Below are 55,771 nucleotides of genomic sequence, written 5' to 3'. Positions count from 1 at the left end.
CCGCTGGCGGCCATCACGACGATCATCGTCTCGCCGATCGCGCGGCTCACCGCGAGCAGCACGCCTGCGACCACGCCGGGCAGCGCCGCGGGGATCAGCACCTTCGAGATCGTCTCGCTGGTCGTCGCGCCCATTGCCAGGCTGCCGTCGCGCATCGCGGTGGGCACCGCGGCGATCGAATCGTCGGCCATCGACGACACGAACGGGATGATCATCACCCCCATCACCAGGCCCGCGGCGAGGGCGCTCTCCGACGAGGCATAGGTGTAGCCGAACGACACGGCGAGGTCGCGCACCGCCGGCGCGACGGTCAAAGCGGCGAAATAGCCATAGACCACCGTCGGCACGCCTGCGAGCATCTCGAGCGTCGGCTTCATCCACCGGCGTACGCGCGGCGCGGCATATTGCGTGAGGTAGATCGCGCTCATCAGCCCGAACGGGATCGCGACGATCATCGCGATCACTGCGCCGATGAAGAAGGTGCCCCAGAAGAGCGGGACCGCGCCCAGCGACTTGCCCGGATCGGCGGCGTCGATCACCTGCGGGCTCCAATGCGTGCCGAACAGGAAATCGGTGATCGGCACCTGCTGGAAGAAGCGCAGCGATTCCCACAGCAGCGACAGGAAGATGCCCAGCGTGGTCAGGATCGCGATCAGCGAGGCGATCAGCAGCAGCACCATCACCCCGCGCTCGGCCTGGGTACGCGCCTGGAAGCTCGGGCGCACGCGCGTGAAGGCGAACGCCGCACCGGCAAAGGCGAGCAGGATCGCCACGCCCGCGCCCATCCAGCCATAGCGCGACTGCGCCGCGCGGGTAGGGGCGACGAGTTGCTCGGCGACCGGGTCGAACGCGGTGGCGCCTTCCTCGTGCGCGACGCGCTTGGCTTCGGCGAGCAGCGCGTTGCGTTCGAAGGCGAAGGTCGGAAGCTGCGCCGCGGCGGGGTGCTCGAGCACGGCCTCCTTGACCAGTCCCGGGCTTATCGCATTCCACCCCGCGACGAACAGCAAGGCCGGCAGCACCGTCCACATCGCGACGTACATGCCGTGCTGACCGGGGAGCGAATGGAGCCGCTTGGCGCCACCGCGGTCGAACCGGTTGGCGCGGGCACGCGCGGTCAGCCAGCCGATCAGCCCCAGGCCGGCGATCAGGAAGACGAGGGCGAAGCCGTTCATCAGTGCAGCCCCGCCGGATCGAGCGCGATGCGCTGCGCCACCACCTGCGCCGAATGCGCACGCAGCGCGTCGGGGGCGGCGATCAGCCCGCGCTGGGTGAGCTTGCCCTTGGGCGCCCACATCGATGCGTAGAGCGCGAGGAAGTCGCTGAGCCCAGGCACCGCGCGCAGGTGGCGCTTCTTGACGTAGAGGAACAGCGGCCGCGCGCCGGGATACGAGCCGTCGGCAATGCTGGCATAGCTCGGCGCGATGCCGTCGATCGGCACGCCGTGGAGCCGGTCGATATTCTCCTCGAGATACGAATAGCCGAACACGCCGAGCGCATTGGGGTTCGCGGCCAGGCCCTGGACGATCAGATTGTCGTTCTCGCCCTTGTCGATATAGGGTCCGTCGTCGCGGATGCGCTTGCAGCGGCTGTCATAGGGCGCGGTGTCCTTCGACGCCTTCAATGCCTTGGCCTGCGGGTCGGCGGCGGCACAGCCGGGCTCCATCACCAGCTCGACCAGCGCGTCGCGCGTGCCGCTGGTCGCGGGCGGGCCCATCACTTGGATCGGCAGCGCAGGAAGCGCCGGGTTGACGTCGCGCCACGTCCGCGCCGTGTTGGGCTTGCCGTTCGGGCTGGCGGCGAGCGCCAGATAGACGTCCTTCTTGGTCAGCGTCAGCTTCGGGCCGTTGTTCGCCTCGGCCAGCGCGACGCCGTCGACGCCGATCTGAACTTCCATGATCTCGCCGACGCCGTTCTTCTGGCACAGCGCATATTCGGATTTCTTGATCCGGCGGCTGGCATTGGCGATGTCGGGATATTCCCAGCCCACGCCGTCGCAGAACCGCTTCAGTCCCGCGCCGCTGCCGATCGATTCGACCACCGGTGCCTTGCGGCCGCCACCCTGGTTGACGAAGGTCTCGGCGACTGCAGTGGTGAACGGATACACCGTCGACGAGCCCACGACGCGGATCTCGCGCGCCGTGTTGCTGTCGCAGCCGGCGAGCGTGAGCGCCGCCGCTGCAATCAGGGCCAACCTGCCGAAAATGTCGCGAACTCCCGCTGAACCCCGAGTCGTGCGCTGGGGCACGTCCATTCGCCTGTCTTTCAGCTCGGTTACGTCTTTATGACAATCGGCGGACCGGGAGCAGCATCGTCACGGTCGTTCCCTTGCCGACGGTGCTGGCGATATCGAGCCGGCCGCGGTGCCGCTCGACGATATGCTTGACGATCGCGAGCCCCAGCCCGGTGCCGCCAAGCGAACGGCTGCGTCCTGAATCGACGCGATAGAAACGCTCGGTCAGCCGCGGCAGGTGCTGCGCCGGGATGCCCTCGCCTTCGTCGGACACGGTAAGGCGCACCATCGCCTCGCCTTCGGGCTGGAGCGAGACCGTGACCGGCGTGCCTTCGCGGCCATATTTCATCGCATTGCCGATGACGTTGTGGAGGATCTGGCTGAGCTGGGTCGGATCGCCCGCCACTGGCGGCACGTCGGCGATCTGGGTGACCAGGTCGGCAGCGCGCGGGCTACCCGACAGCTCGACCGTGACCTGCTGGGTCAGTTCGGCGAGATCGACATCCTTGTCGGGGACGCGATATTTCTCGGCCTCGATCCGGCTCAGCGAGATCAGGTCCTCGATCAGCCGCTGCATCCGCTGCGCCTCGCCGAAAACGATCTTGAGGAAGCGGCTGCGCGTCTCGGGGTCGTCCCCGGCATCTTCCCGGAGAGTCTCGACATAGCCGAGCATCGAGGCGAGCGGGGTGCGCAGCTCGTGGCTGGCGTTCGCGACGAAATCGACGCGCATCCGCTCGGCCGCATAGCTGCCCGTCCGGTCGACCAGATGCACCACCCGCCGGCCGTCGCCGAGCGTGCGCACGCGCATTTCCCAGCGCTGGTCGCGCGTCCCCAGTCCGACAAGGTGGATCGGCGCGCCGGGAGCACCATTGTCGGCGCGCATCAGCCGCTCGGCTGCGGCGGGGTGGCGGATCGCGACGCGGACGTCCTCGCCCAGCACATGCTCGCCGAGCAATTCGCGCGCGCCCTGATTGGCGGCTTCCACCCGATTGTCGGCGATCACCAGCACCGGCTCGGCGATTGCCTCGACCACGTCGGCGATAGCGGGTTCGCGAGTCGCTTCGCTCCAGCGCGGTGGCGGGGCCGGGGCGGGATCGCCGCCGCCCGCCGCGATCAGCACCGCCGCGGCGGCGCAGACGAGCACGATCAGGCTTGCCTGCGCGTCGCCGTTGAGCACCAGGCTGGCCGCCGCGGCGATCACCGCGACGACGAGTGCCAATGCTGTCCGGACCCCGAGATAAGAATGCATATGTCCCGTTCTAGGCACGGATTTACGATTGCGAAAGCGGCGCGGGCGCATGACAAGGCATCATGGCCGATCAACCCACCGGACCCGTTGCTTCACGCCGTCGTGCATTGATGCTCGGCGCGGCGGGCGCGTCGGCGATCGTCTCGATCCGCCCGGCGCTGGCGCAGACCAGCGCGTCGGTGATCAATTGCGAGATCCAGGTGCCCGATCCGGCCCGCGCGGGCAATTATGTCGCGGCCGACGGCACGCTGGTTCCCGCCGGCACGCCCGGCGCCTATCCGCCTGCCGGCACCGCGTTCAAGGCGGAGGACGTCAAGCGTGCGCTTTCGGGCGGCACGCTGCCCGGCACCGATGCCGAGCGCAGCCGCGCCTACACCAATTACATCCGCCGCCTGCAATCGGGCACCAGCGGCTTCACCTGCTTCGCCTCGCTGCAGATGCCGCGCGGCTGAACGCTGGCGTAGACACCCGTTCGCCCTGCGCTTGTCGAAGGGCCGTTCTTTCTTCAAACCGCATGTTGAACAAGCGCAGCACGAACGGGGGGCGGGCGTGACATTTTACCGCGCGTCCGTTTCAGAAGTCGCGAAGATGTTTTCCGCGCAACGACGCGACGACGCGACGATCGATCTTCGCCGCGCGAGCGGCCTTCAACAACCCGCAAGTACCGCCCGACGAAGGTATCGGAAGGCGGCGTACGCCCCCCGGCAGCCTGCCCCCGTTGCGTCGTCGCGTCGTTGCGCGAACCACTTTTCTATTCTTCGCGTCTTCGCGTCTTCGCGTGAACCAAATGAAGCCCGGCCCCAATGATGCGCTACCAGGCCGCCCCAAAGGAAACGCTGCGCATCGTACCCCTCGACGCGCTGACGCTGATCTATCATCGTGCCTCGGGCATCACGCACATCGTCGATAGCCCGGTCCCCGAGATTCTCGAAGCGCTTGCCGAGAAGCCGCTGTCGGAGACCGACCTGCTCGCGCGCCTTGCCGAGCGCTTCGACCTTGTCGATGCCGACCCCGCCGCGCTCGCCGCGCGCCTCGGCGAGCTCATCGCAACCGGGCTGGTGGAGCGGCTGTGAGGCACGCCACCGCGCTCCGCATCGGCCCGATCGGGTTCCGCATCGGCAGCGCCTGGCTCGCGCCGATCACAACGCTGAACGACCTCTATCGCGACTATCCCAAGCCCGAAGACGGCATTCCCGATTTCAACGTCCACCTCTTCGCCGCGCGACCGTGGCGCCGCGTGCTGCGCCCCTCGGTGCATATCGGTGGCGACTTCGTCATCCCCGATGCCGCGCCGCTGCCGCTCGCGCAGGGGCTGCTCGCCGCCGAGATGGCGATGAACCTCCAGATGGCGCTCGGCCAGCGCCGCTATCTGCTGCTCCACGCCTCGGCGGTCGCCCGCGACGGGCAGGCGCTGCTGATGACCGGGCTGTCCGGCGCGGGCAAATCGACCCTCGCCGCGCTGCTGATGGCGCGCGGCTGGCGGCTGATGGGCGACGAGTTCGCGCTGCTCGATCCCGTCACCGGGCTGGTCCACGCCTTTCCGCGCCTCATCAGTCTCAAGAACCAGGCGATCGCGGTGATGGAAAGGGCACTGCCCGACGCGCGCTTCGGCCCGCTGCTCCGCGGCACCCCCAAGGGCGATATCCGCCATCTCGTCCCCGATACGCGCGCGATCGCGACGATGGCCGAGCCGGCGGAGCCGCGGCTGATCCTGTTCCCGAGCTATGGCTTCGCCGCCGCCGAGCGCGAAGTGCTGCCGAGCGAGACCTTCGTCCGCCTCACCCAGGCCTCGACCAATTACGTCGCGCTCGCCGAACGCGGGTTCGATGCGCTCACGCGGCTGGTGCGGTCGGTGCCGGCGCGTGCGCTCGACTATCCTGACACCGCGACTGCGCTCGCCCAGGTCGAGCGGCTATGGGACGCGGCATGAACGCGCGCATCCTCGCCGACGCGCTGCGCGATCCAGCCTCCACCGCGACGCTCGACGCCCAGGGCTGGACCGCGCTGTTCGCGATCGCCCGCGCCGAGCAACTGATCGGCACGCTCGCGCACCGGCTCGACGGGTTGCCGATGCCGCGTGCCGCCGCGCGCCTCCTCGAAGACGCCCGCGCCTCGGCGGCACAAGGCAGGGCGGCGGCCTTGTGGGAAGCCGAGATGGCGCGCCGTGCGCTCGGGCCGAGCGGCATGCCGGTAGTGCTGCTCAAGGGCACCGCCTATGTCGCCGCAGGGCTGTCGGCGGGCGCCGGCCGCTCGATCGGCGATCTCGACATCCTCGTGCCACGCGAGCGGATCGAGGAGGCCGAGGCCTTGCTGCTCGCCGCGGGCTGGGAATGGGTCAAGCCCGATCCCTATGACGATCTCTATTATCGCCGCTGGATGCACGAGTTGCCGCCGCTGATCCATCGCGAGCGCGATCGGATGATCGATGTTCACCACACGATCCTGCCGCTGACTGCGCGGATCGCTCCCGATGCCGCCGCGCTGATCGCCGACAGCGAACTGCTTGCCAACGGACTGCGCGTCCTCAATCCCGCCGACCGGATCGTCCACGCCGCCGCGCATTTGTTCGCCGATGGCGACCTTGCGGGCGGGATGCGCAACCTTTGGGACATCCACTGCCTGATCGAAGAGGGCGCCGAGGGGCTTGCCGCGCGCGCCGCGCAGCATGGTCTGACCGCGGCGGTCCGGCGCGCCGCGCGCCAGGTGCGCAGGCTCTACGGCACGACGATCGACGCGGCGTGGCACGGCTGGGACGCCGCCGATCCGCTGTTCCAACGGCGGATGCTCGCACGCGACGGCTGGGGTCGGCCCACCGCCCGGGTTACTCGGCTCGCTTTCTATTTGCGGGGACACGCGATGCGCATGCCCCCGGCGATGCTGGCGCGGCACCTCTGGACCAAATGGCGCAAGGGCGCGCGATCCGCTTAAACATTAATGATTCGATTGGTATGGTCCTGAAATATTTAATTGTTCAAACTTGACTATATTGTATGGATCTATCGAGTGCTTTGAGATTTTAAGTTCCAAGCTGCGCAAGTTGGCCATCATTGGAGGCAGTCTTTCCGATCGTTACTGAAAATCCGAAAAATTAACCGCTCGATCATTGCGCACGAAACGATTCCAATCGACCAGGCGAGGGAAAATTGGGCAGCGCTGGCGGATATTAGGGGTTTGTTAACCTCTCTTAGGTAAAGGTTAATCGTTACCGGCAGGAATAGCAGGGCATCGGCAAAGGGGCGCAACGGCACGTGCAAGCCAGGTCAGCGAGGCAGTTTTGTGAACGACGAATCCGCAGAGGCTTTTGACGATACCGACGCCCGGGCGATCGTCGAGGCACTCTGGTCGAGCTGGCCGATCGTTGCCACGCTGCGTCCGGCCGATGTCGGCATGCACGCCTCCACCGAGCGCCAGGTCGATTTCATCCGCGTCTTCCAGCAGCTCAACGACTCCGGCATGGTATGCTACGAGGCGTTCGTTGTCGGCCCAGGCGGTCCCGAGGCGGTCGACGCCGCGCTGACCGCGCGCGGACGCGCCCGGCTCGCGCGCTTCGTCGAGGCCCCCCAGATGTTGCGTCAGCTGGCCGGCTGAGGCGGCGCCAGCAGGTCCGTCACGATATCGGCGACGGTGCGCAGGATCTTGAGGTCGTGCCCGTCGAAGCTGCGCTGGCCGCGCTGGAGCGCCACGATCCGCCCGAGCAGCGCGCCGTCGGCATCGTGCAGCGGCGCTCCGGCATAAGAAGAAAAGCCGTTCGCCCCGGCCTCAATCGGGTCGGCGAGTTGCCACAACATCGCTTCGGCGAATTCGGTTTTGCCGCCCGGCAACAGGATGCCCGCGGTCTCCAGGCACTCGGCGGCGCCGATCGCGCGCTGGCGCTCGGCATAAGCGCGAAGATCGATGATCGCCGCATCGGCGACCAAGGTGAGTTGGACGAGCTCGGCGAGCCTCGCGACGGCGATCCGGCCGCCGAACCCGAAGGCGCCCACGGGCTTAGGCGTGACGGAAGCGCCCACCTTTATCATCCCCCCAAACCGACCCACGCCACGTTCTCCCTGCTATGCTCTGCGCCCCGTGGGCCAAATGCAAGCGCCGGGTAACTCCGGGAATCTCCCGGTCAGGTAGTGCCCAGCCGGTCGAGCACGGGCAAGAGTTCGTCGAAATGGTCGATCACTGCGTCGGCGCCCAGCGTGCCGACCGGCTGCGACAGGAAGCCGAAGCTGACTGCGATCGAGGGGATGCCGGCGGCGCGTGCCGCCTCGATGTCGAAGATCGAATCGCCGACAAAGGCTGCGCGCGCGCCGCCGCAACGCCGGATCATCTCCTCGATGCCGGCGGGGGAGGGCTTGCGGCCGTCGGGGCCCATCGTGTCGCCGCCGATCACGCAGGCAAAGCGATGGTCTAGCCCGAGCTCGGCGACCAGCTTCACTGCGAGGTTCTCGGCCTTGTTGGTGACGATCGCGGCCTTGGCCCCGCGTGCCTGAAGCGCATCCAGCGCCGCTGTCAGGCCGGGAAAGGCGCAGGTCGCCCGCGCGATGTTGGCGCCATAATAATCGAGCAGCTCCGGATAGAGCCGTTCCAGCACGGCGGGGTCGCACCCGCCCGACGCTTCGAGCCCCTGCTGCAGCATGAATTTCCCCCCGCGCCCGATCATCGGCCGGACCGCATCGACGCCCAGCGCCGGCCGCCCGAGCAGCGCCAGCGCGTGATTGACCGCATCGGCCAGGTCGGCGCTGGTGTCGAACAAGGTTCCGTCGAGATCGAACCCGACAAGGTCGAAGGGAAAGTCGGTCATGGCGGCGGCGCCTGCCAGTATCGCTATGGAATTGGCAAGCGTGTCATGGCAGGGGGCGTTCCCGGAGGGCTTTCAATGACATCGCCAATAGCCGCGATCATCCTTGCCGCGGGCAAGGGCACGCGGATGAAATCCGATACGCACAAGGTGCTCCACCCGCTCGCCGGGCGGCCGATGCTGCTGCACCTGGTCGACAGCGTCGCCGCGCTCGATCCGGCGCGAACGATCGTCGTGGTCGGTGCAGGGCGCGCGCAGGTCGAGGCCGCAGTGCATCCGCTCGGGGTCGAGACCGTCGAGCAGGTCGAGCAACTCGGCACCGCCCATGCCGTGCTCGAAGCGCGATCCGCGCTCGCCGGGTTCGAAGGCGATGTCCTCGTCCTGTTCGGCGACGTTCCAAGGGTCGGCAGCGCGACGCTCGCCCGCATGCTCGAGCGGCTGCACGCCGACGACGAACCCGCGACGGTAGCGCTCGGCTTCCGGCCGGCCGATCCCGCCGCTTATGGCCGGGTTATCGCCGACGCGGACGGGCGCATCGACCGCATCGTCGAGTTCAAGGACGCCTCGCCCGAAGAGCGTGCAGTGACGCTGTGCAATTCGGGGCTGTTCGCGGCGCGCGCGGCGGACCTGTTCGATCTGCTCGCCAAGGTCGGAAACGACAATGCCGCCGGCGAATATTATTTGCCCGACATCGTCAGTGTCGCAGCGTCGGCGGGGCGTCATTCGGCAGTGATCGAAGTCCCCGCCGCCGAAGTCGCCGGGGTCAACAGCCGGGCGGAACTCGCCGCAGTGGAAGCCGAGTGGCAGCAGGCGCGTCGGGCCCAGGCGATGACCGACGGCGCCACGCTGATTGCCCCCAAGACAGTGTGGTTCGCGCACGACACGCGGCTCGGCCGGGACGTGCTGATCGAGCCCAATGTGTTTTTCGGCCCCGGCGTCGAAGTCGCCGACCGTGTCACCATTCACGCCTTCAGCCATATCGAGGGCGCGCAGATCGCTTCCGGCGCGGTGGTCGGCCCCTATGCCCGCCTGCGTCCCGGCACGGTGCTCGGCGAAGATGCCAAGGTCGGCAATTTCGTCGAGACCAAGAAGGCGGTGCTGGGCAAGGGCGCCAAGGCCAACCACCTCACTTATCTCGGCGATGCCGAAGTCGGGGCGGGGGCCAATATCGGCGCCGGCACGATCACCTGCAATTACGACGGCTTCTTCAAATATCGTACGAGCATCGGCGAAGGCGCGTTCATCGGGTCGAACAGCGCGCTGGTCGCGCCCGTGTCGATCGGCAAGGATGCGACCGTCGCCGCCGGATCGGTGGTGACGCAGGATGTAGAGGCCGGCGCGCTGGGCCTCGCCCGCGCACGCCAGGAATCGAAGCCCGGCTGGGGCACGCGCTTCCGCGAAATGATGAAGGCACGCAAGGCGGGAGGTTCGTCGAAATGAAGCAGTTGCTCGGGTTCGCAGCGCTGGCGCTGCTCGTCGCATCGCCGGCCGCGGCGCAGTCCAAACCCGCAATGAACCCGGCCCAGGCGATCGCCGCGGCGGCCTCGGGCGATGTCGAGGGTGTGTTCGAGTTCCAGGTCGGCTCGGTCGGCGAATCGGGCTTCGCCGTCTATCTCAATTCGAGCGCCGACTATCGCGATCCGGCCAACCTCACCGTCGAGCTCAAGCCGGGTGCGATCGCCGAGCTCAAGACGCGGCTGGGTGGTGAGCCGCGCGAGCTTCTCGCCGGCAAGCGCATCCGCGTGACCGGCGTCGCGAAGCGCGTGCCGATCCCGCGGCGCGACGGCACCGTCTATCACCAGACGCGGATCGATGCCGAAACCGCCAGCCAGATCGAAGTCACCGGCTGATGTCCGATCGGTACACCGGCAAGCCGTTCCTCGAATTGCTCGACAGCTATGTGCTCGATGCGATCGGCCATCTCGATCCCGCGCGCGACGCGGCGTTGCGGGCGCGCGAGCCGCAATTCCATGCGATGTTCGGCGAAACCGGCGGCTGGCGCGACATCGTCGTCGCGCGGATGCAGTTCCCGCCCGGCACGCCCGGCGCGCTCGCCGAGGTCTGGCGAGCCGGCCGCGCCAAGTTCGAGCAGGCCAATGGCGGCCAACCCGATCCTGCGGAGTTCGTCCGCATCTTTATCGACACCAAGTTCCCGCACTGACGCGGAAGAGGAAGATCTCGAATGTGTGGAATCGTCGGCATCATCGGAACGCAGGACGTCTCCGAGCGGCTGTTCGAAGGGCTCAAGCGGCTCGAATATCGCGGCTATGATTCGGCGGGCATCGCGACGCTGCACGACGGCGAGATCGACCGCCGTCGCGCCGAGGGCAAGCTGGTCAATCTGGGCGCACGCCTTGCCGAGAGCCCGCTCCCCGGCACGATCGGCATCGCCCACACCCGCTGGGCGACGCACGGCGCGCCGACCGAGGACAATGCCCATCCGCACATCGTCGGCGACGTCTCGATCGTCCACAACGGCATCATCGAGAACTTCAAGCCGCTGCGCGACGCGCTGATCGCCGAGGGCCGCGAGTTCAAGAGCCAGACCGACACCGAAGTCGTCGCGCATCTCGTCAGCCGCGAGCTCGAAGCCGGCAGGAGCCCGCGCGAGGCCGTCGCCGCGGTGCTGCCCCAGCTCCACGGCGCCTTTGCGGTCGCTTTCCTGTTCCGCGGTGAGCCCGACCTGCTGATCTGCGGCCGCCTCGGCGCGCCGCTTACCGTCGGCTATGGCGAAGGCGAGAATTATCTCGGTTCGGACGCGCATGCGCTCGCCGGGCTCACCCAGCGCATCGCCTATCTAGAGGAAGGCGACTGGGCCGTCGTCACGCGCGACACGATCGAGATCTTCGATCGCGACAACAACGCCGTCACCCGTCCGATCGTCGCCTCGGGCGTGTCGCCCGCGCTGATCGACAAGGGCAATCACCGCCACTTCATGCTCAAGGAGATCTACGAGCAGCCGGTCGTCGTCGCGCAGACGCTGGCATCGTACATCCGCCCGGTCGAGCAGAAGGTCGCGCTCCCCGACATGAGTTTTGATCTCAGCAAGATCGAGCGCGTCGCGATCGTCGCCTGCGGCACGGCGTCGTACGTCGGCATGATCGGGAAATACTGGATCGAGCGCTTCGCCCGCCTGCCGGTGGAAGTCGATGTCGCTTCCGAATTCCGCTATCGCGATCCGGTCCTGCTGCCCAACACGCTCGGCGTCGTCGTCAGCCAGTCGGGCGAGACCGCCGACACGCTTGCCGCGCTGCGCCACATGAAGGCCGAAGGCGTCACCACCGCGGGCATCATCAACGTGCCGACCAGCTCGATGGCGCGCGAAGTCGACCTGCTGCTCTCGACGCATGCCGGCCCCGAGATCGGCGTCGCCTCGACCAAGGCATTCACCTGCCAGCTCGCGGTGATGGCCGCGCTCGCGGTCAACCTCGCCCGCGCCAAGGGCAAGCTAGGGGACGAAGAAGAACGCGAAATCGTCCGCCACCTGATCGAGGCGCCTGCCGCGATCAACGCCGCGCTCGCGCACGATGCCGAGATCGAGGGCATGGCGCACACCATCGCCGCGGCGCGCGACGTGCTCTATCTCGGCCGCGGCCCGGATTATCCGCTGGCGCTCGAGGGTGCGCTCAAGCTCAAGGAAATCAGCTACATCCATGCCGAAGGCTATGCCTCGGGCGAGATGAAGCACGGCCCGATCGCGCTGATCGACGAACATGTGCCGCTGATCGTCCTCGCGCCTTCGGGCCCGCTGTTCGACAAGACTGTATCGAACATGCAGGAGGCCAAGGCGCGTGGCGCACGCGTCGTGCTGATATCGGACGCCGAAGGGCTGGCCCAGGCTGGTGACGACGCCGTCGCGACGATCGAGATGCCGAGCGTCCACCCGCTGATCGCGCCTCTGGTCTACGCCGTCCCGGTCCAGCTGCTGGCGTACCACGTCGCCGTGGCCAAGGGCACCGACGTCGATCAGCCGCGCAACCTCGCCAAGTCGGTGACGGTCGAATAGCCCTCAGGCGGCGTGGCGAAGGCGCTGACCGCTGGCTTCGGCATAGTCGGCAATCTGTGCGAGCGTTACTGCGCGCGCGTCGGTGCCATCGCCCACGGCCTTGTGCCAGGCGACGATCCAGTCGAGCGCCTGGTCGAGGCTGAGGGCAGGGCGCCAGCCCAGCGCGGCGCGCGCCTTCGAGCAATCGAGCCGCAGCAGCCCGGCCTCGTGCGGGCGCGGCCCGCTGTCGGCGACCGCCGCCGCGCTGCCGCCGCCCCAGGCGGCGCGCATGCGCTCGACGATCCACCCGACCGGCCGCGCATCCTCGTCCGAAGGCCCGAAATTCCATGCATCGGCAAAGCGCCGTTCGCCGGCCAGCATTCGCTCGGCAATCTGAAGGTAGCCGCCCAGCGCCTCGAGCACATGCTGCCATGGCCGCACCGCGTCGGGCGATCGGATCAGCGGCGCCGCGCCGGCCTCGAACGCGCGGACCAGATCGGGCACCAGCCGGTCCTCGGCCCAGTCGCCTCCACCGATGACGTTGCCCGCGCGCACCGTCGCGAGCGCCGGACCGTCTTCCGCGAAGAACGAGTTGCGCCAGGCTGCGGCGACCAGCTCGGCGCATCCCTTGCTGCTGCTGTATGGGTCGTGCCCACCCATCGGGTCACTCTCGCGATAGGGCCACACCCATTCGCGATTGTCGTAGCACTTGTCGCTGGTGACGCAGACGATCGCGCGCACGTCCGGTGACCGCCGCGCCGCGTCGAGCACATGCACCGTCCCCATCACGTTGGTCGCATAGGTCTCCACTGGCTCGCGATAGGAGAGGCGGACCAGCGGTTGCGCGGCAAGGTGGAAGATCGCCTCGGGCTGCGATGCCTCGATCACGGCGCGCACCGCCGCCAGGTCGCGCACATCGCTTTCGACATGGCGGACTAGCTCGGCGATCCGCGCGGTTTCGAACAGGCTCGGCCGCGAAGGCGGCGGCAGCGCGAAGCCGGTTACCTCGGCACCCAGCGCATGGAGCCACAGGCTCAGCCAGCTCCCCTTGAAGCCGGTATGCCCGGTGACGAGGACGCGGCGACCCGCCCAGCCGCTCACCAGCGCTTCCACGGCGCGTTGCCGCCCTTCCACAGCTCTTCGAGATAGAGCTTGTCGCGCAGCGTATCCATCGGCTGCCAGAAGCCGTCATGGCGATAGCCCATCAGCTCGCCGCTGTGCGCAAGCTGCTCGAGCGGCCCCGATTCCCATATCGTCTCGGGTCCGTCGACCAGATCGAGCACCGAAGGATCGGCGACGAAGAAGCCGCCGTTGATCTGGCCGCCATCGCCCGCGGGCTTCTCCTTGAAGTCGACGACGCGGCCCGCATCGAACTCCAGCGCGCCGAAGCGTCCTGGCGGCGACACCGACGTGATCGTGGCGCGCAGCCCGTGCGATTTGTGGAAGGCGACGAGCTGGCCGACGTCGATGTCGGCGACGCCGTCGCCATACGTGAAGCAGAACGGCTGGGCGGGATCGAGATACGAGCGGATCGCCGCCAGGCGCCCGCCGGTCATCGTCGCCGCGCCGGTCTCGACCAGGGTGATCCGCCACGGCTCGCTGCGGGCGTAATGTACTTCCATGCCGTTGCCGCCGCGCAGATCGATCGTCACGTCGGAGGTGTGAAGGAAGTAGTTGGCGAAGAACTCCTTGATCAGATAGCCCTTGTAGCCGAGGCAGATGACGAAGTCGTTGAGCCCGGCCGCCGAATAGATCTTCATGATGTGCCAGAGGATCGGCATGCCGCCGATCTCGACCATCGGCTTGGGCCGGACCGAGGTCTCTTCGCCGAGCCGGGTGCCGAGGCCTCCGGCCAGGATTACGGTTTGCATCGTCGCTCCATCTCGTGGCGTTTGCGAGGATGACGGAGTCGCGGGGGCCAGCCCGCAATGGGGAATGGTCAGCCCTCAAACTCCCCTCCCTGCTTGCAGGGAGGGGCGGGGGTGGGTGCGCGCGTCTGCGCGCCAAAAGATTCTAGACGTTCCGGCGGAAGGCGCCGGCCGGGGCATCGAGCCCCGCCCGACGCTAACCCACCCATGATCGGGTGAACAGCGCCTCGCGCTGTTCAGGCCATGCCGGGGGCATGGCCGACCCGATCATCCCTCCCTTTCAGGGAGGGGAATTTCGAACGGGCGCTATCCCAATATCGCCCGCAGCGCCGCGTCGATATCCGCTTCGCGATAGGGCTTGGCCACCAGCGGCACCTCCTCGAACCCCTCGGGCACCGCACCATAGCCGCTGGCAAAGACGAACGGGACGCCGCGCGCCCGTAGCGCCTCGGCGATCGGGATGCTGCGTTCGCCGGCCAGGTTGATGTCGAGGATTGCCGCGCCCAACTCCTCGCGCTCGGCGAGTGCCAGTCCCTCGGCGAGCCCTCCGGCAGGACCGACCGTCGCGCAGTCGAGCGCTTCCAATATGTCCTCGAGGCACATCGCCACGACCGGCTCGTCCTCGACGACGAGCACGCGAAGAGCGCCATAGCCGCTCATTCGGCGCCCTCGGGGAGCGGCGCGTCGACCGTGCAGATCAGCCCCGCGCGCCGGAACTCGATCGTCACCTGGCCGCCCAGCTCGGCGGCGAGCCCGCGCTCGATCATCCGCGTGCCGAAGCCGCGCCGCGTCGGCGTCACAACTTCGGGCCCGTCGCGCTCTTCCCAGACCAGCGACAGCCGCGCCCGGCCATCGGCGAGCCCGCGCGCCCAGCGGATCGCCACACGGCCCTCGGGCACCGACAGCGCGCCATGCTTGACCGCATTGGTCGCCAGCTCGTGGATCGCCAGCGCCAGGCTGATCGCGGTCTTTGGCAGGATCGGCAAATCGGGCCCGGCGAGGCTGAAACGGTCCTGCTTGCCGCCATGCGGCGCCACCGCGTCGCCGATGATCTGCGCCATCGACACCGTGCCCCAATGCTCGCGGGTCAGGAGATTGTGCGCCTCCGAAAGCGCCGCCAGCCGCCCTTCGAACGCCGCGCGCGCGATCGCCGGATCGGTGGCGTCCTTGAAGCTCTGCCGCGCGACGCCCTGAACGATCGCCAGCGTGTTCTTCACTCGGTGGTTGAGCTCGTCGACCAGCAGCCGCAGGTGCGTCTCGGCGCGCTTGGCCTCGGTCACGTCGCGGCCGATCGCGTGGAGCGCGATGGGTTTGCCCTCGGCATCGGTGGTGAGCTGCGAGTTGATCTCCCATGTCAGCGGCCGCCCGTCGCGCGCGCGCACCGTCACGGTCAGCCGCGTGCTGCCGCCCTCGCGCACCTTCTGCTCGAACGCTTCCATCGCCAGTGCGAGCTGGTCGGGCGCCATGAAGTCGCCGATGGTCGCGCCGACGATTTCATGTTCAGGATAGCCCAGCGCCGCGGCGACCGCCGGGTTCACCGAAGTGATGACCTGGTCGAGCGTCGTGGTGATCAGGAAGTCGTTGGCCTGTTCGAAGATCGTGCGGAACCGCGTCTCGCTCTCGCGCAGCCGCGCCTCGGCCTCGCGCCGATCGGTGACGTCGATCGTCACTGCCAGCACCCCGAACGGCTCGCCGTCGGGCCGGCGGATCACCGACACCGAATTGTTGACCCAGACGACCCCGCCGTCCTTGCGGATGTAGCGCTTCTCGTGGGTGTAGGGCTCGCCAATCGCCACCGCGCGGTCGAACAGCGGGCGGTTGCGTCCGCGGTCGTCGGGATGAGTGATCTCGAGCATCCGCATCGCCATCAGCTCCTCCCGGCTCCACCCGGCGATCTCGCAGAACCGGTCGTTGACCAGGGTGAAGCGTCCGTCGAGATCGACCTGCGCGAACCCCGCGGTCGATTGCGCGATGAACGCCGAAAGCTGCGCCTCGCTGTCGCGCAGCGCGAGCTCGGCGAGCTTGGCTTCGGTGACGTCGTGCGCGACGCCGATGAAGCCGATATGCCGTCCCTGCGCGTCGCGGCGCGGCGAAGAGGTCGAGTGGAGCCAGCGCCATTCGCCCTTGGCGCTACGGTAGCGGCCTTCGAGCGCGAAGGTCGCCATGCTCGCCTCGCCCGCGATCGATTCCGCGAGCAGCCGCGCGGTGTCCTCGGGGTGGATGATCCGCCGCCAGTCGAAGGCGAGCGCTTCGTCATAGGATACGCCGAGGAACTCGACATAGGCGCGGTTGACGAAACTGCGCGTGCGATCGAGCCGCGTCACCCACACCGCAACCGGTGCGCTGTCCGCGATCATGCGGAACTCGTCCTCGCCCACCGGCAAGGGTTCGTGCCCGACTTCGCTCATCCTGCGGTACGCGCCCCCGACTGCAACGCCTGCAACCCTAGTAGCGGCGGCGGGATAATCAACTGAAACGGCTCAGCTTCTCTGCATCGCCAGCACTGCCTGGGCGCGCTTCAGATGCGGCATGTCGAGCATCGCCCCGTCGAGCCCGATCGTCCCGGCGCCCGGATTGGCGGCAAACGCCGCGACGATCGCCTCGGCGCGCTCGATTTCGGCTGCGGAAGCCGAGAAGGCCCGGTTGATCACCGCCACCTGGTCGGGATGGATCGCCATCATCCCGCGAAACCCCGTGCGGCGCGCCTTGGCGGCGACCTTGGCGAGCCCGTCGAGATCGCGGAAGTCGCCGTGGATCGTCTCGATCGGTGTCACCCCCGCCGCCGCCGCACCGGACAGCGCGAGCGCGCGGAACAGCTGGTAGGGAAAGTCGTACTCGCCGCTTTCGTCGCGATTGTCGGTCGCGCCCAATGCGGTGGCGCTGTCTTCGGCGCCCCAGGTCAGCGCGGCGAGGCGCGGGGTGCCGGCATAGTCGCCCAGGCCGAACAATGCAGGCGCAGTCTCGGTGGCGACGACGATCGTGCGGATGGCGCCGACCGGCAGCCCGGCAGAGGCTTCCAGCGCCGTGAGGTAATGGTGCAGCCGCTCGGCCTCGGCGCGCGTCGCCTTGGGCAGCATGATCCCGTCGGGCTTCGCCGGAACGATCGCGGCAAGGTCGGCAAGCGCATATTCGGTATCGAGCGGGTTGATCCGAACCCATTGCGGCTGGGCGCGTTCGGTGGTGCGCAGATGCTCGGCGACGAGCGCGCGTGCCGCGTCCTTGTTGGCCGCGGCGACCGCGTCCTCGAGATCGCACAGCACCAGGTCGGCGCCGCTCGCACCGGCCTTGGCCAGCTTGCGCGCGGAATCGCCGGGAGCGAACAGCAGCGAGCGGGCGATGAGCGGGTCGGCCATGAATCCTCCAAATCGACATCGGAGGCGTAGTGCGGGGCGGGGGCCAGGTAAACAGGTCAAGCCGGAGCCGCTGGGGAGGATCCTTCAGCGCTCCGGCTTGTTCCCGGGCGATGCCGTGCTCCAGGGGGATGGAGACGCGCACGCGATTACTGGCGGACGACTAGGGAGGTACGACGCCGTCCGCACGCTCTCTCTACGCCGTGGGTGTGCCGCCGTCTCTTCGGGGAAACGCCGCTACGGGTTTGTACCGCACGCTTCGCCGCCCGCGTAACGAGTTTCACACTGCGTTAACCCCATGTATTTACCATGTTCCGATAGATTTCGGGGGATATCGACGTGCGCATTCTGATCGTGGACGACGAGCCGGCGATGCACGATTCCTATCGCCAGTGCTTCGCGCCGCCGCCGGCAGGTGCCGAGGCGCTGGGCGCAATGGCCGCCGAGCTGTTCGGCGATGAGAGCGAACCCGCCGAGCCCGCTCCGGCCTTCGCTTGCGACCACCATATGCAGGGCCTCGACGCCGTCGCCGCGGTCGAGGCATCGCTGCGCAGCGGTGAACGCTATTCGGTCGCCTTCCTCGACGTCCGCATGCCTCCGGGCATCGACGGCAAGGAAACCGCGCGCCGGATCCGTGCGCTCGACCCCGATATCAACCTCGTCATCGTCACCGGCTTCTCGGACCATAGCCCGCTCGACATCAGCCGCGCTGCGGGGCCCGCCGACAAGATCTTCTACATCGCCAAGCCCTTCCAGGCCGAGGAAGTGCTCCAGACCGCCACTGCGCTCGCCCGCCGCTGGACGCTCGACCTCGAGCTCAAGAACGCCATTGCCCTGCTCGAGGAACAAAAGCTCGAACTTGCCGCCAACGAATCGCGCGCGGTCCACGTGGCCAACCACGATTCGCTGACCGACGCTCCCAATCGCCTCGCCTTCCTCCACGCGCTCGGCCAGTCGGTGAAGGGCACGCATTGCTTCGCGATGGCGATGATGGACCTCGACCGCTTCAAGCTGGTCAACGACACGCTTGGCCACCTGGCGGGCGACGAACTGATCCGCATGGTCTGCGAGATCCTCCAGGCCGGTATCCCGGGCGACGGCTTCGTCGCGCGGCTGGGTGGCGACGAATTCGCGCTGCTGATGCCGGTCGAGGGTGAGGACGATGCGGCGATGCAGTGCGAGCGCCTGCTCAAGGCAGTCAGCACCAGCTTCAAGGTGTTCGGCCATTCGGTCCAGGGTGGTGCCTCCCTCGGCTTGATCGTCGTCGAGCCCGGCAGCATCGGCGATCCGATCGACGTGATGCGCCGCGCCGATCTCGCGCTCAACGAAGCCAAGCGCCAGGGCCGCGGCTGCGTGCGCGTGTTCGACGAGAGCATGGACGAATCGATCCGTTTCCGCCGCCAGATCGAAACCGGGCTGTCCGAAGCGATCGCCAAGGGCGAGCTCAAGCTCGTCTTCCAGCCGATCGTCGGCCGCGACCTCGACATCACTGGGTTCGAGGCGCTGATCCGCTGGTGCAGCCCAGAATACGGCATGGTCCCGCCGGCGATGTTCATCCCGATCGCCGAGGAATCGCAGCTGATCCACGAGCTCGGCGACTGGGTGATCGACGAGGCGATCGTCGCCTTGAAGACCTGGCCCGGCCAATACGTCTCGGTCAATTTCAGCCCGCGCCAGTTCCGCCGCCAGAATTTCGTCGCGCATGTCGTCGAGCGCGTGACCAGCGCCGGTGTCGATCCCGGCCGCTTCCAGATCGAGATCACCGAGACCGCGATCTTCGACAATGTCGAGCGCGCCGCCGAGATCCTGTTCAAGCTGCGGCAGATGGGCTTCCGCATCGCGCTCGACGATTTCGGCACCGGCTATTCGTCGCTCTACAATATCCGCCGCTTCGCATTGGATTGCCTCAAGATCGACCGCAGCTTCGTCGACGGCATGGGCCGCGAGCGCGAGAGCGCGGCGATCGTCCATTCGGTGATCCATCTCGGCCGCGCGCTCGGCATGGAAGTCGTCGCCGAAGGCGTCGAGACCGACACCCAGCTCCAGGCGCTCCGCCTCGCCGGGTGCAGCCACATGCAGGGCTATTTCCTGTCCCGCCCGATCGATGCCGAGGATGCGCAGATGCTCGCCGAGCGCGGCACCCTGCTCGGCCGTTCGGAGGCGGAAACGCAGCTCGAGGCCGCGGCCTGCGGCACGCACGGCTGATGCCTCGTCTGGCGCGCCTGCGCCTGCCGCGCTCGCTCGGCGCCAAGCTGGTGCTGATCCTCACCGGCGTCGGTCTGCTCGGCGCCGCGGCGCTGACCCTGCTGCTCGCCACGGTCATCACCCCCAACTTCAATCGGCTCGAACGCGACGCCGTCGCCGCGCATGTCCGCCGCACCCAGGCGGTGGTCGCGGATCTCGCGGCCAAGGTCGAAAGCGCGGTGCGGGACTATGGCGACTGGAATTCGTCCTGGGACTATATGGCCGCGCCGAGCGCCGCGTTCGAGCAGGAGAGTTTCTCGACGCTCGCCATGGTCAATCTCGACGTCAACGGCATGGCCTATGTCCGCCCCGATCGCTTGGTGGTGATCGCGCGCTGGATCGATGTCGCGCGCGAAGCCGATGTTCCCCCGATGCGCGCCGCGCTGGTCGGTGCGATCAGGCGGCTCGATTTCGAGAAGACGCTCCACGGCCGGAGTTCTGCGGGCTTCTATCTTCGCCTCGGTGACAGCCTTGCCGCGGTCGGCATCGCCCGCGTCCGCCGCAGCGACGGCTCCGGCACCCCACGCGGCTATGTTCTCATGGCGCGCACGCTCACCGCGGCGCAGCTCAGCACCTTGCTCCAGCTCCAGGCCAGCCTCGCCGCGCCCGCCGACGATGTCACCGTCACCCCCGCGCCGTCGCGCACGCGCATCGCCGTGCCGATTCCCGGCGCCGACGGCCATGCCGTCGCCAGCGCCGCCTATGCGATCCCGCGCGATCTATCGACGCTTGGCAAGCGCATGCTGGTCCTCGCGGTGCTCGCCTCGTCGCTGCTGCTTGCGGTGGTGCTGCTCGTGCTGCGCCGGATGATCACCCGCACCGTGCTCCGCCCGCTGCACCGCGTCGAACGTCATATGGGGGTGGTGCGCAATTCGGGTGATCTCGGCCTGCTCACCGAAGCCCCGCGCGACGACGAGATCGGCAGCCTCGTCACCAGCTTCAATTCGATGCTCCGCCAGTTGAAGGATCTGCGCGAGCAGCTCGAGGTGCAGAGCTTCACCCTCGGCCGCAGCGAGAGCGCGGTGGCGGTGATGCACAATGTCCGCAACGCACTGAACCCGGTCACCACCGTGCTCAGCCAGGGGATGGATCGCGCCCCGGTCGATCGCGTGACGATCGACCGCGCGCTCGCCGAATTGTCCGATCCCGCGCTGCCGCCCGAACGACGGGCGAAGCTCACGGCCTTCCTCGCCGCCGCGTTCGACGCCATCGAGCGCGAGCGTACTGACCGGAGCGCCCAGCTCGGCATCGGCCGCGAGGCGCTGCGCCACGTCCTCGAGATCATCGGCGAGCAGCAGGAAGCGGCGCACGAGCGCCCGGCGCTTGGCACGTGCGACATCAGCGACATCGTCGCGCAGAACGCCACGATCGCCCGCTATTCGGGCGAGAATTCGATCGCCTTCAGCTTCCCCTCGCGCCCCTGTTGGGTGCGCGCCAACCGGGTGATCCTCAGCCAGGTGATCGGCAACCTCTTCGCCAACGCCGCGGAGGCGATCGCCGCGACGGGCCGGGGCGGGGGCAGCATCGCGGTTTCGGTCCAGCCGAGTGGCGACCAGGTCGAAATCGTCATCCGCGACGACGGCGAAGGCTTCGACGCCGCCGTCGCGCCCACGCTGTTCCAGCGCGGCTTCTCTACCCGCGCGCACAAGTCCGGCGGGCTTGGGCTCCATTGGTGCGCGAATTCGATGCAGGCGATGGAAGGGACGCTGGAACTGAAGAGTAACGGCAAGGGCAGGGGTGCGAGGGCAGTGCTGACGCTGGGCGCGGCTGCGACCGCCTCAGCAGAGAATTTGGCGGCATAAGGTCGAAAACTCCCTTCCCTGAAAGGGAGGGGGTGGGGGTGGGTGCGCGCGTCTGCGCGCTCAAAAGACTCGTCGTCCAGCATCGAAGCGCCGGCCGAGGCATCGAGCCTCGTCCGCCCAAACCTACCCCTAACCCCTCCCTCTCAGGGAGGGGCTTAAATTAGCCCAATTCCCCGTGCTCCGGCGAAGGCCGGAGCGTTAGCCGCACGCGACGGCGCCGCCTCCAGCGCTCCGGCCTTCGCCGGAGCACGATCAACCGGCAATGCGTCGGTCCGCCAAGCCCTCTTGATCCCGCAGATACGGCGCCACCAGGTTCCGCGCCCGGAACCACGCCTGCCGCTCGGCATCCAGGGTCTCGAAATTCCCGATCACCCGCCGGCATCCCGGCGCCTTGCAGTGGCACAGCATCCGCCAGTTCGACGCGCGCAGCGTGGTCGAATAGTCCCAGCAGATCTCCTCGCCCGCCGCGATATCGCGCACCGCGATCAGGAAAACGCCCGTTTCGGCGAAGCGCAGCCCGGCATTGGGCGCGCAGCTATGGTTGACCAGGTCGTCGAGCTGGCCCGAGGGCCCCATATACTGGTCGGGCGTCACCTGGACGAAGCGGTCGCCCGCGCCCTGCATCCGCCGCGGCACCTGATCGGCATGCAGCCGCGCGCCGGTGAATTCGAGCAGCACGTCGCCTTCGGCGAAGCCCGAAGCTGCATACACCGCCTTGCCGAGATGGTTGTCGCCGACCCTGAACAGATTGGCCGAAGGCCGGTAGCGCTCGAACACGCGCAGCCCGCCGCGCCGGAGGCCCAGCGAGCGCAGCGGGTTGATCGTCGCCAGCCCGATCAGGAACCACACGCTGGCATGGCAGAGCAATTCGACCAGGATATAGCCGAGCTCGGCCAGCCCCAGCTCGGGCCCGCGCACCGCGATCAGCAGCGTCGCCAGGTCGCCGAAGGTCCACAGCCCCCAGGCCGGCGAGCGCTCGCGCGAGCGGTCGGCCCAGACGCTCGCCCAGGTCGGCCAGAAGCTCACCGGCACCGCGACCACCACCAGCATGTGCGCCCAGAATGCCTCGCGGAGCACCAGCCACAGTACCAAAGCAGTCAGCGACGCCGCCATGCAGAAGCTCTCGGCAGGCGAGGGCGGCGCCCAGGCCGATCGCCGCCACACCGCGAGCGTCACTGTGATGCACGCGGCGGCCGAGACCATGAAGACCAATGCCTGCGGCGCGCCCGGATTGACGGCACTATAGGTGAGCGCCTCGATCGCGGTCGCCGCCGCCCAGATCAGCCACGACGCGCGATTGGGTTGGACGCTATGGCGCCGCAGTCCGAGCAGGTACACGGCATAGCCGGCAAAGCTCAGCCCGATCGCCAGCAGGAACCAGATGTCGCCCAGAACCGCCCCTCCCCGGGGCGCCGTTTACCATGTCCGTTGACTCTCGTCCACGCGCGACTCGCGGTGAGTCCGCGAGTCGCGGTCAATCACGCCGCACTCCTATCCCGTCACCCCGGCCTTGTGCCGGGATCCACCGCGCGACACGCGAGCCCCTATCGCCTCTAGCTAGTCGATGACGGCTCAGTGGACCCCGGCACAAGGCCGGGGTGACGTATGTGGAAGGGCAATTCTTCCCCGTTCGTTTGGAGCGAAGTCGAGAAACGGGTTCAGGGAATGCGCAAGCGTTTCTCGACTACGCTCGAAACGAACGGAATTGGAGCGCTCTAGCCCCCACACCCCTTGACCGCGTCCAGCACCACCTCTGCCCATTTCTTGCGGCAGATCAGCAGGTCCGGAATGCTCGTCTCGCGTGAATTGTACACGATCGGCGATCCGTCGACGCGCGAGGCGTGCAGTCCGGCCGCCAACGCGACCGCGACCGGCGCGCAATTGTCCCATTGGTGCTGGCCGCCGGTGTGCAGATATATCTCGGCCTCGCCGCGCACCACCGCCATCGCCTTCGCACCCGCCGAGCCCATGCCCACCGGCACCGCGCCGATCCGCGCCGCCACGTCGGTGCAGACGGCGCTCGGTCGCGTCCGGCTCACCAGCATCCGTGGCGGCGTCTGCGGGTCGCGCAACGCGGGCGGCGCGGCGCTCGACAAGGTTAGCCCCAGCCGTGGAAGCGCCACCGCGCCGACTTCCGCACGGCCGTCTACCGCCAGCGCGACATGCACCGCCCAGTCGTCGCGCCGCTCGGCGAATTCGCGCGTGCCGTCGAGCGGATCGACGATCCACACCCGGCTGCGCTCCAGCCGCGCGAGGTCGTCGGCGCTCTCTTCGGAGAGGATCGCGTCGTCGGGCCGCGCGGTTTCGAGCCAGTCGAGGATCAGCGCATTGGCCTCGCGGTCGCCGCGATCGCCGCTGGCGCATTCGTCCTGGATGCGCAGCAGCAGCGCGCCCGCTTGCGTTGCGATATCGCGCGCGAGTTCGGCGTCGGTCAAATCACCGGACTCCACGTTCCCATGATCGTCTCGACGATCCGCTCGGCCGCCTCCTCGGGGGTCTCGCGCGTCGTATCGATGCGGATATCGGGGCGCTCGGGCGCCTCGTACGGGCTCGAGATGCCGGTGAAGTTGGCGATCTCGCCCGCGCGCGCTTTCCGGTACAGCCCCTTGGGGTCGCGCTTCTCGGCCTCGGCGATCGGCGTGTCGATGAAGATCTCGAAGAAATCGCCGTCGGGGAGCATCGCGCGCACCATCTCGCGCTCGGCGCGGAACGGCGAGATGAAGGCCGTCAGCACGATCAGCCCGGCATCGGTCATCAGCCGCGCGACCTCGCCAACGCGGCGGATGTTCTCCACCCGGTCGGCGTCGCTGAACCCCAGGTCGCGGTTGAGCCCGTGGCGGACATTGTCGCCGTCCAGCAGGAAGCTGTGCTTGCCCATCGCGTGCAGCTTCTTCTCGACCAGATTGGCGATCGTCGACTTGCCCGATCCCGACAGCCCGGTGAACCACAACAGCCGCGCCTGCTGGCCCTTCTGCGCGGCATGCGCCTCGCGGGTGATCTCCACCGCCTGCCAATGGACGTTCTGCGCGCGGCGCAGCGCATGGTGGAGCATCCCCGCCGCGACGGTGGCGTTGGTCACCTTGTCGATCAGGATGAACCCGCCGAGATCGTGGCTGTCGGCATAGGGCTCGAACACGATGCCGCGATCGGCGGCGATCTCCGCCACGCCGATATCGTTGAGCTTGAGCGTCCGCGCTGCGGTCTGCGCCAGCGTGTTGACGTCGATCGCATATTCGGGCTCGCGCACGGTGACGCTCACCGTGCGGGTGCCGAGCTTGAGCCAATAGGCGCGACCGGGCAGCAATTCGGCCTGGTCCATCCACACGATCGTCGCCTTGAACTGGTCGGCGACCTGGGGCGGCGCGTCGGCCGCGGCGATCACGTCGCCGCGCGAGCAGTCGACTTCGTCGGCCAGCGTCAGCGTGACGGACTCACCGGCGCCCGCTTGATCTCGGTCGCCGTTCATCGCGACGATCCGCGCCACGGTGGTCGTCCGCCCCGAGGGCAGGATTCGCACTGCGTCTCCGGGCTTGACCGTGCCGCTCGCGACCAGCCCGGCGAACCCGCGAAAGTCGAGGTTCGGCCGGTTGACCCATTGGACGGGAAGCCGGAACGGCTTGGCGCGGTCGGCGTCAACTTCGACGTCAACATGTTCCAGGTGTTCCAGCAGCGCCGGTCCATCGTACCAAGGCGTATTCCCCGACCGCCCGGCGATGTTATCGCCCCTGAATCCCGAGATCGGGATCGGGGTAAACGCTTGAATTCCAATCGATTCGGCGAAGGCGCCATAGTCCGCGACGATCGCGTCGTAGGCCGCCTGGTCGTAGCCGATCAGGTCCATCTTGTTCACCGCCAGCACGACATGCCGAATGCCCAGCAGATGCGCCAGATACGAGTGCCGCCGCGTCTGGGTGAGCACGCCCTTCCGCGCGTCGATCAGGATCACCGCCAAGTCGGCGGTCGATGCACCGGTGACCATGTTGCGCGTGTACTGTTCGTGCCCGGGCGTATCCGCGACGATGAACTTGCGCTTCTCGGTCGCGAAGAAGCGGTAGGCGACGTCGATCGTGATGCCCTGCTCGCGCTCGGCGGCGAGCCCGTCGACCAGCAGCGCGAAGTCGATCTCCTGCCCCTGCGTCCCGACGCGCTTGCTGTCGGATTCGAGCGCGGAAAGCTGGTCCTCGAAGATCTGCTTCGAATCGTAGAGCAGTCGCCCGATCAGCGTCGACTTGCCGTCGTCGACGCTGCCGCAGGTAATGAACCGCAGCAGCGACTTGTTCTGGTGCAGCGTCAGATACGCCGAGATGTCGGACGCGATCAGCGCGTCGGGGCGATAGGAGGTCATCAGAAATAGCCCTCCTGCTTTTTCTTCTCCATGCTCGCCGCCTGGTCGTGGTCGATCGCGCGGCCCTGGCGTTCGGAAGTGGTAGTGAGCAGCATCTCCTGGATCACCGCTTCCAGCGTCGCCGCCTCGCTCTCCACCGCCCCGGTCAGCGGATAGCAACCGAGTGTCCGGAACCGCACCGATCGCTCGACCGGCACTTCGCCGGGCTGCAGTCGGAAGCGGTCGTCATCGACCATCAGCAGCAGCCCGTCGCGCGTCACCGTCGGCCGCGGCGCGGCAAAGTAGAGCGGGACGATCTCGATCCCCTCGGCGCGGATGTATTGCCAGATGTCGAGCTCGGTCCAGTTCGAGATCGGGAACACCCGCATGCTTTCGCCCTTGGCTTTCCGGGCGTTGTAGAGGTGCCACAGTTCGGGCCGCTGGCTCTTGGGGTCCCAGCGATGCGAAGCGGTGCGGAACGAGAAGACGCGCTCCTTCGCCCGGCTCTTTTCCTCGTCGCGCCGCGCCCCGCCGAACGCCGCGTCGAAGCCATAGAGGTCGAGCGCCTGCTTGAGTCCTTCGGTCTTCCAAAGATCGGTGTGCAGACTGCCATGATCGAACGGATTGATCCCCTGTGCCACCGCGTCAGGGTTCTTGTGAACGAGCAGCTCCATCCCCGCCGCCTTGGCCGCCTTGTCGCGCAGCTCGTACATTGCCTGGAACTTCCACGTCGTATCGACATGGAGCAGCGGGAAGGGCGGTGGGGCGGGATAGAAGGCCTTTTTCGCCAGGTGCAGCATCACCGCGCTGTCCTTGCCGATCGAATAGAGCATCACCGGCCGCGCGGCCTCCGCGACGACCTCGCGCAGGATGTGGATGCTCTCGGCTTCGAGGCGCTGGAGATGGGTGAGGGGCGGCGGTGTACCCCCGAACTTGTTCGCTTGCGGAGTGTCGCCAGCCATCGATGGGGGATGCAGCATGGCGGGCGATTTAGGAAGCACCGCCACGCCACGCGATCTAGTTATTGTTTAGCGGCGCATACCGCGCGCGCTTCGCTCAATCGGCGCCGGGCTTGCCCACGCCGACCAGCTTGAGCCCCGCGCGCGCCGCCTCGGCCGGCGGATAGATGTTGCGCAGGTCGACGAGCAGCGGCGTCTTGAGCAGCCCCTTGATCCGCCCCAGGTCGAGCGCGCGGAACGCGTCCCATTCGGTGACGATGACCAGCGCGTCGGCGCCGTCGGCGGCGGCATAGGCGCTTTCGCTGAACACCACGTTGGGCAGCAACGGCCGTGCCTGCTCGAACCCTTCCGGGTCATACGCCTTCACCGTCGCACCGGCATCCTCGAGCGCCGCGACGACCGACAGGCTGGGCGCGTCGCGCATGTCGTCGGTGTTGGGCTTGAAGGTCAGGCCGAGCAGCCCGACGGTCTTGCCGCGCACGTCGCCGCCCATCGCCTTGATGACCTTTCGGCCCATTGCCCGCTTGCGCGCGTCGTTGACCTGCACCGTCGCCTCGACGATCCGCAGCGGCGTCTCGTTGTCGCCCGCGGTCTTGAGCAGCGCCAGCGTGTCCTTGGGGAAGCACGATCCGCCATAGCCGGGCCCCGCATGGAGGAACTTGCCGCCGATGCGGTTGTCCATGCCGATGCCGCGCGCGACTTCCTGCACGTCGGCGCCGACTTCCTCGCACAGGTCGGCGATCTCGTTGATGAAGGTGATCTTGACCGCGAGGAACGCGTTCGCGGCGTATTTGATCAGTTCCGACGTACGCCGCCCGGTAAACAGCAACGGCGCGTTCTGGTTGAGCGACAACGGGCGATAGATCGCGCGCATCACGTCGCGCGCGCCCTCGTCGTCGGTGCCGATGACGACGCGGTCGGGGCGCTTGAAATCCTCGATCGCCGCGCCCTCGCGCAGGAATTCGGGGTTGGAAACGACCGTGGCGCCCGCGTTGGGTGCCACTTCGGCCAGGATGCGCTCGACTTCGTCGCCGGTGCCCACCGGCACGGTCGACTTGGTGACGATCACGCTGGGCTTGGTCAGGTTCTCGGCGATCTCTCGCGCCGCGGCATAGACATAAGAGAGGTCGGCATGTCCGTCGCCGCGGCGGCTCGGTGTGCCGACTGCGATGAACACCGCATCGGCATCCTTTACGCCCTCGGCGAGATCGGTGGTGAAGGTCAGCCGCCCCGCCTTGACGTTCGAGGCGACCAGCGCGTCGAGCCCGGGCTCATAGATCGGCATCACGCCCTGGTGGAGCAGCTCGATCTTGCGCGCGTCCTTGTCGACGCAGACCACGTCATGGCCGAAATCCGAGAAGCAGGCGCCGGAAACCAGCCCCACATAGCCCGTGCCGATCATCGCGATGCGCAATGCAAATCCCCTTTGGAATGATGCTCGCCGCCTTAACCGACTGGCGGCGCAGGGCAAGGGAGCGGGCGGCGAGGGGGTGCTGCGGCAGCCGCGCGGTACAAAAAAGCGGCTGGAGGTCCAGCCGCTTAACGATAGTCGTCCGGGCCGGTCAGCGCATCTTCACAGCTGAAGTCGCTTCACCGCCGGCCCGGAAGGACGCGCAAGGTCAGAAGGGGCGAATTTCTTCGCCGGTGCCCTTGTCGCGGAAAAGAAGGTCAAACGCGAACATCATTGATCTCCCATCGGTGCGCATAACGCGCAATCAAGTGGTTAAGCGGAGATTAACGACTTATCAATCCGGATTTATGCGGAGGCATGCAGCTTCGAAACCTCTTTCGCGGAGGCTCGGCTTAACCGTTCCTTCAAGGATAGCGGGGTAGGACGGAGCCTATGTCGGCAGGGTCGGAGCCTTCGGTACCCAGCGGGGATGCGGCATCGCAAGCGGTCGCACGCCCGGTGGAAGCCAATGGAATTGTTGCGAAAGCGTTCCCATCGCTGCGCACGGAGCCGCATGTGCGCGGCTCGGTCGCGGCGCTTCCGCAGCCGAGGGACGGCGCCCCTCCGGCGGAGTCCGCAGGCGCCAAGCCGATGGAAGGGCATGCCGGCGTGTGGCGGATATTGTCCCAATGTGAGATTTTGAACTTCGCGACGCTGCGCCGGCATCTCGGCCGGCCGCGCGCCGATGCCCTGGTTCTCGACATTGCGGCGCGAATCGCCGAACTCATGCCCGATGTACGGATCCTCACCGCGGGCCGTGCGCTGATCGAGATCGGTTTCGAGCGCGAAAGCGCCGAGGCTGGGGCTGCGGACATCGATCGGCTGCGCAAGGCGCTGGCCCGCCCCTTCGACCTCGATGGCGAGATCTATACGCTCCAGATGCAGTTCGGCGTCGCGGCGGCGCCCTGCGAGGACTGCGACGACGTCCGGCTGACCGAGGCCGCGGAATCGGCGCTCGAGCAAGCGCGCAACGAGAAGAAGGTCGTCATTCTCGATCTGTCGCGCGCCGACCTCGCCTTCGATCGCCTGACGCTGATGCGCGAGCTTCCCCGCGCGATCGCCAATGGCGAGATGTTCCTGCAATATCAGCCCAAGGTGCATGTCCGGCGCCAGGAGATTGCGAGCGCCGAGGCGCTGGTGCGTTGGCAGCATCCGCAGCGCGGGCTCATCCTCCCCGGCGACTTCATCTCGGTGGCTGAAGAGGCGGGCGAGATCGGTGCGCTGACCATGTGGACGCTGCGTCAGGTGATCGCCGACCAGAAGCGGCTCGTTGCCCATGGGCACGATCTCACGCTGTTCCTCAATATCTCGGGCATGCTGCTCGCCGATGCCGAGTTCGTGAAGGAGGCCTGCGCGGTCGTGACCGCAAGCGGGGCCAAGCTCGGCTTCGAGATCACCGAGACAGCGGTGATCCGCGATCCCGACAGCGCGATCCAGCATCTCCAGACCTTCGCCGATATCGGCGTCAAGCTCGCGATCGACGATTACGGCGCCGGGCTCTCCTCGCTCGCCTATCTCAAGCGGCTGCCGGCGAAGGAGCTCAAGATCGACAAGATGTTCGTGATGCAGCTGACCAGCAGCAATCGCGATCCGCTGATCGTCCGCTCGACGATCGATCTCGCGCACGCGCTCGAGATGGAAGTCACCGCCGAAGGTGTCGAGACGCCGTCGGCACTCGCGCTGCTCAGCGTGATGGGTTGCGACATGGTGCAGGGCTTCCTGCTCTCGCGTCCGCTCGGCTTCGATGCGTTCAGCAAATATCTCGCCGACGAGGCGCATCTCGCCAGCTCCGCCAACGTCCAGTCGTTCATCCGGCCCGAGAGCTTCTGGAAGCGCGCGTGAGGCGCACTGCCCTTCGCGGGCTCGGCCTCGCTCTGGTCCTGATCGCAAGCGGGCCGGCGCTGGCTGGCGACACCGATTTCCCCGCGCCGCTCCAGGCCCAGATCGACGCGGCCAAGAGCAGCATGATGGGCGATCAGGCCCAGGCGCTACGTCACGTCGCGCTGATCGACTCGATCGCCCGCCGCATTCCCGATGTCCGCCAGCGCGCGCTGGCGCTGGCGACGGCGCGCTGGCTGGCGGCCGAAGCGCATCTGCGCAGCAATGCGACGGAGCGCGCCCGGCCACTGCTCGACGAGGGGTTGCGTCTGATCGACATGATCGACACGCCAATCAAGCTGCGCGGCGACCTGCTGATGTCGCAGGGGGCGCTGCACATGCAGGCCAACCTCCCGGTCAAGGCGCTGGAAAATTACCAGGAGGCCTTTCGGATATTCGGTCAGCTGCGCGAGCCGCGCAGCCAGGCGATCGCGCTGCAGAATATCGGCGCCCTCTACAGCGCCGCGACCGACGATCACCGCGCCGAGCAATATTACCGCCAGGCTGCCGAACTCTACAGCGGCGATCTCGCGCTGACGCTCTCGCTCCACAACAGCCGCGGCAATGTCCTCGCCCGGCTCGAGCGGAGCACCGAGGCCGAGCGCGAATATGAGGCGGCGCTCGCCGCCGCGCGGCAGCTCGAAAAGCCGCTTCTCGAGGCTCGCATTCTCGTCAATCTCGCGCGCAACCAAGTCGATCTTAAGCGCTACGACGCCGCCGACCGGACGCTCGTGCGCGGCTTCAAGCTGGTCCGGGATGCCGATGCCGATCTGCTCCGCCGCCATCTGCTCGCCACCGCCGCGCGGCTCGCCAGCCAGCGCGGTGACAAGGCTGCGGCGCTCCGGCTGATCGACGAGTGTTTCGCGGGGATCGACCTCGCCGGCACCACCGGCGATTTCCGCACCTCGCATCTCTACGCCTATGAAATATTGCGCGACGCCGGCGCCACGCGGCTGGCGCTCGAACATCTCCAGGCGCTCAAGCGGCTCGACGAGGAATCTACCAAGGTCGCGACCTCCACGGGCGCCGCGCTGATGGCCGCGCGCTTCAACTTCGCCGAGCAGCAGACCCGCATCCAGACGCTCAAGGCCGAGGAGGCGCGCCGCACCGCCGCCTTCCAGCGTACCCTCTTCTTCGGCATCGGCGGCGCGACGCTCGTCATCATCGCGCTGCTGACCTTCGGCCTGATCACGCTGCGCCGCAGCCGCAACCAGATCCGCGCAACCAACGTCGTGCTCGGCGAGACCAATGTCGCGCTCGAAAAGGCATTGCAGGCCAAGACCGAGTTCCTCGCCACCACCAGCCACGAAATCCGCACGCCCTTGAACGGCATCCTCGGCATGACCCAGGTGATGCTCGCCGATTCGCGGATCGAGCCCGAGACGCGCGACCGCATCGGCATCGTCCACGGCGCGGGGGTCACGATGCGCGCGCTGGTCGACGACATCCTCGATCTCGCCAAGATGGAGACCGGCAACCTCACTGTCGAGGCCGCGCCGATGGATTTCGCCGCGACGCTGCGCGAAGTGACTCGGCTGTGGGACGAGCAGGCGCGCGCCCGCGGCCTGAGCTTCCGCCTCGAGCTGACGCACGCCCCCGGCTGGATCGTCAGCGACGCCGCTCGGCTGCGCCAGATCGTGTTCAACCTGCTGTCGAATGCGATCAAGTTCACCGAGAAGGGCGGCGTCACCCTGCGCGCGCTGGCCGAGGGCGAGGGCGCCACGCGCCGCCTGCGCATCGTCGTTACCGATACCGGCATCGGCATCCCCGTCGAGAAATTCGACGAGATCTTCGAATCCTTCCGCCAGGTCGACGCGGGCACCACCCGTAAATTCGGCGGCACCGGGCTAGGCCTGACGATCTGCCGCAACCTCGCCCATGCGCTGGGCGGGGAGATCAGCGTCGACAGCGTCGAGGCGCAGGGCACCGCCTTTACCGTCGATCTGCCGCTCACGCTTGCCGAAGCGCCCGCCCAGGCGGCGTCCGGCGGTGCCGCGAACGGCGCGGCGATGCTGGTCCTCGATCGCAATCCGATCGCGCGCTCGATGCTGCGCACCCTGCTCGAGCCGCGTGTCGCCTCGCTGCGCTTCGCTGCGGCCGCAGCCGAAGTGCCCGTGCTCCACGGCGAGGCCCCCGTCATGCACCTGCTAGCCGATGAAGCGACGCTCAAGGCCGAGGGCGACCCGATCGAGACGCTGCGGACACTCGCCGATGCCATTGCACCTGCTACCGTCACCGTCTTGTGGGGGAAGCCCGATGCGGAAACGCGCGCCCAGCTCCTTGCCACCGGCATCCGCGGGATCGTCGAAAAGCCGGTATCGGGTGCCGCGTTGATCGCCGCAGTCGTTACGAGGCCGGAAGAAAATTTGAACGTGAGTAGCAGCGAGCGTCTTGTGTCGCAGGCGGCATAGCGCGATAGCACACCACGTATGATAAAACGGGTCGTCGATATTCACTCCGTCCATTGCGGCGGCACGCCATGAACATCCTTTTCATCGAGGATGACCCGATGAACCGTCGGGTCGTGAAGGACATGCTCGACGTGGCCGGCGCGACCATGGCCGAGGCGGCCTGGGCGGAGGAGGGCCTCGCAAAGATCGACGCCGAGAGCTTCGATGTCATCCTGGTAGATTTACGTATGCCCGGCACCGACGGTTTCGAGACGATCCGCCGTATCCGTGCGCGCAGCGACGCCAAGGCCGAGCTGCCGATCATCGTCGTCACCGCCGACACCGCGGTAGATCTGCGCGAGCGCTGCCTGGCGCTCGGCGCCGACGACGTGCTGTTCAAGCCCGTGGCGATGGATGCGCTGTTCGACTCGATCGGCCGCGTCCTCGCCGGCCGCGGCGGCGGGATTTTGGCCTGATCCCTGACGCAGCCTGATTCCTGCCGTCACCCTAGCACTTGGGCCGGGGTGACGGTGGCAATCTCGCAGCCGACCGGCCCGGGAAGGAATCAGTCCTCCAATATCTGCGAATGCTTAGCAGTATCACGCATCTTGAGATACGTTATCAGCGAAACCCCGATCATCGCGGTGACATACCAGTAGAATCCGCGCTCCCATCCCGCGTCCTTGAACCACAACGCTACATATTCCGCCGTCCCGCCGAACAGCGCATTGGCGAGCGCGTAGGGCAGCGCCACGCCGAGCGTGCGGATGTGCGCGGGAAACAGCTCGGCCTTCACCACCGCGTTGATCGAGGTGTAGCCGGTGACGATCACCAGCGCGGCGAGCATCAGGGCGAACGCCGCGATCGGGCTGCGCACGGTCTCCAGCGTGGTGAAGATCGGCCAGGTCAGCAGCACGCCGAGCACCCCGAACCCCACCATCAGCGGCTTCCGCCCGATCCGGTCGGACAGCGCGCCCGCCAGCGGCTGGATCAGCATGAACCCGAACAGCGCTGCGGCATTGATCTGCGAAGCAGTCGCACGATCGAACCCGGCGGTATTGACCAGGAATTTCTGGAGGTAGATCGAATAGGCATAGAAAGCGAGCGTGCCCCCCGCGGTGAGCAGCATCACCAGCGCCGCCTCGCGCGGATGCTCGCGAAACAGCGCGCCGAACCCCGATCGGCCCTTGCCCTTGGCATTCTCGAAGCTCTCGGTCTCGGCCAGCCGCCGCCGCAGCCAGAAGACGAGCACCGCCAGCACCCCGCCGATCGCGAACGGAACCCGCCAGCCCCAGGCGTCGAGCGCGGCCTCGCTCAGCACCGCCTGGAGCACCAGCAGCACGAGCAGCGCCACCAGTTGGCCGGAGATCAAGGTGACGTATTGGAAGCTCGAGAAGAAGCCGCGATTCTTCTTTCCCGCCATCTCGGAAAGATAGGTCGCGCTCGCGCCATATTCGCCGCCGACCGACAAGCCCTGGAGCAGCCGCGCGATTACCAGCAGCGCCGGCGCTGCCATCCCGATCGTCTCGTATCCCGGCGTCACCGCAATGATCAGCGAGCCCAGGCACATCAGCGTCACCGACAGCGTCAGCCCCGCCTTGCGCCCGTGGCGGTCGCCATACACCCCCATCAGCCACCCGCCGATCGGCCGCATCAGGAAGCCGACCGCAAACACCGCCGCGGCGTTCAATAGCTGCGCAGTCTGGTCGCCCTTGGGGAAAAAGTGCGGCGCGAAGTAGAGCGTGAACGCTGAATAGGCGTACCAATCATACCATTCGACGAGATTGCCCGCCGATCCGCCGAGGATCGATCGCAGGCGATGCGGGCGATGCGGGCGGGCGAAGGAGCGGGATGCCATCGCCGCACTATAACGGCGCCCCGCCTGCCGGGAAGTGGTACAGAGGGGAACCACCTCGGCAGACGGGGACGCCCGGCCGGCGGGCTACCGGCCGCTCCTCGTGGAGCTCGTGAACGTTCCATTTTCCGTGCTCCGGCGAAGGCCGGAGCCCTGGCCGCGAATGCTGTCCCGGAAGGCCAGCACTCCGGCCTTCGCCGGAGCACGCGGGTTACCGCGCCAACCCGATCACCGCCGTCGCGCTGTGCCCCACCGCCGCGCTGCCGCGCATGGCCGGGGTCTGCTGGGCCAGCTGCGCGCTCGAATTGTCCCCGAACACATTGTCGCCGCTCAGCGACACGCCGGCATAGTTGCGCACGCTGGCGCTATAGCCGCTGGCGTTGTTGTAGACCTCGACGCATGCCGCCGCCGGCATGGCGAGCTGCGAGACCAATGCGGCGTACCGCCCGCTCGTCGCATTGCTCAGGCTCGAGAAAGACCTCGAAATGGATATGCGGCCAGCGCCCGGCATAGCAGCCGGGGAAGATCGTGGTGAAGCTGACCTGGCCATTGGCGTCGGTCACGCCGACGCCGCGCAGATAGCTCTCGTTCGGCAGGTCGTAGAGCGAGTATTTGCCGTCGCGGTCGCAGTGCCAGAGATAGACGGCATAGCCCGCCAGCGGCGCGCAGGTCGCGTTGACGTTGACCACGGTGAGGGTGAGCGTCACCTGCACGCCGCCCGCAACCGCGATCGAGCTGCCGATGAAGCTCGAGCGGAGATCGCTGCGCACGACATTGGCGGCGGTCAGCGCGTTCGACGTGAGGCCCGACGACGTGTTTGTGCCGTCGGCCAGGTAGGGGCCGTTGGTCTCGCTCGGATCGGCGACGCAGCCCGCGGTCGGCGTGAGGGTAGCAGTCGCGCCCGGGGTCGGAGTCGGGGTGGCGCTGGGTGTCGGCGTCGGCGTCACCACCGCCCCGGCGCTCGATCCGCTGCCTTCGCACGCGGTCAGCAGCGCGCCTGCGCCCGCCCCGGCAAACCAGCGTAGCGCGCGTCGGCGGCTGGCCAGCGCATTAATCGCCACAAGGTCATGGACAAGGCCGAGGTCGTGTTGTTGGTGAAGGTCTTGAAGCAAGTGCAATACTCCCGCTGATCTGCAGGGAGTGCCGGGGCGATCCTGCCGCCTGATTTCGTGCAATCGCCGAGTGTTTCAACGGATTGCAGGCTGTTCGCGGCGGCGCGCAAATCACCCCTAGGCAAAGTCCTGAATTGCATGCGGCCGCCGGCTGCGCGATCAAGGCTGAGTAAAGGAGACCCCGTGTCGCTAAACTGGCTCCGTTCCTTTCATCGCCAGCCGGCAGCTCGCAAAGTGCGGCCGCGCGGCAGTGTGCCCCTCGCCCCCCGCCTGGAATATGATCCTGTCCGTGCAGCCTATGAGGCCGAGTGCGGCTGACGCCCGATCCATGAGGAAATTGAGAATCGGCTGTTAGGTCGTGTCCCATAACGGCCGCTTTCGGCCCGAGAACTGAATGGCCGACATTGGGTGGTTAGCTGCCGTTCATCGGTGGTCCGACTGGACCAGCATCAGCCCGCACTTCAGTCTTTACAAGCTTGAACCCCGCACGAGCCGCCATACGGCGGGCGGTCTTGACGCATCGAGCTGGTGTGCTTGCGACGTGCGAAATGATGATCGTGCCGTGCCGATCAAATCGGCTTGCGAGGTCGCTCTGGAACTCAAGCGCCGTAAGGCCGACATCCCCTGTCCAGAACCAGCATTCGCCCTCGGAGAAGGTCACTGTGGCTCCATAGGTGATGTCATGGTCCTGCGCGGACGCAGCCGTAGGGGCACTCGAAAGTAGCCCGATGAGAGACAGTGCGGAGACCAAGCCCATCGCCGAAGTTTGGACCACCTTGGCCATGTCCGCAATTGGGGCGCTTGCGGACAGGCCGCTTATGAGTCCTAGACCTAATCCAGCGGCAGCCGCACCCGCACCCGCCCGCCGCCGGCGTCGCGATTCTCCAGCCGCACTTCGCCGCCATGCGCCTCGGCGATCGACCGCACGATCGCCAGCCCCAGTCCGGTCCCCCCAGTCGCTCGGTTGCGCGACGTCTCGCCGCGCACGAAAGGGGCGAACAGCGCTTCCGCACGTCCCGCCGGAAAGCCCGGCCCTTCGTCCTCGACCAGCACCTCAGCCCAGCCACCAGAAACCGACCAGCACAGCCGCGCGCGATCGCCATAGCGCACGGCATTTTCGACCAGGTTGGTGAACAGCCGGCGCAGCGCCACGGGATCGCCCTCGACTACCACGCGCGGCCCCAGATCGACCTCGACCGGCATTCCCGCCGCGGAAAGATCGTCGCTGAGGCTCTCAATCAGGCTGCCCAGATCGAGCCGCGCGTGGGGCGCGCGGCTGCGGTCGTCGCGGGTGAAGCGCAGCACCGCGCCCAGCATCGCGCGCATCTCGTCGATATCGGCGGCGGCGCGGTCGCGCGCCTCCTCGGGCAGTTGCTCGACCCAGAAGGCGATTCGCGACAGCGGCGTGCCGAGATCGTGCGCGATCGCCGCGAGCATTGCGGTGCGCCCCTCGGCCTGCTGGAGGATGCGATCCTGCATCGCCTCGACTGCCTCGGCGAGCTCGCGGACTTCGCGCGGACCGCCATGCGGGATCGCCGGCCGCGCGCCGAGCCGTGCGCGCGTTGCCGCTTCGGCAAGCTTGCGGATGGGGCGCGAGATCCGCCCCGCGACCAGCCAGGCGAGCACCGAGAGCACCGCCAGCGTCAGCACCATCCCCGCCAGCCGGCGGAAATGCCAGCCGGTGAAGGTCGGCGGCGCTGCGGTCGATACCACCACCCAGCCGGCGCCGTCGCGACGCCCGACGCTGAAGCTGCCGCGCAGGTCGCCGTCGGGATCGTGCGGCGGGAACTGGTAATAGCCCTGCACCTCGCCGGCGGGGGCGGGGATCAGCGCGGCGATCGCGGCATCGCGCCGGGGAGCGGGCTGCTCTTCGCTGCGGCCGAAACGATCCTCGGCGATGCGCGCGACTTCGATTCCGTGCACGCTTTCGGGCACCTGGCCGGTACGCAGCGCCTCGGCGACGCGCGCTACGGGCACCGGGCGGAACCAGGGCGGCGGGCCGCTGAACATGGCTGTGAACTGCACCGTCGTCGCGATCAGCGCCGCGGCGATCACCAGCAGCACGATCGGAAGCGTGATCGATCGCGCGCGGCTCACGTGCCCCATCTCACTTCGCAGCGACTTCGGCGACGAACATATACCCCTCGTTGCGGATCGTGCGGATCAGCTCCTCGCGCCCCGGCCGAGCGAGTTTTTTCCGCAGCCGGCTCATCTGCACGTCGATCGCACGGTCGAAATGCTCGGCCATCGGCCCGCGCGACAGATCGAGCAGCATGTCGCGGGTCAGCACGCGCCGCGGCCGCTCGACCAAGGCGAGCAGCAGCCGGAACTCGCCGTCGGACAGATTGATGATAACGTTCTCGGGATCGTAGAGCTGGCGCGCCACCGGATCGAGGCGCCAGCCGGCAAAGCGGAGGAATTGGCGCTCGGGTAGCTTGTCCGCCGCGCGCTCGCCGCTCGCGGTGCCGCTGCGCCGGAGCACCGAGCGGATCCGCGCCAGCAGTTCGCGCGGGTTGGCGGGCTTGGCGACATAGTCGTCGGCGCCCATCTCCAGCCCGACGATGCGGTCGACATCCTCGCCGATCACCGAGTGGAGGATCACCGCGGGCCCTGATTCGCGGTCCATCGAACGCAGGATCGCCAGGCCATCCTCGCCCGGCATCATCAGGTCGAGCACGACCAGCGCATAGTCGTGCGCGGCCATCGCCTCGCGCATCTCGGCGCCGCCTGACGCCGTGTCGACGACATAGCCGTGCTGCTCCAGGAACGCCGCGGTCAGTTCGCGGATTCCGGGGTCGTCGTCGACGATGAGGAGGCGGGTTTCCAGGTCCAAGGCGATGGCTGCTTGCATCCTCGTCAAATCACTGGCGAACCTATCGGCCGCGTTGCAGCGCTGCAACGCAGTGTAATGTGGCGGCGCTGTTGCCGATGGGCCACAGGTGGGCGGGGTGTCGGTCGGGGATTCGCGTCCGGGCGGCGCTTCTGACCTTGAAAAAATGGATTCGCGCTGATAGGTGCCCCCGATCACGCCGCAGCCTGCGCTCCGGCGACCCTATTCTATTGTATCGAGATCGGAGCTGTACGGCCTTATGCAAATCATCGTTCGCGACAATAACGTCGACCAGGCGCTGCGCGCGCTCAAGAAGAAGCTGCAGCGTGAGGGCGTGTATCGCGAGATGAAGCTCCGTCGTCACTACGAGAAGCCCAGCGAGAAGCGCGCCCGCGAGCGTGCCGCTGCGGTCCGCCGCGCCCGCAAGCTTGAGCGCAAGCGCGTCGAGCGCGACAGCGCACGGTAAGATTATTGCGGTCTCCCGCAACTTTCGGAATGAAAGAGTGGGAAAAGTGCGAAGTTAAGCGGCGGAACGCCGATCGAGGATGTGACTCATGTCGGTGACCGCCGTTCCGCTCCAGCCCGTCAAGCGGGCCTATAAGGTCTGGCTGTGGATCGGTGTGGTGCTGGCGATTGCGCTGGCCGCCGGTCTCGCCTGGCTCGGCACCCGCGAGCAGGTTGCCGCCAAGGGCACCGACACGCAGTATCTCGCCTGGAACAAGGGCAGGGCCGGGGTGCAGACCACGGCGTCGGGCCTCCAATACCAGGTGCTCGAGGCGGGCGAGGGCACCACGGCCGGCGAGGGCGATTATGTCGTCGCCAATTACGAGGGTCGCTTCCGCGACGGCCGGGTGTTCGACAAGAGCGATCGCCCGGTGCCGTTCCCGATCCAGCAGGGCAGCGCGATCCCCGGCTTCCTCGAAGGCCTCAAGCTGATGAAGAAGGGCGGCAAGTACCGCCTGTGGATCCCGGCCAACCTCGCCTACGGCGCGCCGGGCATGCAGAGCCCCGATCCCGAGCGCGTGCCGCCCGACGCGATGCTCGTCTTCACCGTCAGCCCCGAGCGCATCCTCCCCGCCGCCGTCGTCCAGCAGATGATGATGCAGCAGATGATGCAGCAACAGCAGGGTGGTGGTGCCGGCGGTCCGCCTCCGGGTGCCGGTGGCCCGCCACCGCAGGGTGTGCCCGGGCAGTAACGGATATAATTGCGGCGGCCCTTCGGGGCCGCCGCTTTTATTTGGCGGTGTCGAGCACCCAGCGTTCTCCGCCCTCGAATCCCATCGCAGTGAGCTTGCCGCTGGCATAGGCGCCGGTATCCAGGCCGATGCGATGCGGCCGCACCTCTACCTCGTCGGTGATGGTGTGGCCGTGGACGATGATTTTCTCGAACCCGCTGGTGTGATCGAGGAAATCGCGGCGGATCCATCGAAGGTCGCTCGCGTGCTGGTCTGCCAGCGCCTGCCCCGGCCGCACGCCGGCATGGACAAAGGCGTAGTCGCCGACGACGATGAGGTCCTCGAAGCTCTTGAGAAAGGCGATGTGCGACGCCGGCACGCGCTGAGTCAGAAGCGCATGCAACTCGGGATAATCCGCGTCCCGATATTCCTGTTCTGAGATGCCATAGCTCAGGATCGTCTCGCGGCCACCGATCCGGATGAAGAAGGCAAGGGTCTTGGGATCCCCGTCCATCGCCTTGAGAAAAACTTCCTCATGATTGCCGAGGAGGAATTGGCAATTCCCCGGTCCGCTGGCCATTTCGAGGGCGCGGTCCACCACTTGCGCCGAACTGGGCCCTCGGTCGATCAAGTCGCCGAGAAAGAGGATGCGCGACTGCGCTGCGCCGCGGCTGGCATCGTCACTGCGGATGCGAAGGAGCAACGTATCCAGCAGATCGAGGCGCCCGTGAATGTCTCCAATGGCGTAGACGCGCTGTCCGGCAGGTATGCGGCCCTCGAGCTTGGGGGCGACGGAACGGCGACGGAAAAGCTGACCAATCATCGAAATGTCACGATGTCCAAGCTGCTTGCCATGCCTCTATTGGGGTGCCTGGATATATCCAAGCTTTATGAGATATCCATAGCGCGAGGCGAAACATCGCGTCCGAACGAACCTGCGCCGGTCGCGATGCCTAAAACAAAAGTGGCGGCCCTTTCGGGCCGCCACTCGTAATCCGGAAAACCCAGACAGACTTAGTTGCTGTCGGGATCGTCGTCGTTGTTGGCGAGCGCCACGGCGCCACCGATGATCGCGACGGTCGCGAGCACGCCGATGATCACGGCCGGTGCCAGTTCGCTATCCTTCTCGCTCGCCGTGGTGGCGCGCGAAAGCGACAGCTTGGAAGCCGGAGCCGCCACAACCGGGGTGGCAGCCATCGTGACGACTGCAGCCGCCGTAAGAAGCTTGGACAACATTATTCTACTCCCTCTTCGAGCTCCGGTGCTCACGTCAAGCAGCCCTATGACATAGGACCGCGCAAACGGCAACACCTCAAAAAACAAGCTCTCGGCAAACTTAGCTTTGCCGTGGCCTGAACGCAACACTGGTCCGGTTGATCCGAACTCATAGCTCACAACTTCGACCCGCGCTGCGAGCGCGCGAAATTTCGATAACGCGGTGCAGCATTAGTGCCAAGGGGGTTAACGAGAGATGATGAGCCGGAGCGGCAAATTTGTGGCAGCCCGCCATAGGGTAAGATGCGTTTGCACGGCCGTCCGTCCGGATGGGGGGCGCATTGCGATTCGATCGATAGTCGTGCCTAAGGCGTCCATGCCCCCATCTATTTTCCGCATCTTGTTGTGCGTCATACGGATTCTTCCAGCAGCCGCGCTGTATCCTTCAGCCCAGGCCGTTGCCGTGCCAGCAGCGCAGGATCGCGAGACGCTGGAGGCCGTCCGTGCGGCAGATCTCGCGCTTGCAACGGTCGGCTGGCGCCTGGCGGTGGCCAATGCGCCGCTCTGCGACCGTCAGGAGCCGGGTCTCGGGTTGCAGCTCCATACGCTCGATCAGTTCGATTCGGGCTCCCGTAGCGCTGCGCAGGCACATTTCGGTTTCGCGACGCCGGTCGCGATCGAGGGCGTCGTTGCCGACAGCCCGGCGGCGCAAGCAGGGCTGCGCCAGGACGATTCGCTCGTTCGAATAGGCTCGGTGGAAATCGCTGCCATACCCGGAGCCTCGGGAACGACGCAGCGCCTTGTCGCGACCCAACTCGCAATTGCGGCATTGCCGGTTGGGCAACCGATCGACGTTGAGGCGATTCGGGCAGGTGCTCCCGTATCGGTTACGATCCATCCGGTGGCATCGTGCCGTAGCCGATTCGAGCTTCGTCTTGCCCAAGATTTCCGCGCATCGGCCGACGGCACGATGGTCCAGATCAGCGCGCGCTTCTTTGAGACGTATACGCCGGAACAAGTTGCGGCCGTGATCGCGCATGAATTCTCCCACAACATCCTGCACCATCGCGATCGGCTTGAGGCGCGGGGCGTCGATTTCGGGATGCTCTCGGGATTTGGCGGCAATGTTAAGTATTTCCGGCAGACCGAACTCGAGGCGGACCTGCTCTCGGTCTATTTACTCGCAAATGCGGGGTATCCGCCGCGCGCCGCGGTGACATTCTGGCGCAGCTTCGGACCGAGCAAGGCCGGCGGCATCTTCCGAAGCCGCTCGCATCCCGCCTGGCGCGACCGTGTCGCGACTCTCGAAGCCGAGATCGCCAAGCTGGAGACGATATCTGTGCGGCCAATCATGGCGCCGGTACTGGCCGACCGCAGTCAGCCGCTTAGCGGAGACTGGCAATCGCTGCTGATCCGCGCGCGCTAGCTGGCCGGCCGCAGCGATTCGCTTCGACCGCCGCCATGCCGCCGAAATTCTCGCGGCGATGCGTGGTGACCGGCACCAGCCGCTTGCCGACATGGCGCATGGCGCAGCGCGCGACGCTGTATGCGCCCGCTTGATCGGGCCCCAGCGAACGGGCAAGGGCGCGGCTCAAGGAGAGCTCGAATGATCAAGCCGCTGCGCAAGGCCGTGTTCCCCGTCGGGGGCCTTGGCACTCGTTTCCTGCCCGCGACCAAGGCGATGCCCAAGGAGATGCTGCCGATCGTCGATCGGCCGCTGATCCAATATGCCGTCGACGAGGCGATGGAGGCGGGGATCGAGCAGATGATCTTCGTCACCGGGCGCGGCAAGAGCGCGATCGAGGACCATTTCGACATCGCCTTCGAACTCGAGACGACGATGAACGAGCGCGGCAAGTCGCTCCAAATCCTTGATGCGACACGGTTGAAGCCGGGGGCCGCCGCCTATGTCCGCCAGCAGGAGCCGATGGGGCTTGGACATGCGGTGTGGTGCGCGCGCGACATCGTCGGCGACGAGCCCTTCGCAGTGCTGCTCGCCGACGACTTCATGCTCGGCCAGCCGGGGTGCCTCAAGCAGATGGTCGAGGCGTACAACAAGGTCGGCGGCAATCTGATCTGCGCCGAGGAGGTCCCCGACGACCAGACGCATCGCTATGGCATCATCACGCCGGGCACGCGCGATGGCGCGCTGACCGAAGTGAAGGGACTGGTCGAGAAGCCGGCGGCGGGGACGGCGCCCTCCAACCTTTCGGTGATCGGCCGCTACATCCTCCAGCCCGAGGTGATGCGCGTGCTCGACGGGCAGGAGAAGGGCGCGGGCGGCGAGATCCAGCTCACCGACGCGATGGCGCGGATGATCGGCGGGCAGGCCTTTCACGGCGTGACCTTCCAGGGAACGCGCTACGATTGCGGCGACAAGGCGGGCTTCATCCAGGCCAATATCGCCGTGGCGCTCGAGCGGGCGGACATCGGCCCGGCGGTGCAGGCGTTCATCGACGCGCGCTAGGCGTGCGGCGGTTGACGAAGTTGACGAAGTTGACTCGTTTCGCGGGTTCTCCCGCAATCGCGCCGGTTCGCCATTGCCTTGCGGCGGCTAGGCTTCATCGACGCGGCAGGGACGCTTCGACTGCGCGGCTAAGACACGCCGAAACGCGTTTCGAACTGCGAGCTGGACAACTCAAAGAGCGGCCGGCAGCGCCGACCGCCCGAGGCAAGCAGGTCAAATCCTACATTGCAAGCGCCGTCAGGCAGGCTGCTCGACCTGGTCGAGATAGGCGCCATAGCCTTCGGCCTCCATCGCGTCGCGCGGCACGAAGCGGAGCGACGCCGAGTTGATGCAATAGCGCAAACCCCCACGGTCGCGCGGGCCGTCCTCGAAGACGTGGCCGAGATGGCTGTCGCCGTTCGCCGAGCGCACTTCGGTGCGGACCATGCCGTGGGTCTCGTCGCGCAGCTCGGCGACGTTGGCGGGCTCGATCGGCTTGGTGAAGCTCGGCCAGCCGCAGCCGGACTCGTACTTGTCGGTCGAGGCGAACAGCGGCTCGCCCGACACGATATCGACATAGATGCCGGCTTCCTTGTTGTTGAGATACTTGCCCGTGCCGGGGCGCTCGGTGCCGCTCTTCTGCGTGACGAAGAATTCCTCGGGGGTGAGCGCGGCCAGGGCTTCGTCGGTCTTGCGATACTGGGTCATGCGGATCTCCGTTTCGCGGGGATATGTGGGAATTCGCGGCGCTGGTTCCAATCGCCCCTCCTCCGTTTGCCCTGAGCTTGTCGAAGGGCGGTTCTTCTTGGCCGAAGGGGTAGGGCGGCGCTTCGACAAGTGCAGCGCGAACGGATTGTGGATGTGCGCGGCCTGCCACGGCTATGGAGGCGCAATGGCGAAGAAGAAGCGCTACCTCACCGCGACCTTGCCCGACGGCTACGTCAAGACGATCGGACCGACATCGGCGCCGTTCACGCATTACTGGCGGATCGTCGCGCATCTGGGCGGCGGGCGTACGGAAGTGTTCTGGGGGCATGTGAAGTCGCTCAAAGAGGCGACGGGAAAGAAGGCGGCGACCGCCGATGCGGCAAGGCAGCGCGGCTGGGAGCGGTATGATTTCGAGATCGTCGAACTGGTCGAGAGCGACGGCGGCTAGTGGGTGGGAAGCGGACATTGGCTGAGACGCCCGCTTGCGGCTAAGAAGGGCAGCGCGCGTAGCCCGCGATGCCAATGTCGGCGACACCTGGTTGGTCGACACGAGCCTGCATTTCGGCTCTCTCATCACTGATCACGATGGCGTGGTCGTGATTTCTATCGATAAACACGCCGTACAGCATGACCTTTCCGGTCTGGAGGTCGTTAAGCCATAAATGATAATGGTCGCGGTCGCCGACCTCTAGCCGAACGAGCGGGTACGTTTTGCCGTCACCCCAGTCCAAGCCTTTTGAATTGATGATCAGATATCTATCGCCCGGCTTATCGCAGGCAGGCTTTGTAGTCAGGTTTGTGGCAAGGTACTTACCAAATACGTCGACGTGGGCTTTCGCGTCCTGAACCGCGAGGATCGAGCCGAGGATGAACGGCAGCATACGACGTCCTTTGAGTCAGGAATGCCCGAATGCGATGGGCACCTTTACCACAGAGCGTATCGCGACCAGCCGACGTCCGCAAATGGAGCGTTAGCTGCCGGTCCGCTTCTGGCACCCGCTCTGCCACGCGCGATTGTCCGAGATTGGGTGGAAAGCGGCCGTCAGCCGCAACCTTTTATGAATCTAGTCAGTGCTGGACTTGGTCTCACCTCGCGTCGCCAATTCCCGACTTGAAAGACAATACTATGCTTAGCCTTGGCGATCGCAAGATTTGGCTCGTAGCGCCGGACTAGTAAGCCACGACCGTGCTCGCCCTGCCATGCTGGCAGCGTCCAGGAGCGGTCGTCGACCGTGAGCAGGAATTGCGTCGGAAGAGGCTCATAGCCACCGCCATAAAGCGAGAACTCCGGTTCACCTCTACAGTGTCCGATAAAGTTGGTGTCTTCTCCATCCTCAAACTTAAATGACAATCGTTGTGCAACGGCACCGCGCGCTGGCTGGTACACCCAGCGGGAGTCTTCTGACTGCAAGCGACTGGGCTCTCTGCAGGCCGACGCAGCGCACATCAGAATCAGAAGCACGAACGACGATCGCATTTTACCAATCTGTCAGGCGGAGCCGATGTCCGCAATTGGGGCGAGAACGGTCGTCGCTGCTGAGCGGTCCGGCTTGCAATAGGCGGCATTGCGGCTGGCCCGCTCCGGCCTACATTGCCGTAATGAGGTCGGGCGGGATATTTCGATTGCTGTCCGTGCTGCTCGCCGCGCTGCTGGTTCAGCCAGCTGCGGCGCAGACGGTGCAGACGCGCGAGACCGCGCTGGCGCAGGATGCCGGCGAATATGCACGGGCCTATGGCGTGCCGCAGGCCGAGGCACTGCGCCGGCTGCATGCGCAGCACGACAGCGTGGCGGCGACCGATGCGATCGCGGCGCGCTATCGTGATCGGCTGGCGGGCATCTCGGTGCAGCATCGTCCCGATTATCGCTACATCGTGTACCTGACCGGCGACGATCCGGTGCCCGAGCAGACCATTCGCGCCGGGGGCATGCGCGTCCCGATCGTGTTCCGCACCGGCGCCAAGGCGAGCCGCGACCGGGTGGTGTGGGCGATCACCTATCACCAGGCGGCGATCCGCGCGGCGCTGCCGAGCCCGCCGTCGATGGGGCTCGATCCGCGCACCGGCGAACTGGTCGTCATCGTCGGCAATGCCATCGCCGCGGCCGACGGCGGCGCGCGGGCGATCGATGCCGAGCTAGAGAAGCTGACCGGCGTGCCGGTGCAGGTTCGGGTGCTCGAGCGAGTCGAGGCCAATCTCGGGCTGCACGGCGGCGGGCGGCTCGACGGGATCGATCCGGGCAACGGCAAGCGCTATCGCTGCACTACCGGCTACGCCGTAACCGACGGGACGCGCAGCGGGATCACCACCGCGGCGCACTGCCTCGACGACATGACCTATTACGATCCGCAGGGCGGGCCGATCCCGCTCAGCTTCGTCGGCCAATGGGGCTGGGGCTATCACGACGTGCAGATCCATACCGGTGCCGCGCCCGAGCGGCCGCTGATCTATTCGGACACCGCACGCACGATCGAGCGGCCGGTGGAAGCGCAGATCGCCAAGCCGAGCACACGGGCAGGGGACTTCGTCTGCCATCGCGGCGAGAGCAGCGGCTATAGCTGCGCCGAAGTCGAGCTGCTCGATTTCGCGCCCGCGGCGGACCTGTGCGGCGGGCCGTGCCTGCCGACCTGGGTGACGGTTGCGGGGCCGAGCTGCAAGGGCGGCGATAGCGGCGGGCCGGTATTCAGCGGGACCACCGCGTTCGGCGTTGTCAAGGGCGCGAGCTATCGGCGGGATGGGTCGTGCGCGTTCTATTTCTATATGTCGCTCGATTACCTGCCTGCGCCTTGGCGGCTGGTGGTGGAGGGTGGGGCGCGACCCGCGCTGTTAAATTCCCCTCCCTGAAAGGGAGGGGCCAGGGGTGGTTTTAGCGGCGGGCAGGGCTCGATGCCCTGTCCGTCGCTTCGATGCTTGGCGACAGAGTCTTTTGGGCGCGCAGACGCGCGCACCCACCCCCAGCCCCTCCCTGCCAGCAGGGAGGGGAGCTTAGGTCAGGCCCGGACAACCTTGTCGCTGACCACGCCGGCCTTGCCGCAGGCGTTGCGGGTGTCGATCACCAGCGGGGCGGCATCGACCAAAGCGGCATAGTCGACCGAATCGTGATCGGTGGCGATCAGGACGGCGTCGTACCGGGCAATCTCGGCCGGGTCCCATGCCACGCCGTGGCGATAGTTGAGCGTCGGGTGCTCGCGGGTGCCGTTGATCTGGGCGACGTGCGGATCGTGGAAGTCGGCGGTGGCGCCGCGGGCTTCGATCATCTCCATCAGGCGGAGCGACGGGCTCTCGCGGATGTCGTCGACATTCTTCTTGTACGCGACGCCGAGGACGAGGATGCGCGCGCCGCGCAGGCCCCGGCCGAAGCGTGCGTCGAGCGTGTCGGCCATCACCCGGATGACGTGCTGCGGCATGTCGGCGTTGATCTGGCCGGCGAGCTCGATGAACCGCGTGTGCTGGTTGAACTCGCGCGCCTTCCAGGTGAGGTAGAAGGGGTCGATCGGGATGCAGTGCCCGCCGAGACCCGGCCCCGGATAGAAGGGCATGAAGCCGAACGGCTTGGTCTTGGCGGCGTCGATGACTTCCCAGACGTCGATGTCCATCGCCGTGAAGATGAGCTTGAGTTCGTTGACCAAAGCGATGTTGACGGCGCGGAAGACGTTCTCGGTGATCTTGACCGCTTCGGCGGTAGCGGCCGACGAGACGGCGATCGTCCTGGGGACGATGTGCTTGTAGAGCGCGAGCGCGAGGTCGGCCGAGACCTGGTCGTCGGCGCCGACGACCTTCGGGATCTGCGTGGTCGAGAAATTCGGGTTGCCGGGATCCTCGCGCTCGGGCGAATAGGCCAGGAAGAAGTCCTTGCCCGATACGAGCCCGCCGGCCTCGAGGATCGGCTGCATCACTTCGCGCGTGGTGCCGGGATAGGTGGTCGATTCGAGGATGACGAGCTGGCCTTTCCGGAGCGTCCTGGCGATCGCCGCGGTGGTCGCCTCGACATATTTGAGGTCGGGCTCGAGATGGCGGGTGAGCGGCGTGGGCACGCAGATCAGCAGGACGTCGGCCTCGCCCAGCCGGGCGAGATCAGCAGTGGCGTCGAGGCGCTTGGCCTCGACCTGCGGGGCGACGCGGGCGCCCTCGATATGCCGGATATAGCTCTGCCCGGCGTTGAGCGCATCGACCTTGGCCGCATCGAGGTCGAAGGCGAGGACGGGGCATTGGGCTTCGCAGAATGCGATGGCGAGCGGCAGGCCGACATAGCCCATGCCGATGACGCCGATCGTCGCGGTGCCGCTTTCGATTCGCGCCTGGAGCTTAAGGCCATGCGCGGGCCATTCGATACTCATGCCATCCCCGTGTCAGCGATAGGTTCGAGACCCCTATCGCCCAGAGGGGGTTTCAGGATTGATAATGCGCCAGATACCAATCGACGAAACGCGCAACGCCCTGCGCCGGGGGGGTCGAGGGCTTGAAGCCGGTGAGCCGCTCGAGCAGCGCCGACGAGGCCTCGGTGGCGGGGACGTCGCCCTGCTGCATCGGCAGGAAGTTCTTGATCGCCTCGCGGCCGAGCGCCGCCTCCAGCGCGCCGATATAGTCCATCAGCGGAGTGGGCTGGCCGTTGCCGATGTTGACGGTGCGGAAGGGCGCGACGGGGGAGAGGCTGTCGCCCTCCACCGGCTCGCGGCCGGGAATCGCATCGGTCAGGCGGACGATCGATTCGGCGAGATCGTCGATATAGGTGAAGTCGCGCACCATGTTGCCGTTGTTATAGACGTCGATCGGGCGCCCTTCGAGCATTGCCTTGGCGAACTTGAACAGCGCCATGTCGGGCCGCCCCCAGGGACCATAGACCGTGAAGAAGCGGAAGAAGGTCATCGGGGTGCCGAAGAGGTGGCTGTAGCTGTGGCCCATCAGCTCGGTCGCGCCCTTGGTGGCGGCGTAGAGGCTCAAGGGCGTCTGGGTGCGCTGGATTTCTTCGAACGGCATCTGCGTGTTGGCGCCGTAGACCGAACTGGTCGAGGCGGCGAGGAGGTGCTTGACCGGATGATGGCGGGCGAGCTCGAGAATGTTGTGCGTGCCGACCAGGTTGGTGCCGATATAGCTGGCGGGCTCGTCGATCGAATAGCGCACGCCGGCCTGGGCAGCGAGGTGGATCACCGTGTCGGGCTTGAACGCGGTCCAGGCGGCGGCGAGCGCGGGCTGGTCCTCGATCGAGACGCGGGCGAGCGAATATTCGGCGTGGTTTTGTAGAATGTCGGTGCGGGCTTCCTTGAGCGCGACGTCGTAATAGGCCGAGAAATTGTCGACGCCGAGCACGGTGTGCCCCTGCTGGAGCAGCTTCTCGCTGGTGTGGAAGCCGATGAACCCGGCCGCGCCCGTCACCAATACCCGCTTGCCCGCCATACGCTCCTGCCTTTTGTATCGAACCGTTCCGGCCCCGGCTAATGGGAAAAGGTTACCAGCGGCTCAGCGAGATCAAGTCAAGCATGGGGACTCCCATCCTGTTGAAAACAGGCGTAGTACGCGCGGCATCAGAGGGAGTTACGGCCGTGCAAGAGCCGCAAGTGGATGGGGATGTCGCCGAATTGACGGTGGCCGAGCAGCAGATCGATCCGTCACCGGACATCGCGACCGAGCCGAAGGCTTATGCGTTCGACGGCTGGGGGATGATCCCGCTGGAGCTAGATCCGACCTGAGCGCCGGCGCAGGCCGGGCAGCCCGGATCCTTGGGCAGCGTCAGGCTGCGGAAGCGTAGCGCCAGAGCGTCGACCAGCAGGAGCTTGCCGGCGCTGTCCTCGCCGAAGGGGGCGATCGCGCGGATCGCCTCGAGAGCGGCGAGGCTGCCCATCACGCCGGTGAGTGCCCCGAGCACGCCCTGCTCGGCGCACGTCGCCTCGGGACGTTCGGGATCGCCGCCGACGAAGCAGCGGTAGCACGGCTTGTCGGCTTCCCAGCCGCGGAAGGTGCCGAGCTGGCCCTCGAACTCGGCGACGGCGGCGGCGACCAGCGGGATGTGCGCGGCGAGCGCGGCGTCGGCGACGGCAAGGCGGGTGGCGAAATTGTCCGAACCGTCGAGAATCGCGTCGGGCGCCAGCTCGGCGAGGATGCGGGCGGCGTTGCCCGCATCGATCCGCGCCGCGACGGCGTCGAAGCGGACATCGGGGTTGAGCCGGGCGACGGCCTCACGCGCCGCCTCGACCTTGGCGATGCCGATCTGTCCCGTGCCGTAGAGCGTCTGGCGCTGGAGGTTCGAGAGCGCGACCGTATCGTCGTCGACGACGCTGATCCGGCCGACGCCCGCGGCGGCGAGATATTGGATTGCGGGCGATCCGATCCCGCCCGCGCCGATCAGCAGGACATGGCTTGCCAGCAGCTTGGTCTGGCCCGCCCCGCCGACCTCGCGCAGCACGATGTGCCGGGCATAGCGATCGAGCTGGGCGTCGCTAAAGCTCATCGCGTCCCGGTCGAGCCGAACCCGCCGGCGCCGCGCGCGGTCTCGTCGAGTGTTTCCACTTCGGTCAGGTCGGCGCGCTGGACGGGGGCGGAGACGAGCTGGGCGATGCGGTCGCCCCGGGCGATCGCGAAGGGCGCGTCGCCGAGATTGGCGAGGATCACCTTCACTTCGCCGCGATAGTCGCTGTCGATCGTGCCGGGCGTGTTGAGGCAGGTGATGCCGTGCTTGAGCGCGAGTCCGGAGCGCGGGCGGACCTGGACTTCATAGCCTTCTGGGATCGCCATCGCGAAGCCGGTGGCGACGGCGTGGCGCTTGCCGGGATCGAGCATGAGATCCTCGGCGGCGACCACGTCCATCCCGGCGGCGCCGCTGGTGGCATAAGCGGGGAGGGGGAGCCCCTCGCCATGCGGGAGGCGCTGAATCTGGATATTGATCGGGGCGAGCATGTCAGTCCTTGGGAGCGGTGGTGAGCGCGTCGGCGATGCGTGACGCCAGGCGACGGGCGACTTCGCCCTTGGGGAGGCGTTCCCAGCTCTCGACGCCGTCGGCGGTGACGAGGTGGACGGCATTGGCCTCGCCGCCCATCACGTCACCGGAGACATCGTTGGCGACGATCCAGTCGGCGCCTTTGCGGGTGCGCTTAGCGGTGGCGTGCTCGATCACCTTTTCGGTCTCGGCGGCGAAACCGACGACCAGCCCGGGGCGGTGCGGGCCGTGGGCGAGAAGGGCGAGGATGTCGGGGTTCTCGGAGAGAGCGAGCGACGGCGGGGTATCGCCCTTCTTGAGCTTCTGCACCGCGGTCTCGGCGCGCCAGTCGCCGACCGCGGCGACCATCACCGCGGCGTCGGCGGGGAGGGCGGACGTGACGGTATCGGCCATTTGCTGTGCGGTCTCGACATCGACGCGGGTGACGCCCGGCGGAGTGGCCAGGGTGACCGGGCCGCTGACCAGCGTGACCTTCGCACCGAGCGCGGCGAGCGCCCCGGCGATGGCATAGCCCTGGCGGCCCGACGAGCGGTTGGCGATGTAGCGGACCGGGTCGATCGGCTCGTGGGTGGGGCCGGCGGTGACGAGGATGTGCTTGCCATTCAACGCACCCGTTCGCCCTGAGCTTGTCGAAGGGTTGTTCTTCTTTTCTCCAACACCCGAAGAGAAAAGCGGCGCTTCGACAAGCTCAGGGCGAACGGTGGAGAGCGCGTCCCGGATCGCCGCGAGGATCGCCTCGGGCTCGGGCAGGCGGCCTGGGCCGTATTCGCCACAGGCCATCGGGCCTTCGTCGGGCTCGAGGATCGTTACGCCATCGTTACGAAGCTGGGCGACGTTGCGGCGCGTGGCGGCGTGGCCCCACATGCGGACGTTCATCGCCGGGGCGGCCAGGACGGGCTTGTCGGTGGCGAGCAGCAAGGTGGTGGCGAGATCGTCGGCGAGCCCGGCGGCCATCTTGGCGAGCAGATCGGCGGTGGCGGGGGCGACCACGACCAGATCGGCCTCGCGGCTCAGCTGGATATGCCCCATCTCGGCCTCGTCCTTGAGGTCCCAGAGCGTCGTATAGACCTGGTTCTCGGAGAGGGCGGCGAGCGTCATCGGCGTGACGAAATGGCTGCCCCCTTCGGTGAGGACGACCTTCACGCCGATCCCGGCTTTCCGGCACCGCCGGACGAGCTCGCAGGCCTTGTACGCGGCGATGCCGCCGCCGACGATCAGCAGGATGCGTTTCATCGGGCGACCCTTGTCACGGTGATGCGCGGCTTGTCGAGACGCGGGCGCAGCAGGTCGCGCAGGCCGTCGGGCACGAACACCAAGCCGACGAGGAAAATTGGGGCGACCATCAGGCCCCAATAGAAGGTGTCGCTGCGCGCGAAGATGCTGATCGCGGCGGCGTAGGCGGCAAGCGTCACGAGCATGCGCAGTCCCGCCGGGTCGTTCCACGCCGCCCAACCGAACAAGGCGAGCCCAACGAGCAAGGCGGCACCGGCGATCGGCAGGAGCTGGAGCGCGGTGGCGAAGCTGACCGCCTTGACGAAGAAGCCGAAGCCGAGCAGCCCGCTCCAGCCCGGCGAGGCGGGGTCGAGCGGGCCAGTGGCGCCCGTCACCGCCCAGGCATGCGCGGCAAGCGCGGCGGCGAACAGCGCGAGCGCGGCGAGCCAGCCCAGCGCCTCGCGCCGCTCGCCCTCGAGCCACGCCATCGCCAGCATGACGAGCGCGTAGAGCGCGGCGGTCTCGCGGATCAGCATCGCGGCGAGCCCGAAGGCAACGGCTTCGGTCCAGCGCCCAGGGCGGCGCACCCCAAGCGACAAGGCGATCAGCAGCCCCGCCCAGATCTCGTGAAACGCGGCGAGCCCGGCCTGGAGGAAGGCGAGCATCGATCCGACCAGCAGCAGCGCGGCGGCGACGCGCGGCAACAGGCGCGGCAGCGCGGCGCCGAGCCGCAGCGCCCAGACCATCGCGACCGTCGCGGCGAGCAGATAAAGCAGCATCGTCGGCGCCCAATCGGGCAGGTGCCCCTGGACCACCGCCAGCGACGGCATCCGCACCGTGAGGAAGGGGCGCAAGGGATAGCCGCCCGAGCGCAGCGCATCGGTTGCGACGGTGTAGTAATCGCCGCCGCCCTTAACGCCTGCGACGATCTTTTCGTAAAGCATCAGGTCGGTCTGATCGGACGGTTGGATCGCAGCCGGCCCGGCACCGCCAACCGCGGCGGGATCGGCGACGGTCAGCGCGGTCATGCAGGCGAGGAGCAGCAGCACCAGCGCCCCGAGCACGATCCGCGCGCGCGCTCTTCCCAGCGCTGCGAAGCGGCTGGGGGTGGCGAGCCAGAATGTGCCGGTGGCGATGCGGGCCATAAGAGCGCGGAACTACACGCGCGGGAGCACCGGTGTCGAGGGGCGGTGCGTGCCGCCGTTGCTAGCGGCGCGTCCGCCCCCTAGAGAGGCTTGCAATGCCCGATACGTCCCTCGAAAAGCTCCAGCCGGGGCTCGCGCGCCGCCTGATCGCGCTCATTGCGGTCGGGTTTCTCGCGCTGATCGCCGCGGGAGTTGCCACGGCCTGGGTGCAATCGCGCAACGCGGACAATGCCGAGTGGGTGGAGCATACGCTCAACCTCCAGACCAGGCTCGGCGCCTTTGCCAGCTTCAACGAGCGCGCCGAGACGGCACGGCGCGGCGTGCTGCTGGGTGGCGGGCCGCTGTTTCGCCAGCGGATGCAGGAGGCTGCCGACAATGCGGCGGCGACCTTGGGCGCCATCGAGAGCGAGACGCGCGACAATCCCGCGCAGCAGCAACGCGTTCGCGAACTCCGCCAACTGCTCGCGCGCCAGCAAGTCTATCGCGATCCCACGATGCTCGAGGGCGCGCGCGCCGTCCGGGCAGGCAAGCTCGAGAACGATCCCGCCGTCCTGCTCATCCGCAGGGTCCGCCAGGTTTCCGAGGAAATGGCCAATACCGAGCGCGCGCTGCTCGCCACGCGCCAGGACAGCCAGGCGCGTTCGCAGAACGTCTTCTACATTATCCTGACCGTGGCGGGGCTGCTCCTGATCCTCGTCGCGACGCTGACGCTGACGCTGATGCTGCGCTACACCCGCGATCTCGCGGCATCGCGCATCGAGCTGCGCCGGCTCAACCAGGGGCTCGAGGCGATGGTCGACGAGCGCACGTCCGAGCTGCTGCGTGCCAATGCCGAGATCCAGCGCTTCGCCTATATCGTCTCGCACGACCTGCGCTCGCCGTTGGTCAACGTGATGGGGTTCACCGCCGAGCTCGACGCCGCGCGCAACACCGTCTCGGCGTTTCTCGAGACGCTGGAGGAAGCCACGCCCCAGCTGATCAGCGAGCCCGTGCGTCTGGCTGTGCGCGAAGACCTGCCCGAGGCGATCGGTTTCATCCGCACCTCGACCCAGAAGATGGACCGACTGATCAACGCGATCCTCAAGCTGTCGCGCGAGGGGCGGCGGACGCTCGCGGTCGAGCCGATCGACCTCAACGCGCTGACCCAGAACATCTTCGACACGCTCCAGTCGCGCGTCAACGACGCCGGCGCCGAGCTCCGCGCCGAGCCGCTGCCCCGGATCGACAGCGATCGGCTCGCGGTCGAGCAGATCCTTTCCAACCTGATCGAGAACGCGCTCAAATATCTCCAGCCCGGCCGGCCGGGGCTGATCCGCGTGCGCGGACACCAGGAGCGCGAGCGGGTGGTGATCGAAGTCATCGACAATGGCCGCGGCGTGGATCCGCGCGACCACGAGCGCATCTTCGATCTGTTCCGCCGCTCGGGGATGCAGGACCAGCCGGGCGAGGGGATCGGCCTCGCGCATGTCCGGGCGCTAGCCTATCGCCTGGGCGGGCTCATCGAAGTGCGATCGGAGCTTGACCGCGGCGCAACCTTCAGGCTTTCGCTGCCAAGAATACTCAACCTGGGGGGAGAGTGAAAAAATGACCAACCATCAGCCCGTTAACATCGTGATGATCGAGGACGACGAGGGACATGCCCGTCTGATCGAGAAGAACATCCGCCGCGCGGGGATCTCGAACACGATCCATCACTTCACCGACGGCACGTCGGCCCTGGCCTATCTGTACGATTCGCCGCACGGCCCTGCGCAGAACGGCCCGGCGCTGATCCTGCTCGACTTGAACCTGCCCGACATGAGCGGCACCGACATCCTCTCGCGGATCAAGGCCGAGGGCAGCCCGCTCAAGCGCACGCCCGTCGTGGTGCTCACCACCACCGACGACAAGGTCGAGATCCAGCGCTGCTACGACCTCGGCTGCAACGTCTACATCACCAAGCCGGTGAACTACGAGAACTTCGCCGACGCGATCCGTCAGCTCGGTCTGTTCCTGTCGGTGATCCAGGTCCCCGATGTCGGGGACGCCGATTGAGCACGGCCCCGGCCCATATCCTCTATATCGACGACGACGAGGGGCTGAGGCGGCTCGCCCAGCGTGGACTGGCGCGGCGCGGCTTCGACGTGAGCCTCGCGGCGAGCGGTGCCGAGGGCGTCGAGATGGTGCGGGCCGGCGACTATGACCTGGTCGCGGTCGACCATTACATGCCGGGGCAGGACGGGCTGACTACGCTCAACCTGCTCCACGCGCTGCCCGATTGCCCGCCGGTGGTCTATGTCACCGGGTCCGAGGAGACGCGGATCGCCGTGGCGGCATTGAAGGCCGGCGCGGTCGACTATGTCGTCAAGACGGTGGGCGACGATTTCTTCGACCTGCTGGCGAGCAGCTTCCACCAGGCGCTCGAGAAGGTGCGCCTGCGCACTGCCAAGGAGGCCGTCGAGGCCGAGCTGCGTGCGAGCAACGCGCGGCTCGAGGCGCTGCTCGGCGAAGTCAACCATCGCGTGTCGAACAGCCTCCAGCTCGTCTCGGCGTTCGTCCATATGCAGGCGAGCGTGCTCACCGACACGGTGGCGAAGAGCGCGCTGCTCGAGACCCAGCAGCGCATCCAGGCGATCGCGCAGGTGCATCGC

General features: G+C 67.2%; 55 protein-coding genes (2 of these 55 running past the window's edge). 24 read left to right on the top strand and 31 right to left on the bottom strand.

Translation table 11 applies throughout. The annotated features are described in order from the left end of the window. The 3 genes in view from pstC to RZN05_RS10970 are tightly spaced (at most 28 nt apart) and all read right to left on the bottom strand, a layout consistent with a single transcriptional unit that may run on beyond the window. Nucleotides 1-1,172: the 5' portion of a phosphate ABC transporter permease subunit PstC gene (gene pstC, locus RZN05_RS10980; protein WP_317226657.1), read on the bottom strand. 205 nt of this gene lie to the left of the window's left edge; the window shows 1,172 of its 1,377 coding nt (coding positions 1-1,172); the start codon lies at nt 1,170-1,172; the stop codon falls past the left edge of the window. Then, nucleotides 1,172-2,251: a substrate-binding domain-containing protein gene (locus RZN05_RS10975; RefSeq protein ID WP_394804801.1), complete on the bottom strand. Its 1,080-nt coding sequence runs from the start codon at nt 2,249-2,251 to the stop codon at nt 1,172-1,174. Before RZN05_RS10975 ends, pstC begins: the two co-directional genes overlap by 1 nt. A 28-nt stretch (nt 2,252-2,279) precedes the next feature. Beyond that, nucleotides 2,280-3,479, bottom strand: a complete 1,200-nt coding sequence (locus tag RZN05_RS10970) for an ATP-binding protein (RefSeq protein ID WP_317226656.1) — start codon at nt 3,477-3,479, stop codon at nt 2,280-2,282. 62 nt (nt 3,480-3,541) lie between these two features. Between RZN05_RS10970 and RZN05_RS10965 the strand changes: the two genes are divergently transcribed. From RZN05_RS10965 to RZN05_RS10945, 5 genes are all read left to right on the top strand, one after another. Beyond that, entirely contained in the window at nt 3,542-3,931 is a 390-nt protein-coding gene (locus RZN05_RS10965; protein ID WP_317226655.1) for a hypothetical protein, read from the top strand. Between the two features lie 351 nt (nt 3,932-4,282). Continuing rightward, nucleotides 4,283-4,552 carry an HPr-rel-A system PqqD family peptide chaperone gene (locus tag RZN05_RS10960; RefSeq protein ID WP_317226654.1) on the top strand — a complete coding sequence of 90 codons (270 nt, stop codon included), beginning with the start codon at nt 4,283-4,285 and terminating at the stop codon, nt 4,550-4,552. Further along, nucleotides 4,549-5,409 carry an HprK-related kinase A gene (locus RZN05_RS10955; RefSeq protein ID WP_317226653.1) on the top strand — a complete coding sequence of 287 codons (861 nt, stop codon included), beginning with the start codon at nt 4,549-4,551 and terminating at the stop codon, nt 5,407-5,409. The genes RZN05_RS10960 and RZN05_RS10955 overlap by 4 nt, the downstream gene beginning before the upstream one ends. Next, nucleotides 5,406-6,407, top strand: coding sequence for a nucleotidyltransferase domain-containing protein (locus tag RZN05_RS10950; RefSeq protein WP_317226652.1), 1,002 nt, complete (start codon nt 5,406-5,408; stop codon nt 6,405-6,407). Before RZN05_RS10955 ends, RZN05_RS10950 begins: the two co-directional genes overlap by 4 nt. A gap of 348 nt (nt 6,408-6,755) precedes the next feature. Beyond that, the gene (locus tag RZN05_RS10945) at nt 6,756-7,067 is read left to right on the top strand and encodes a hypothetical protein (RefSeq protein ID WP_317226651.1); all 312 of its coding nucleotides are present in this window, start codon (nt 6,756-6,758) and stop codon (nt 7,065-7,067) included. Here the strand turns inward: RZN05_RS10945 and RZN05_RS10940 are convergent. Continuing rightward, on the bottom strand, nt 7,052-7,489 hold the full coding sequence (locus tag RZN05_RS10940; RefSeq protein ID WP_317226650.1) for a GAF domain-containing protein: 438 nt from the start codon (nt 7,487-7,489) through the stop codon (nt 7,052-7,054). The two genes, RZN05_RS10945 and RZN05_RS10940, sit on opposite strands and share 16 nt — an antisense overlap. A 101-nt stretch (nt 7,490-7,590) precedes the next feature. Next, on the bottom strand, nt 7,591-8,268 hold the full coding sequence (locus RZN05_RS10935) for an HAD-IA family hydrolase (protein WP_317226649.1): 678 nt from the start codon (nt 8,266-8,268) through the stop codon (nt 7,591-7,593). A gap of 75 nt (nt 8,269-8,343) precedes the next feature. Between RZN05_RS10935 and glmU the strand changes: the two genes are divergently transcribed. Genes glmU through glmS form a run of 4 tightly spaced genes read left to right on the top strand, consistent with a single transcriptional unit; the run spans nt 8,344 to nt 12,271 of the window. Then, the gene (gene glmU, locus RZN05_RS10930; RefSeq protein ID WP_317226648.1) at nt 8,344-9,705 is read left to right on the top strand and encodes a bifunctional UDP-N-acetylglucosamine diphosphorylase/glucosamine-1-phosphate N-acetyltransferase GlmU; all 1,362 of its coding nucleotides are present in this window, start codon (nt 8,344-8,346) and stop codon (nt 9,703-9,705) included. After that, nucleotides 9,702-10,115 carry a hypothetical protein gene (locus tag RZN05_RS10925; protein ID WP_317226647.1) on the top strand — a complete coding sequence of 138 codons (414 nt, stop codon included), beginning with the start codon at nt 9,702-9,704 and terminating at the stop codon, nt 10,113-10,115. Before glmU ends, RZN05_RS10925 begins: the two co-directional genes overlap by 4 nt. Next, on the top strand, nt 10,115-10,426 hold the full coding sequence (locus RZN05_RS10920) for a hypothetical protein (protein ID WP_317226646.1): 312 nt from the start codon (nt 10,115-10,117) through the stop codon (nt 10,424-10,426). Before RZN05_RS10925 ends, RZN05_RS10920 begins: the two co-directional genes overlap by 1 nt. Nucleotides 10,427-10,447: 21 nt before the next feature. Then, nucleotides 10,448-12,271, top strand: a complete 1,824-nt coding sequence (glmS, locus tag RZN05_RS10915; RefSeq protein ID WP_317226645.1) for a glutamine--fructose-6-phosphate transaminase (isomerizing) — start codon at nt 10,448-10,450, stop codon at nt 12,269-12,271. Nucleotides 12,272-12,274: 3 nt separating this feature from the next. Here glmS and rfbG read toward each other — a convergent pair whose 3' ends face one another. The 5 genes from rfbG to RZN05_RS10890 all read right to left on the bottom strand — a co-directional run bounded on the left by rfbG (nt 12,275) and on the right by RZN05_RS10890 (nt 17,471). Further along, nucleotides 12,275-13,351, bottom strand: coding sequence for a CDP-glucose 4,6-dehydratase (rfbG, locus tag RZN05_RS10910; protein ID WP_317226644.1), 1,077 nt, complete (start codon nt 13,349-13,351; stop codon nt 12,275-12,277). Continuing rightward, the gene (gene rfbF, locus RZN05_RS10905; protein ID WP_317226643.1) at nt 13,348-14,121 is read right to left on the bottom strand and encodes a glucose-1-phosphate cytidylyltransferase; all 774 of its coding nucleotides are present in this window, start codon (nt 14,119-14,121) and stop codon (nt 13,348-13,350) included. Before rfbF ends, rfbG begins: the two co-directional genes overlap by 4 nt. Before the next feature lie 303 nt (nt 14,122-14,424). Continuing rightward, nucleotides 14,425-14,778, bottom strand: coding sequence for a response regulator (locus RZN05_RS10900; protein WP_317226642.1), 354 nt, complete (start codon nt 14,776-14,778; stop codon nt 14,425-14,427). Then, complete coding sequence (locus tag RZN05_RS10895) at nt 14,775-16,526, bottom strand: PAS domain S-box protein (RefSeq protein WP_317226641.1); 1,752 nt, start codon at nt 16,524-16,526, stop codon at nt 14,775-14,777. The genes RZN05_RS10900 and RZN05_RS10895 overlap by 4 nt, the downstream gene beginning before the upstream one ends. 72 nt (nt 16,527-16,598) lie before the next feature. Next, nucleotides 16,599-17,471, bottom strand: coding sequence for an HpcH/HpaI aldolase/citrate lyase family protein (locus RZN05_RS10890; RefSeq protein WP_317226640.1), 873 nt, complete (start codon nt 17,469-17,471; stop codon nt 16,599-16,601). 336 nt (nt 17,472-17,807) lie between these two features. On the opposite strand from RZN05_RS10890, the gene RZN05_RS10885 reads away from it, so the two are divergent. Both RZN05_RS10885 and RZN05_RS10880 read left to right on the top strand, forming a co-directional pair. Next, nucleotides 17,808-19,673, top strand: a complete 1,866-nt coding sequence (locus tag RZN05_RS10885; protein WP_317226639.1) for a GGDEF/EAL domain-containing response regulator — start codon at nt 17,808-17,810, stop codon at nt 19,671-19,673. Further along, the gene (locus tag RZN05_RS10880) at nt 19,673-21,514 is read left to right on the top strand and encodes a sensor histidine kinase (protein ID WP_317226638.1); all 1,842 of its coding nucleotides are present in this window, start codon (nt 19,673-19,675) and stop codon (nt 21,512-21,514) included. Before RZN05_RS10885 ends, RZN05_RS10880 begins: the two co-directional genes overlap by 1 nt. Nucleotides 21,515-21,766: 252 nt before the next feature. Here RZN05_RS10880 and RZN05_RS10875 read toward each other — a convergent pair whose 3' ends face one another. The 5 genes from RZN05_RS10875 to RZN05_RS10855 form a co-directional block, all read right to left on the bottom strand. Then, a complete protein-coding gene (locus RZN05_RS10875; protein ID WP_317226637.1) occupies nt 21,767-22,852 on the bottom strand; it encodes an SET domain-containing protein in 1,086 nt (361 codons plus the stop codon). Between the two features lie 377 nt (nt 22,853-23,229). Next, nucleotides 23,230-23,949 (bottom strand): 3'(2'),5'-bisphosphate nucleotidase CysQ, encoded by a 720-nt coding sequence (locus RZN05_RS10870; protein WP_317226636.1) that lies wholly within the window; start codon nt 23,947-23,949, stop codon nt 23,230-23,232. Continuing rightward, complete coding sequence (gene cysN / locus RZN05_RS10865; RefSeq protein WP_317226635.1) at nt 23,946-25,859, bottom strand: sulfate adenylyltransferase subunit CysN; 1,914 nt, start codon at nt 25,857-25,859, stop codon at nt 23,946-23,948. The genes RZN05_RS10870 and cysN overlap by 4 nt, the downstream gene beginning before the upstream one ends. After that, nucleotides 25,859-26,800, bottom strand: a complete 942-nt coding sequence (gene cysD / locus RZN05_RS10860) for a sulfate adenylyltransferase subunit CysD (RefSeq protein ID WP_317226634.1) — start codon at nt 26,798-26,800, stop codon at nt 25,859-25,861. The genes cysN and cysD overlap by 1 nt, the downstream gene beginning before the upstream one ends. Before the next feature lie 94 nt (nt 26,801-26,894). Then, nucleotides 26,895-28,211, bottom strand: coding sequence for a UDP-glucose dehydrogenase family protein (locus RZN05_RS10855; protein WP_317226633.1), 1,317 nt, complete (start codon nt 28,209-28,211; stop codon nt 26,895-26,897). 552 nt (nt 28,212-28,763) lie between these two features. Here RZN05_RS10855 and RZN05_RS10850 point away from each other — a divergent pair. The 3 genes from RZN05_RS10850 (at nt 28,764) to RZN05_RS10840 (ending at nt 32,991) form a co-directional block, all read left to right on the top strand. Next, nucleotides 28,764-30,089: a putative bifunctional diguanylate cyclase/phosphodiesterase gene (locus RZN05_RS10850; protein ID WP_317226632.1), complete on the top strand. Its 1,326-nt coding sequence runs from the start codon at nt 28,764-28,766 to the stop codon at nt 30,087-30,089. Continuing rightward, complete coding sequence (locus RZN05_RS10845) at nt 30,086-32,536, top strand: tetratricopeptide repeat-containing sensor histidine kinase (RefSeq protein WP_317226631.1); 2,451 nt, start codon at nt 30,086-30,088, stop codon at nt 32,534-32,536. Before RZN05_RS10850 ends, RZN05_RS10845 begins: the two co-directional genes overlap by 4 nt. Nucleotides 32,537-32,604: 68 nt before the next feature. Next, nucleotides 32,605-32,991, top strand: coding sequence for a response regulator (locus RZN05_RS10840; RefSeq protein ID WP_317226630.1), 387 nt, complete (start codon nt 32,605-32,607; stop codon nt 32,989-32,991). Nucleotides 32,992-33,080: 89 nt separating this feature from the next. Here RZN05_RS10840 and RZN05_RS10835 read toward each other — a convergent pair whose 3' ends face one another. From RZN05_RS10835 to RZN05_RS10815, 5 genes are all read right to left on the bottom strand, one after another. After that, on the bottom strand, nt 33,081-34,373 hold the full coding sequence (locus tag RZN05_RS10835; protein ID WP_317226629.1) for an MFS transporter: 1,293 nt from the start codon (nt 34,371-34,373) through the stop codon (nt 33,081-33,083). 208 nt (nt 34,374-34,581) lie between these two features. Continuing rightward, the gene (locus RZN05_RS10830; protein WP_317226628.1) at nt 34,582-34,785 is read right to left on the bottom strand and encodes a hypothetical protein; all 204 of its coding nucleotides are present in this window, start codon (nt 34,783-34,785) and stop codon (nt 34,582-34,584) included. After that, nucleotides 34,736-35,482 carry a dioxygenase family protein gene (locus RZN05_RS10825; RefSeq protein WP_317226627.1) on the bottom strand — a complete coding sequence of 249 codons (747 nt, stop codon included), beginning with the start codon at nt 35,480-35,482 and terminating at the stop codon, nt 34,736-34,738. Before RZN05_RS10825 ends, RZN05_RS10830 begins: the two co-directional genes overlap by 50 nt. A gap of 831 nt (nt 35,483-36,313) precedes the next feature. Then, nucleotides 36,314-37,579, bottom strand: coding sequence for an ATP-binding protein (locus RZN05_RS10820; RefSeq protein WP_317226626.1), 1,266 nt, complete (start codon nt 37,577-37,579; stop codon nt 36,314-36,316). Nucleotides 37,580-37,589: 10 nt separating this feature from the next. Beyond that, on the bottom strand, nt 37,590-38,333 hold the full coding sequence (locus tag RZN05_RS10815; RefSeq protein ID WP_317226625.1) for a response regulator transcription factor: 744 nt from the start codon (nt 38,331-38,333) through the stop codon (nt 37,590-37,592). A gap of 238 nt (nt 38,334-38,571) precedes the next feature. Here RZN05_RS10815 and rpsU point away from each other — a divergent pair, with 238 nt between their 5' ends. Next, a complete protein-coding gene (gene rpsU / locus RZN05_RS10810; RefSeq protein ID WP_019368605.1) occupies nt 38,572-38,778 on the top strand; it encodes a 30S ribosomal protein S21 in 207 nt (68 codons plus the stop codon). 88 nt (nt 38,779-38,866) lie between these two features. After that, nucleotides 38,867-39,508: an FKBP-type peptidyl-prolyl cis-trans isomerase gene (locus RZN05_RS10805; protein WP_317226624.1), complete on the top strand. Its 642-nt coding sequence runs from the start codon at nt 38,867-38,869 to the stop codon at nt 39,506-39,508. 37 nt (nt 39,509-39,545) lie between these two features. Here the strand turns inward: RZN05_RS10805 and RZN05_RS10800 are convergent, their stop codons facing one another. Together RZN05_RS10800 and RZN05_RS10795 are read right to left on the bottom strand one after the other, a co-directional pair. Next, complete coding sequence (locus RZN05_RS10800; protein ID WP_317226623.1) at nt 39,546-40,310, bottom strand: metallophosphoesterase; 765 nt, start codon at nt 40,308-40,310, stop codon at nt 39,546-39,548. 191 nt (nt 40,311-40,501) lie between these two features. Beyond that, a complete protein-coding gene (locus RZN05_RS10795; protein WP_317226622.1) occupies nt 40,502-40,723 on the bottom strand; it encodes a hypothetical protein in 222 nt (73 codons plus the stop codon). Nucleotides 40,724-41,063: 340 nt separating this feature from the next. On the opposite strand from RZN05_RS10795, the gene RZN05_RS10790 reads away from it, so the two are divergent. Further along, the gene (locus RZN05_RS10790) at nt 41,064-42,128 is read left to right on the top strand and encodes a M48 family metallopeptidase (RefSeq protein WP_317226621.1); all 1,065 of its coding nucleotides are present in this window, start codon (nt 41,064-41,066) and stop codon (nt 42,126-42,128) included. Here RZN05_RS10790 and RZN05_RS10785 read toward each other — a convergent pair. Next, entirely contained in the window at nt 42,088-42,297 is a 210-nt protein-coding gene (locus RZN05_RS10785) for a hypothetical protein (RefSeq protein WP_317226620.1), read from the bottom strand. The two genes, RZN05_RS10790 and RZN05_RS10785, sit on opposite strands and share 41 nt — an antisense overlap. An 11-nt stretch (nt 42,298-42,308) precedes the next feature. Between RZN05_RS10785 and galU the strand changes: the two genes are divergently transcribed. Continuing rightward, nucleotides 42,309-43,169, top strand: a complete 861-nt coding sequence (galU, locus tag RZN05_RS10780) for a UTP--glucose-1-phosphate uridylyltransferase GalU (RefSeq protein ID WP_317226619.1) — start codon at nt 42,309-42,311, stop codon at nt 43,167-43,169. 237 nt (nt 43,170-43,406) lie between these two features. On the opposite strand, the gene msrB is transcribed toward galU, so the two are convergent. After that, nucleotides 43,407-43,856 carry a peptide-methionine (R)-S-oxide reductase MsrB gene (msrB, locus tag RZN05_RS10775; RefSeq protein WP_317226618.1) on the bottom strand — a complete coding sequence of 150 codons (450 nt, stop codon included), beginning with the start codon at nt 43,854-43,856 and terminating at the stop codon, nt 43,407-43,409. Between the two features lie 184 nt (nt 43,857-44,040). On the opposite strand from msrB, the gene RZN05_RS10770 reads away from it, so the two are divergent. Beyond that, nucleotides 44,041-44,304 (top strand): hypothetical protein, encoded by a 264-nt coding sequence (locus RZN05_RS10770; RefSeq protein WP_317226617.1) that lies wholly within the window; start codon nt 44,041-44,043, stop codon nt 44,302-44,304. A 40-nt stretch (nt 44,305-44,344) separates the two neighbouring features. Here the strand turns inward: RZN05_RS10770 and RZN05_RS10765 are convergent, their stop codons facing one another. Continuing rightward, nucleotides 44,345-44,737: a hypothetical protein gene (locus RZN05_RS10765; RefSeq protein WP_317226616.1), complete on the bottom strand. Its 393-nt coding sequence runs from the start codon at nt 44,735-44,737 to the stop codon at nt 44,345-44,347. Between the two features lie 751 nt (nt 44,738-45,488). Between RZN05_RS10765 and RZN05_RS10760 the strand changes: the two genes are divergently transcribed. Continuing rightward, nucleotides 45,489-46,697 (top strand): chymotrypsin family serine protease, encoded by a 1,209-nt coding sequence (locus RZN05_RS10760; protein WP_317227605.1) that lies wholly within the window; start codon nt 45,489-45,491, stop codon nt 46,695-46,697. Nucleotides 46,698-46,843: 146 nt separating this feature from the next. On the opposite strand, the gene RZN05_RS10755 is transcribed toward RZN05_RS10760, so the two are convergent. Further along, the gene (locus RZN05_RS10755) at nt 46,844-48,190 is read right to left on the bottom strand and encodes a nucleotide sugar dehydrogenase (RefSeq protein ID WP_317226615.1); all 1,347 of its coding nucleotides are present in this window, start codon (nt 48,188-48,190) and stop codon (nt 46,844-46,846) included. Nucleotides 48,191-48,242: 52 nt separating this feature from the next. Further along, nucleotides 48,243-49,247, bottom strand: coding sequence for an NAD-dependent epimerase/dehydratase family protein (locus RZN05_RS10750; protein WP_317226614.1), 1,005 nt, complete (start codon nt 49,245-49,247; stop codon nt 48,243-48,245). A gap of 41 nt (nt 49,248-49,288) precedes the next feature. Between RZN05_RS10750 and RZN05_RS10745 the strand changes: the two genes are divergently transcribed. Continuing rightward, nucleotides 49,289-49,540: a hypothetical protein gene (locus tag RZN05_RS10745; protein ID WP_317226613.1), complete on the top strand. Its 252-nt coding sequence runs from the start codon at nt 49,289-49,291 to the stop codon at nt 49,538-49,540. On the opposite strand, the gene RZN05_RS10740 is transcribed toward RZN05_RS10745, so the two are convergent. The 4 genes from RZN05_RS10740 to RZN05_RS10725 are packed head-to-tail and all read right to left on the bottom strand — an operon-like array spanning nt 49,489 to nt 53,141. Next, a complete protein-coding gene (locus RZN05_RS10740) occupies nt 49,489-50,298 on the bottom strand; it encodes a HesA/MoeB/ThiF family protein (RefSeq protein ID WP_317226612.1) in 810 nt (269 codons plus the stop codon). The two genes, RZN05_RS10745 and RZN05_RS10740, sit on opposite strands and share 52 nt — an antisense overlap. Beyond that, complete coding sequence (dut, locus tag RZN05_RS10735) at nt 50,295-50,744, bottom strand: dUTP diphosphatase (protein WP_317226611.1); 450 nt, start codon at nt 50,742-50,744, stop codon at nt 50,295-50,297. Before dut ends, RZN05_RS10740 begins: the two co-directional genes overlap by 4 nt. 1 nt (nt 50,745) lies before the next feature. Beyond that, on the bottom strand, nt 50,746-52,017 hold the full coding sequence (locus RZN05_RS10730; RefSeq protein ID WP_317226610.1) for a bifunctional phosphopantothenoylcysteine decarboxylase/phosphopantothenate synthase: 1,272 nt from the start codon (nt 52,015-52,017) through the stop codon (nt 50,746-50,748). Continuing rightward, the gene (locus tag RZN05_RS10725; protein WP_317226609.1) at nt 52,014-53,141 is read right to left on the bottom strand and encodes a hypothetical protein; all 1,128 of its coding nucleotides are present in this window, start codon (nt 53,139-53,141) and stop codon (nt 52,014-52,016) included. The genes RZN05_RS10730 and RZN05_RS10725 overlap by 4 nt, the downstream gene beginning before the upstream one ends. A 95-nt stretch (nt 53,142-53,236) precedes the next feature. On the opposite strand from RZN05_RS10725, the gene RZN05_RS10720 reads away from it, so the two are divergent. The 3 genes in view from RZN05_RS10720 to RZN05_RS10710 are tightly spaced (at most 4 nt apart) and all read left to right on the top strand, a layout consistent with a single transcriptional unit that may run on beyond the window. Beyond that, nucleotides 53,237-54,721: a sensor histidine kinase gene (locus RZN05_RS10720; protein ID WP_317226608.1), complete on the top strand. Its 1,485-nt coding sequence runs from the start codon at nt 53,237-53,239 to the stop codon at nt 54,719-54,721. A gap of 4 nt (nt 54,722-54,725) precedes the next feature. Then, nucleotides 54,726-55,175: a response regulator gene (locus RZN05_RS10715; RefSeq protein ID WP_317226607.1), complete on the top strand. Its 450-nt coding sequence runs from the start codon at nt 54,726-54,728 to the stop codon at nt 55,173-55,175. Then, nucleotides 55,172-55,771: the 5' portion of a sensor histidine kinase gene (locus tag RZN05_RS10710; protein ID WP_317226606.1), read on the top strand. The gene runs 438 nt beyond the window's last position; 600 of the gene's 1,038 nt are visible here — the first part of the coding sequence; the start codon lies at nt 55,172-55,174; its stop codon lies beyond the right edge, outside the window. Before RZN05_RS10715 ends, RZN05_RS10710 begins: the two co-directional genes overlap by 4 nt.

Origin of the sequence: Sphingomonas sp. HF-S4, assembly GCF_032911445.1 — a bacterium.
Classification (GTDB): domain Bacteria; phylum Pseudomonadota; class Alphaproteobacteria; order Sphingomonadales; family Sphingomonadaceae; genus Sphingomonas; species Sphingomonas agrestis.
The sequence above is the reverse complement of the archived record's forward strand: the minus strand, read 5'-3'. Positions and strand labels throughout refer to the sequence as shown.

Coding starts and splice junctions, on each gene's coding strand:
- msrB (WP_317226618.1), bottom strand. CDS start 43,856: ATGACCCAGTATCGCAAGACCGACGAAGCCCTGGCCGCGCTCACCCCC.
- RZN05_RS10740 (WP_317226612.1), bottom strand. CDS start 50,298: ATGAGCTTTAGCGACGCCCAGCTCGATCGCTATGCCCGGCACATCGTG.
- RZN05_RS10745 (WP_317226613.1), top strand. CDS start 49,289: ATGGGAAAAGGTTACCAGCGGCTCAGCGAGATCAAGTCAAGCATGGGG.
- RZN05_RS10750 (WP_317226614.1), bottom strand. CDS start 49,247: ATGGCGGGCAAGCGGGTATTGGTGACGGGCGCGGCCGGGTTCATCGGC.
- RZN05_RS10975 (WP_394804801.1), bottom strand. CDS start 2,251: ATGGACGTGCCCCAGCGCACGACTCGGGGTTCAGCGGGAGTTCGCGAC.
- RZN05_RS10970 (WP_317226656.1), bottom strand. CDS start 3,479: ATGCATTCTTATCTCGGGGTCCGGACAGCATTGGCACTCGTCGTCGCG.
- RZN05_RS10925 (WP_317226647.1), top strand. CDS start 9,702: ATGAAGCAGTTGCTCGGGTTCGCAGCGCTGGCGCTGCTCGTCGCATCG.
- RZN05_RS10765 (WP_317226616.1), bottom strand. CDS start 44,737: ATGCTGCCGTTCATCCTCGGCTCGATCCTCGCGGTTCAGGACGCGAAA.
- RZN05_RS10770 (WP_317226617.1), top strand. CDS start 44,041: ATGGCGAAGAAGAAGCGCTACCTCACCGCGACCTTGCCCGACGGCTAC.
- RZN05_RS10960 (WP_317226654.1), top strand. CDS start 4,283: ATGATGCGCTACCAGGCCGCCCCAAAGGAAACGCTGCGCATCGTACCC.
- RZN05_RS10920 (WP_317226646.1), top strand. CDS start 10,115: ATGTCCGATCGGTACACCGGCAAGCCGTTCCTCGAATTGCTCGACAGC.
- RZN05_RS10835 (WP_317226629.1), bottom strand. CDS start 34,373: ATGGCATCCCGCTCCTTCGCCCGCCCGCATCGCCCGCATCGCCTGCGA.
- rfbF (WP_317226643.1), bottom strand. CDS start 14,121: ATGCAAACCGTAATCCTGGCCGGAGGCCTCGGCACCCGGCTCGGCGAA.
- RZN05_RS10880 (WP_317226638.1), top strand. CDS start 19,673: ATGCCTCGTCTGGCGCGCCTGCGCCTGCCGCGCTCGCTCGGCGCCAAG.
- RZN05_RS10755 (WP_317226615.1), bottom strand. CDS start 48,190: ATGAGTATCGAATGGCCCGCGCATGGCCTTAAGCTCCAGGCGCGAATC.
- RZN05_RS10840 (WP_317226630.1), top strand. CDS start 32,605: ATGAACATCCTTTTCATCGAGGATGACCCGATGAACCGTCGGGTCGTG.
- galU (WP_317226619.1), top strand. CDS start 42,309: ATGATCAAGCCGCTGCGCAAGGCCGTGTTCCCCGTCGGGGGCCTTGGC.
- RZN05_RS10730 (WP_317226610.1), bottom strand. CDS start 52,017: ATGAAACGCATCCTGCTGATCGTCGGCGGCGGCATCGCCGCGTACAAG.
- RZN05_RS10890 (WP_317226640.1), bottom strand. CDS start 17,471: ATGGCCGACCCGCTCATCGCCCGCTCGCTGCTGTTCGCTCCCGGCGAT.
- glmS (WP_317226645.1), top strand. CDS start 10,448: ATGTGTGGAATCGTCGGCATCATCGGAACGCAGGACGTCTCCGAGCGG.
- cysN (WP_317226635.1), bottom strand. CDS start 25,859: ATGACCTCCTATCGCCCCGACGCGCTGATCGCGTCCGACATCTCGGCG.
- rpsU (WP_019368605.1), top strand. CDS start 38,572: ATGCAAATCATCGTTCGCGACAATAACGTCGACCAGGCGCTGCGCGCG.
- RZN05_RS10715 (WP_317226607.1), top strand. CDS start 54,726: ATGACCAACCATCAGCCCGTTAACATCGTGATGATCGAGGACGACGAG.
- RZN05_RS10830 (WP_317226628.1), bottom strand. CDS start 34,785: ATGCCGGCGGCGGCATGCGTCGAGGTCTACAACAACGCCAGCGGCTAT.
- RZN05_RS10950 (WP_317226652.1), top strand. CDS start 5,406: ATGAACGCGCGCATCCTCGCCGACGCGCTGCGCGATCCAGCCTCCACC.
- RZN05_RS10935 (WP_317226649.1), bottom strand. CDS start 8,268: ATGACCGACTTTCCCTTCGACCTTGTCGGGTTCGATCTCGACGGAACC.
- dut (WP_317226611.1), bottom strand. CDS start 50,744: ATGCTCGCCCCGATCAATATCCAGATTCAGCGCCTCCCGCATGGCGAG.
- RZN05_RS10895 (WP_317226641.1), bottom strand. CDS start 16,526: ATGAGCGAAGTCGGGCACGAACCCTTGCCGGTGGGCGAGGACGAGTTC.
- RZN05_RS10965 (WP_317226655.1), top strand. CDS start 3,542: ATGGCCGATCAACCCACCGGACCCGTTGCTTCACGCCGTCGTGCATTG.
- RZN05_RS10815 (WP_317226625.1), bottom strand. CDS start 38,333: ATGCAAGCAGCCATCGCCTTGGACCTGGAAACCCGCCTCCTCATCGTC.
- RZN05_RS10800 (WP_317226623.1), bottom strand. CDS start 40,310: ATGATTGGTCAGCTTTTCCGTCGCCGTTCCGTCGCCCCCAAGCTCGAG.
- RZN05_RS10795 (WP_317226622.1), bottom strand. CDS start 40,723: ATGTTGTCCAAGCTTCTTACGGCGGCTGCAGTCGTCACGATGGCTGCC.
- RZN05_RS10805 (WP_317226624.1), top strand. CDS start 38,867: ATGTCGGTGACCGCCGTTCCGCTCCAGCCCGTCAAGCGGGCCTATAAG.
- glmU (WP_317226648.1), top strand. CDS start 8,344: ATGACATCGCCAATAGCCGCGATCATCCTTGCCGCGGGCAAGGGCACG.
- cysD (WP_317226634.1), bottom strand. CDS start 26,800: ATGGCTGGCGACACTCCGCAAGCGAACAAGTTCGGGGGTACACCGCCG.
- RZN05_RS10720 (WP_317226608.1), top strand. CDS start 53,237: ATGCCCGATACGTCCCTCGAAAAGCTCCAGCCGGGGCTCGCGCGCCGC.
- RZN05_RS10725 (WP_317226609.1), bottom strand. CDS start 53,141: ATGGCCCGCATCGCCACCGGCACATTCTGGCTCGCCACCCCCAGCCGC.
- RZN05_RS10900 (WP_317226642.1), bottom strand. CDS start 14,778: ATGAGCGGCTATGGCGCTCTTCGCGTGCTCGTCGTCGAGGACGAGCCG.